We start from the raw sequence: 57,671 nt of genomic DNA on the forward strand, positions 1-57,671 counted from the left end.
GCTTTAAAAGCGAGAGAAATTTGTCGGATACCGACTGGATCCTCGCGTTCGGTTATGACAACAACGATCTGGAAAGTCGCCGTCATCCGACAGCCGCCGAATTAGACGAGATCTCTGTCTCGAATCCCATATTGCTCACGCATGCCTCGGGACATATGGGTGTATTCAACAGCGCGGCATTGCGAGCGATCGGCGCGGAGAATCCTCAGGACATCGAGGGCGGAATGATAGGACGGACTTCTTCGGGCGCTCCGGACGGATATATGGAAGAAAAAGCGTTTTTTTATTATTCCGCCAAACTCGAAAGCAAGGAAAAAAGCGACGGCGTCCGCTTGATGAGGGAAGCGCAAAAATTGTACGCTTCCTACGGGATCGCGACGGCGCAGGACGGTCTGGTCAATGAAAATAATTTCGCGTTGCTCTCCGAGTGCGCAAAAAAGGGAGAACTGTTTTTAGACGTCGTCGGCTATGTGGACGTGAAAAAATGTCCGCAGATCTACAAAGAAAACCGCGAATATCAAAATAAATACAACGGCCGTTTCAAACTCGGCGGATACAAATTATTTTTGGACGGCTCCCCGCAGGGCAAGACCGCCTGGCTGACCGAGCCGTACGAAGGCGACGAGTCGCGCGGTTATCCCATTTATTCGGACGACGAGGCGGAACGACTGTGCCGCATTGCGCAAGAAGAGGACGTTCAGTTATTAACGCACGTCAACGGTGACGCCGCGGCAGATCAACTCTTGCGCATCCTGGCGAAAACAAAAACGAAACGCCGCCCCGTAGCGATCCACGCGCAAGTCATGCGGCGCGACCAGATCGCCGCGCTCAAAAAACAAAACGTGATCCCGAGTTTCTTCGTGGCGCACGTCTACCATTGGGGCGACGTTCATCTGCAAAATTTAGGACAAGAACGTGCAAGCCGCATTTCCGCGGCAAGAGAAGCCGAAGATCTGCATATTCCGTTTACGTTTCATCAGGATTCGCCCGTGATCCCCCCGAATATGGCGGAAACGCTCTGGTGCGCCGTCGCCCGCAAGACCAAGTCGGGAAAAACGCTCGGAAAAGACGAATCTATTGACGTTTTGACTGCGATCCGAGCGGTCACGATCAACGCCGCGCACCAGTATTTCGAAGAAGATAAAAAGGGAAGTCTGCGCAAAGGAAAACTTGCCGATCTCGTAGTGCTCGATAAAAATCCTTTGAAAATTGATACGGACGCTCTGAAAAATTTACAGGTTTTGCGGACGTATAAAGAAGGGGAACTGATCTATTCTAAAAAATGAAAGGGAGTGCGGTAAACCCGCGCTCCCTTTCATTCAGAAACTTCTCACTAACCCGATCACTTTTCCCAAAATCTCAACCTGTTCGACTACGATGTCGGCCATCGTCTCGTTTTCGGGATGCAAGACGTAATAACCGTTTTTCTTGTAAAAGCGTTTGACGGTCGCGCTGTCGTCCAGAAGAGCGACCACGATATCTCCGTTGTCCGCGTTCTGCTGTTTGCGAACGACGATCTTATCGCCGTCGCAGATGCCCGCGTCGATCATGCTGGTTCCCTGTACGTTCAGCATAAACAATTCCGAACCGTGAAAACTGTCCGCGGGAAAGGAATAATAGTCCTCATAATTCTCGTAGGCGAAGATGGGCTGCCCTGCGGTGACCGTGCCGATCAGGGGGATATTCACCGAGGAATTCCTCTTAAAATTCACCGCACGGTTTTTGTTCGGCGATTTGGATATGTAGCCTTCTTCTTTCAGTTTTTCCATATAATAATATGCGGAAGCGGTCGATTTGATATTCAACTTTTCGCAAATCTCCCGCACCGTAGGCGAGTAGCCGTATTCCGCATTATATTCGTTGATAAAGTTCAATACGGCGTGCATCTTATTTTTGCTGCTTTCAGACATCTTTCTTTCATCCCTATTTTTACGATTTTTCTATATTATACCATATTATTTTCCTAAACGCAAACAAATGTTTATAAAAGTGTTTGATATTTTTTGTGATTTATGCTACAATACAAAAAATCGGAGGCAAAACCATGGAAAAACAGAGAGAAAAATGCGTATTATACGATCGGGACTGTATCGGCTGTCTGGAATGCGAAATCTGCGATCTGGATAAAAACAAAATTTGCGATAACTGCGGTAAATGCCTGGATATCAAAGATTATGCAACGATCAAAATCGACCGAATCATCACCGATAAAAAGGCGGAGAGCAATTAAACTCTCCGCCTTTTTATCGGTCAATGAAATCGTGAAATTTCGAAATATACATTGCGGGGATCACCGCGTCGATCAGCATTCCGAAATCGTTAAAAATGATATTTCGTTCTTTCAGATATTTTTTATTTGCGTTATAATCGGAAACAGAACGATAGGGAACGCGCAGGGAGCAAAAAACGTAATCGTTTTGAAAGCGTTTCAAAATTTCCCGTTTCAATACTTCCGTACCCAAATTCTCTTTCGCGGAAATAAATACCGCATCCGTCGGATATCCTTCAAAATCACGCAGCGTTTCGCTCTTGTTCATGACCACGATGTAGGGCGCGTTAAAATGCAACGCGTCCAAAGTATCCAGCGTCGTTTTCAACTGCATTTCGTATTCTCCCGTCGCATCGCATACGATAAGAGCAAGATCGCAGTTTAAGGCGCTCTCCAACGTGGAATGAAACGCGTCGATCAGATCGTGCGGCAAATTTTTTAAAAATCCGACCGTATCGATGAGCATAAATTCAACGTCGTCGATCTCCATTTTTCGCGAAGTGGGATCAAGCGTCGCAAAAAGTTGATCTTTCACGAATACGTCCGACTGCGTCAGGAGATTTAAAAGCGTGGATTTGCCCGTATTTGTATAACCAACCAGCGCGATCGTCTTGACGGCATTTTTTTTACGACGCTCGGACAATAAATAGCGTCGCGTTTCGATATTTTTCAATTTGCTTTCGAGATAGTCGATGCGTCTGCGGATATGCCTGCGGTCGGTTTCCAACTGCGATTCGCCCGGACCGCGGGTTCCGATACCTCCGCCCAGACGGGAAAGCGCCTCGCCTTTTCCTTTCAAACGCGGATACATATATTTAAGTTGCGCCAATTCGACCTGTAACTTTCCTTCGCTGCTTTTTGCATTCTTAGCGAAAATATCTAAAATCAAAGTTGTGCGGTCGATCACTTTCCGATCGTCGAGTACGTGCGAAATATTCAGTGTCTGAGAAGGGGACAGGGCACCGTTAAAAAGAACGGTGATCTCGTCCAATCCGCTCAGTCGTTCTTTAAGTTCCGATAGTTTTCCTTCACCGATATAGGTCGCAGGGTTGACTTCTCTGATTTTCTGATAGAGCGTTCCCGCATACACGCCGTCGCTGCTCTCGATCAAAGAAATAATTTCTTCGTGCTCGATCCTGTAATCTTCATCTATAATCGGTTGAATTACATATACTTTTTCCATATTACCATAGTACTATGCGTGACATAGTGCGTTATTCATTATCCTTTTCGCGCAATTTTACTGCATCTTTTACGGAGCGGCGAATATCTTCGCTGATAGCGGCGTAATGCTTTTTTGTAGTATTGACGTCTTTGTGCCCGAGAACGTCGGCCACGATATAAATATCTTTGGTTTCGCGATACAACTGCGTGCCGTATGTACTGCGCAATTTATGCGGCGATATTTTTTTTAAAGGGGAAATGATGCGGCTGTATTTTTTGACGAGTTCTTCCACGGCGCGCACACTGATTCGTTTGGGTTGAAACGAAGATAGGAAGAGGGCAGGCTCGTCCATGCAATGATTATCTTCTTTTTCCGCGAGATAACGAGCCAGAGCGTCCGCGACTTCGTCGGAAAAATACAAGATCGTTTGATTTCCGCCTTTTCTGGTAACCTTAAAAGCGTTATTTGTAAAATCGATATCGTCGTTGTTGAGCCCGATCAGTTCGCTGATACGGATTCCCGTGCCCAAAAACAGCGTCAAAATGGCTACGTCGCGAATTTTCGTCTTTTCGTGCGCGGATTTTTGCCGCGGCGACATGCCCACGCCGTTTTCGGCGGTATTTAAAAGGTCAGCGACCTCATTGATTTCCAATCGTATGATTTCTTTGTCGTGCAGTTTTGGTAGGGCAACTTTCGCCGCATTATCCACGGAAATACGGCCTTTATTGAAAAAATATTTGAACATAGAGCGCACAGTGGACAATTTTCGCGCTTTGGCGCGTTCATTGCAACTTTCTCTGACGCCGTTGTATTCATAATTGCTCAAATAACTCAAAAAAAGTTCGATATCCGTGTTTGTAACGGTCTCTAAATCGATGAAATCCAAATCTTCAATGGATTTCCCGTGAAACTTTTTTTTTGTCAGAAAATCAAAAAAAACGCGCAGATCATATGCGTAATTCAAGCGCGTCAGCGTGCTTGTCCTGTTTTCGATTCCCAAAAAAAATTCTTCGATGAAATAGGGCAGATCGCCTTTGAGCCGTTCGATCTTCTCTAAATTTTTAACATCGCGCTCTCTGTAATAATTTTCATCTTTCATAGTAATATTATACGGCATCTATCCGAAAAAAGCAATAAAATTCTCTCCCGATTTCCTTCGGATACCTCACATTTTTATGTGTGAGAGGAGTTATATAACTATGCGTAAAACACGAGTTTTACGCATAGTAAGTCTGTATTTTTAGGTTTTTAGGCTTTTTTTGACGGTCTCTTCTATGTGGTTCAAATGCAGATTTTACGCATAGAAAAAAACAGTCGCGAATTTTTGTAGTTTCGCGACTGTTTTTTTATTTTTGATATGTTACGGATTGAGCCAGCGTTTGATTGACGATGACGATCGTAGCTGAAGATCGTAATTGTTTGGTTTGATCTAAAAACGATGTAATGCAATCGGTCGGTATCGCCCAACTGACGTTTTCGTACGAAGGCGCACCCATCGAATTGATGCCGACGACATAACCCTGCGCATTAAACAGCGCGCCGCCGGAATTACCCGAATTGATCGGCGTGTCGGTTTCAATGAACATATGCGCATAGAATTGATAGTCGACTTCCGATTCGATGAGCGACACGATGCCGTTTGTCACGGAACTACCGTATCCCAGAGCGTTTCCGAGTGCGACAACAGGTTCTCCCGCGCGTAAATCGGAATAATCGGCAAGTTTACAGATTTTTTCAAAACCGTCGACCAAGTTTCCGCTTTGGTCGTAATGTTTAAATTCGTTTTTGAACTTCAAAAGAGCCATATCGCGCTGTTTATCGTAGGATACGACTTCCATTGCGAAAGAAACGATTTTGCCGTCGTGCGTACCGTTTTCAAAGGTACAATACACATAAGGATACAGCGTAACAACATTGTTCGGGTTATTCTTTCCGGATTCGTCCAACGAAGAATTCACAACATGTAGATTCGTGATTACATAGCCGTCGGTACTGATGACGAAACCCGAACCGCTGCTCGCATGCTGGCCGCTCGCGACTGCTGTTAATACGTTCACGGTAAAATTCTGATAATTATCCGTTATATATTTTGCAAGAGATCCGTCTTTTTCGATTTCACCCTGATAGGCCAACTCCACCACTGCGCTGTCCGACGCTATTTTTGTCCCCGAGGTACTTTCGAACTTTTCGGACACGGTATTATCGCTCTGCACTATGATTTCGTCGGGGTTGGATATATAATTTTTTTCAGTCTTGGTGCTTTCGGGGATTTCAACGGATAAATCGGCGTAGTCGGGATCCTGCGCGCAGGCCTCGATAAAATCGTAAACCGCCGTCGACGGTACGCAGAAAGACATCCCGTACCCGTTATTTTTTTCATAAGTATCGGTTTCTTCGGCTTTGGTCGTTAAAACTCCCGCAACTTTGCCTTCGGAATCGAACAGCGCGCTGCCCTCGTTCCCTTCATTGCTGGTGATACTCGTCTGTACGAGGTAATCCGCGGTAATATATTTCGGCGCATTGATATAATTCTCAAAATCGCTGTCGGTGTTTTTCGGTTTGGAAACGATCCCTTCGGCAAGAGAAACAAAATAATCTTCGCTGTCTGAATATGTCGCGATATAAGCACAATTTTCACCGTACTCCAGATCGTCCGAATTGGAAAATTCCACGACGTCGGGCATTCCCGTCATTTTCTGTCCGTTTTCGTCCTGATAAGAAACCTCTTCGGAAAATTGCATCAACGCGATATCCAAATTTGCCGCCTGAGTGATCCCTTGTGTTTGTACAGAAAAAGCATCGCCGTTATAAAGTATTGCCTCTATTTCAGATAAATTATTTAATTTATCAATGAGCGAGGCCGACGTCAAAATATACCCAGCCTCGGATATGATAAAGCCAGACCCAACGCGCGTTACTTCCTTAGCGCCGAAAAAGCCGTTTGAAACAGTCCCGGTAACGCTGACGGTCACGACCGCTTTGTAATTTTCTTCGTATAAGGCGTTGTAATCAAAATCTTCTTCCAGATAGGTAACGCCGTTATAGTTGGACTGATTGACTTTATTGCCTTCGTATTCCGCCGTAGGCCCGCTCTCGTCCGCGTTATTCTTCGCAGCGGATTCCCTCTCGTTCAGTCCGTCCAGTACCGAACAGCCGACCACGGAAAAAGCAAGGCCGATCGCAACGATGAAAGATAAACAGAATTTAAAGATCCGTTTCATAATTATGCCTCCGTCACGGCGATATTGTATTCGATCACCGTTTTCAGTTTATCCGCAGTCGCATCGATATAATCGACGGCGCAAGCCGCAGGCAAGGATAAACCGACTTTATGATATTCGGAATAAGTCTTATCGCTGTACACTTTGGAAGCAATGATGCCGATGATATAACCGTTGCGGTCGTAGAGCGCGCCTCCGAGCATAGTCGTATTCATTGCCGCCGTAGATTGAATAAAGCGATATGTTGTCCCCTGATACGTTACGCCGTCCAACACAGTCATTTCGGGATCGGAAACAACACCCGCCGTAATGCCCGTGCCTTCGCCTAACAGATCGCCGACGAACGCGCAGTAATCTCCCGTCTTTAAAGTGCTTCGTGCATCGTAAAACACGGATTTAAATTGAAATCCTTTTTGGGATGCTGTATTTTGCGCATCGGAATAATAGAAAAAATTATCTTTCAATTGAATGATCGCAAGATTGAGATCTTCGTCGCAGTCGATCAGTTTGGCCTCATACAGTTCCTCATCTCCGTAAATGGGATTGAGCGCGACATACAGCGTCGTAACCGTAGCTTTTGAAAGCGAGGAAGACAGATTATCCGCATAAGCGTAAACAGCGTTTGACGTCGTCAAAATATAGCCGTCGTCGTTCAATATCACACCGCTGGTCCAGACTGTTGTTTCGGAATGCGATCCCTTATTGTTCCGATATTCGAAATAAGAACAGACGGTGACAACGGCGCCCGCTTTTTCATTGGCAATGTATTCGGTATAAGTGCCGTCGTATTCGTCCGACGACAAATTGGACAGGGTAATATGCTGTTTGTAAATATTTTTCGGTTTATTCTCGTATTCGCAGCCGCTGAAAACGGCAACGGGAACGAGCAACAGCAATGCGAGTAAAAAAACCCCGATTTTTTTCATAGCAGTCCTTATCCCTCTATTTTTTACATTCATTATAGTCCTAATATGTGAAAACAAAATGAATTTACATGAAAAAAGTTCGTTTTTTCACGTAAATTCATCGAATGTCGATATTTCCGTAAACAGCCCAGGAATTCGGCTCGATCTGCGCGGTGCGCATAGGCGCTTTTTCATTCATCAGATCGTACATATCGCCGCTGAAATTCAATCCATAGCGCCCGCCGCCCAGATTGACGCAAACGCAAACGACTTCGCGCTCGCCGCGCCGCTCGAAAACGACGCAGTGTTCGTCGGCGAATACTTCCTTATACTCGCCTTCACGAAATACGCCGTATGCGCCGCGGATCTTACCCAGACGCGCATAATGCGCGTGCAATTCTTCATCAATATGCTCCCAGTCAAGACACTTGCGGCAGAACGGGTCGGAATAACCCTCCGTTCCGGTTTCGTCCCCGTAATAGATGCTGGGAACGCCGAACAGCGTGAACTGTAAGAGTGCGGCGGCTTTCAGTCTTTCGACGGCTATCGCATATTGTTCGCGGGTCAGGCGCAGTTCGTTCATCTCTTCTTTGTCAAAGGCGAGCACGCCGCCCAAAGCCGTTAAAATGCGCACCGTATCGTGCGTGCCCAAAATATTCATGAGACAGTCCAACGAGCACTTGGGATAATGGTCGAGGAGCATACATACCGTTTCGCGGAATAATTTCGTATTTTTGCTGCGTACAAACTGTATGATTGCCTCTTTGAGCGGGTAATTCATCACGCTGTCGAGTTCCTGTCCCTGAAAATAGGCGCGCCGTTCGCCGTAGGATATTTTATTGGAGGCGTCTTCCCAGACTTCGCCGATCACGATCCCGTTCGGATCGGCGGATTTGATCGCGCGGCGGACATTTCTGAGAAAGCGCGGCGGCAATTCGTCGGCAACGTCCAGACGGAAACCTCCGAGCCCGCGCCGCATCCAATACTCGAGAACGCCGTTTTCGCCCGTGATAAATTCGTCGTACGAGGAAAGTTCATTCACGGCGGGCAGAATATCGATCCCCCACCAACATTCGTATCGGTCGGGAAAATGTATAAAACGGTACCATTCGGCGTACGGAGATTCTTTCGACTGATACGCGCCGATGGAAGGATAGCGTCCGTATTTGTTGAAATAAAGGCTGTCGTCTCCCGTATGATTAAAAACGCCGTCCAGAATAATGCGGATGCCGTGCGCCGCGGCATCGCGGACGAGCGCGTCGAAATCTTCCAAAGTACCCAAAAGCGGGTCGATTTTTTTGAAATCGCCCGTATCGTAGCGGTGATTGGAAAAGGCCTGGAATATCGGATTGAGATAGACGACGCTGACGCCGAGTTGCTGCAAATACGGCAATTTTTCGCGGATCCCGTTGAGGTTGCCGCCGAAAAAGTCGTTGTTAAGTACCTTTCCGCGGCTGTTCATGCGAAAATTCGGCGTATCCGTCCAATTCTTATGCAATATTTTTCCTTCGCCGACGGGAATATCCCTGTTTTTATAAAAGCGGTCGGGAAAGATCTGATACATCACGCCGCCTTTGAACCAGTCGGGCGTGCGGTATTCGGCGGAACAAACGGTTAACTGATAGGCGCGGACGGGGTCGGAAAAGGTAAGTTCTCGCAATTCGCCTAAACCCGCGTTCCTGTTCCCGATACGAAAATAATAAAAATACAGTCCCGGTTCTTCCAAGGTCAGATCGAAGCGCCACCCGTAAGAAGTTGGCTGCATATCGAAATTTCGAGCCTCGCTCCCGTCCTTTTGAAGGACGAAAAGACAAGGCTCGCTGCTGTCACCGAATACTTTTATAACTGCCGTTTCGTTTTGCCGAATCCCTCCCGTAATACTCTTGCATTTTTTGTCTAAGGGATTATAGTAAATCATAGTCTTTAACTTTTCAGTGATTTGAGGTGCCAGATATTGTCTGCGTATTCTTTGATACTGCGGTCCGCGGAGAAAATTCCCGCTGCCGCGATGTTATTTAAAGACATCTTTGCCCAGCGAGCAGGATCTTCGGCGTACAGAGATTTGATTTTCTGCTGCGTTTGCCGATAGGATTCATAATCCGCCATGCACATATAGGGATCGGCGACAGGCGAGCCCGTGAGCAAATAGTTCGCCATATCCGAAAACGATTCTCCGTTAAAGCCGCGTATCAGCGTTTCGATGATACGGCGAAGTCCTTCGTCGGTATTGTAGTAGCGGCTGCTGTTGTAGCCTTTGGTCCACAACTCGTCTACTTCCTCGGCCCGCAGCCCGAAAATGAAAATATTGTCGGAACCGACAGCCTCGCTCATCTCAACGTTCGCGCCGTCGAGCGTGCCCACGGTCAAAGCGCCGTTGATCATAAATTTCATGTTGCCCGTACCGCTCGCTTCTTTTCCCGCAAGCGAGATCTGTTCGCTCACTTCCGATGCGGGCATCAGCCGTTCCGCCATACTGACGTTATAATCTTCCATATAAACTACGTTCAGTTTTTCGCGGATCTTCGGCTGTTTGCGGATATCTTCGGCAAGGTAACAGATGAGTTTGATGATCTTTTTCGCCATCAGGTAACTCGGCGCGGCCTTCGCACCGAAGATGAACGTCTGCGGCTGCATCTTTTTATTCGGATCGTCCTTCAGTTCGTTATACAGCGAAATGATGTTCATGACGTTGAGCAACTGCCGTTTATATTCGTGCATACGTTTCGCCTGCACGTCGAAAACTGTGTTCGGATCGATGAGAACGCCTTCTTTTTTATAGGCGTAATCGGCAAACTGTTTCTTTTTGAGGAGTTTGATTTCCGTCAGACGGTTTAAAACCGAAGAATCGTTTTCATATTTCCTGAATTTTGAAAGTTGCGACGCATCCTGCACGTAACCTTCGCCGATGCAGTCGTTCAACAGCGCGCAAAGTTCGGGATTGGACTGGCAAAGCCAGCGGCGGTGTGCGATCCCGTTGGTCACGTTGGTAAATTTATCCGGCCATAGGCGATAAAACCCGTTGAAAATGCTGTCCTTGATGATTTCGCTGTGGAGCGCGGAAACGCCGTTGACCTTATGCGACGCCACGACGCATAGATTTGCCATTCTGATCATGCCGTTGGACATGATCGACATATTGTCGATGAGCGCGTGCTGACCGGGATAAATATTCCAAAGTTCGGAAACAAAACGGCGATTGATCTCCTTGATAATCATATGGATACGCGGAAGGCGTCTTGCGATCAGATCTTCTTGCCAGGTCTCCAACGCCTCCGCCATGACGGTATGGTTAGTATAGGCGAACGTGGCGGTCGTGATCGCCCAAGCGTCGTCCCATGTAAAGCCGTTTTCGTCCATGAGGATACGCATCAATTCGGGGATCGCAAGCGCGGGGTGCGTATCGTTGATATGGATCGCAGCCATTTCGGGCAAAAGATTCAATGGCCCGTAGCGATGCTTGTGATCGTTGATGATATTTTGCAGCGATGCGGAAACGAGAAAATATTGTTGCTTTAAGCGGAGGGATTTACCCTCATAATGATTGTCGGCGGGATAGAGAACTTTGGAAATGACCTCCGCCTCGTTCTCGTCCTGCATACAGCGCAGATAATCTCCCTGCGAGAAAAGTTTCATATCGAAACGGGAAACGTTGCGGGCTCGCCATAACCTGAGAACGGAGACCGCCTCGCTGTTTTTGCCCGATATCATCATATCGTAGGCGACCGCCTCGACTTCCTTGTAGCCGCCGTGGGTGACTTTCAGTCCCTGATCCGACCATTCTTCGTGCACCCAACCGTCGAATTTGACGATACAGGATTTGTCCGTGCGCTGCGTCAGCCAGACTTCGCCGCCGGGCAGCCATACGTCGGGCAATTCGGTCTGCCAGCCGTCCACGATCTTTTGTTTGAACAAACCGTAATCGTAGCGTATGGAATAGCCCATGGCGGGATAGTCGCCCGTTGCGAGCGCATCCATAAAGCACGCTGCCAGGCGGCCGAGGCCGCCGTTGCCGAGTCCCGCGTCGGGTTCTTCTTCGTAAAGATCCTCCAACGTGAGTTCGTAACTTTTCAGCGCCTTTTCGTAGGCGTCCTGCAAACCCAGATTGTAGACGTTATTTTTTAAAGACCTACCGAGCAAAAATTCCATACAGAGATAATAGACTCGCTTGCCCTTCTTATTCTTCATTACCTTATGGAACTGCTGCCTTTTTTCCAGGAGGATATCTCTGACGCTCATGACGACCGCCTTATATATCTGTTCTCTCGAAGCCTCCTGCGGCAGAACGCCGAAATAGCGGGAAAGTTTTCCCTGTATCAGCGTACGGACTTCCTTTTCGGTAATACTTGTGCTGCTCATGCTTTACTCCTAAATCTGTATTTCAACATTTCCCCGTCTGTGTATTTTATTACTGCAACATGGAGCGATACAGTTTTTCATACTCGCCCGCGCTGCGCTGCCAACTGAAATCACTGTTCATGACCCGTTTTACGAGTTCGGGCCAGAACTCTTTATTCTGATAACAAGCGATCGCCTCGCGGATAACGTATAACATATCATATGCATTATAGTTAGCAAAGGTAAACCCGTTGCCTCCGAGCGAAACAGGTTTGATACTGTCGTACAATCCGCCCGTTTCTCGCACGACGGGCACCGTGCCGTAACGGCACGCGATCATCTGCGACAGACCGCAAGGCTCCGACTTCGAGGGCATCAAAAAAAGGTCTGCACCCGCATAAATTTTGCGGGAAAGATCGGGATTGAACGCGATCACGGTGACCAGTTTCCCGACGTAGTTTTTCGCAAGGTCGGTAAAAAAGTTTTCGTACATCGAATCGCCTTTGCCGAGAATGATGACCTGTACGTCCTGTCTCAGGATTTCTTCTATGACGGTCTTTACAAGGTCCAGTCCCTTATGCGAAACGAGGCGGGAAATTACCGCGACGATCGGCGTTTCCGCCTTGACGGGAAGATTGAACATCTTTTGCAGTTCTTCCTTGCAGCGCTTTTTGGGTTCGGGATCTTCCTTGGTATAGTTGCAGAAAATAGCGGGATCGGTCTCGCTGTTATAAGAATCGACGTCGATACCGTTTAATATACCCGTCAGTTTGAATTCGTTGCGGCGCACGATGGGATCGAGGCCGTGCGCGTAGAACGGATCCTTGATCTCTTCGGCGTAGCGAGGGCTGACCGTCGAAAATTTTTCGCTGCATTCGATAGCGGCTTTCATCAGATTGATGCACTTATCGTATTCTAAAAGATAGCGCCAGGAATTGGAAATACCGAACAGATCTTCCAAAATATCCAGCGAATATTTCCCTTGATATTCTATATTATGAATGGTAAACAGCGAGCGGATAAACTGATATTCGGGACGGAAACAATAAATGGTCTTCAGATAAACCGCCGCGAGCGCCGCCTGCCAGTCGTGGCAATGCAGCACGTCGGGAAAGAACCCGAGAAACGGCATGATCTCCAGAACGCTCCGCGAAAAGAAAGCGAAACGCTCGCCGTCGTCGTAATATCCGTAGCAGCCGGGGCGTTTGAAATAGTATTCGTTATCGAGGAAATAGAAAATCACGCCCTCTTTTTCATAACTGAAAATGCCGCAGTATTGATTTCTCCATGCGAGCGGCACGAAAATATTGCCGAGGTATTTCATTTTGCTCCTGTATTCCGTCGCGATGTCCGAATACAAAGGAATGACCACGCGGACGTCCAGATCGCTGTTTTTGGCGAGCGCTCGGGAAAGAGAGCCGATCACTTCCGCAAGCCCTCCCGTCGCGATGAACGGCGTACTTTCCGACGCCACAAAAAGGATCTTCTTTTTCGGCGTAACTTCAATCTCGGGCACAGTTGCGGGCGCTGAAATTTCCGCAACCGTTTCGAAATCTTTCTTCTTAGTCTTTTTCACATCCGCCGTTGTTTTTTTGGGCATATTCGATACCTCCTTATTTTTAAATCATCGAGCCTTTGGGAATGCAATACGGCTGCGCTTCGCAGCCCGAAAGCACCCTTCTGTCCCTTATCACGACATTTTTATCGGTGATCACGCAGTTCAAACTGACGTTGTCCCCGATGAGGTTATCCTGCATTACAATGGAATTTTTGATCACGCTGCCCTTTCCGACCTTCACGCCGCGGAACAGAATGCTGTTTTCCACCGTGCCCTCTACGATACAGCCGTCCGAAATGAGCGAATTTTTGATCTTGGAATTTTCGCCGTACTTGGAAGGCGCCGAATCGCGCACTTTGGTATAGATATCCCGCGCGCCGAACAATTCGTCGCGCAAGTTCTTATTTAAAAGTTCCATATTGTGTTTGAAATAGGAACCGATCGAATCGATGCTCGCGTGGTAGCCCTTAAAATCGTAAGCAAAAATTTTCAAACTCTTGAAGTTGCGCATGAGAATATCGCGTCGGAAACTGTTGAGCCCGCGCGCGACGGCGTCAAAGATAGTATTGATTAAAAACCGACGGTTCATAATCATAATATTGACATAAAATTTATTTTTGCCCGAAAGTTTCGCGTTTATTTTAATATCGCTCACCCGTCCGTCTTGGTCCGTTTTTACGGCGGTATAGCGGGCAGAATCGTCTATCTCCTCGTCGTGGCATACGAGCGTGATATCCGCCTTCTTCTTTTCGTGATATTCGATAACGTCGCTGAAATCCATGCGATATACGCCGTCGCAGTCGCAGAGAACTACGTATTCTTCATTGCGGCGGTTCAGAAATCCCATCGCGCCTTTGAGCGCTTCGAGGCGGTTGCGGTATAAAACGTCGTTTTCCTGCGCGCCGAAAGGCGGCAGCAGAATAAGCCCGCCCGTCTTTCTCGCCAGGTCCCAGTCCTTACCGCTGCCGAGATGGTCCATCAGCGACTGGTAGTTGCTTTTCGTGATGATCCCGACCGTAGTGATCCCGGAGTTGACCATATTGGATAACGCGAAATCGATCAGCCGATATCTTCCGCCGAACGGAACGGAGGCCATGGTGCGGCGGCGCGACAGTTCGGGAATATTTTCGTCGTGGATATTGGAAAAAATGATGCCGACTGCAGACATATCATTTACCTCCCTTCAAAACGTTTTTATCTACGATATTGCCGCCAGCAAGGATCGCGCCCTCTTCAACGACGATATTGCGGCCGAGTACGGCTATCCCCTTTTTGGAGGTCCGCTCTTCGCCGATCACGGCGCCGCGAGAAACCGTCACGTCCTCGTCGATGATGGCGTATGTAACGCGCGCATCTTCCTCGATGACAGTGCCGCTCATGATCACGCTGTCCTTGACGAACGCGCCCTTTTTCACGATCACGTTGCTCGACAGCAAAGAATTGATGACGGTACCCTCTATTTCGCAGCCGAGCGCGATCATCGAATTTTTAATGATCGCATCTTCCCCCACGTATTCGGGCGGCGCAAGCGGATTGCGCGAATGAATTTTCCAGTCCGAATTGGAAACGTCGAAGGCGGGGTCGTCGCCCAAAAGGTCCATGTTCGCTTCCCATAAAGAAGAGATCGTGCCTACGTCCTTCCAATAGCCGTCAAAACTGTACGCCACCATCTTTTCCCCTGCGGCGAGCATGGCGGGCAGAACGTCTTTCCCGAAATCTTTGGAGGACGAGGGATTGCTGTCGTCCTCTTCCAGATAGTCGTACAGTTTCTGCGCGGTAAAGATGTAGATCCCCATGGAAGCCAGCGTGCTTTTCGGCTGTTTGGGTTTTTCTTCGAACTCGTAAATGGTCCCGTCTTCGCGGGTGTTCAGAATCCCGAAACGGGAAGCCTCCTGCATGGTCACGTTGATGGCTGCGATCGTGCAACTCGCCACGTTTTCCACGTGCGCGCGCAGCATTTTGCTGTAATCCATTTTATAGATATGATCGCCCGAAAGAATGAGCACGTATTCGGGATTGTACATTTTGATAAAGTTGATATTCTGGTAAATGGCGTTGGCCGTACCCTCATACCAGGCGGATTTGGATTTTTTCTGATAAGGCGAAAGTACGTGCACGCCCCCGAAGGTGCGGTCAAGATCCCACGGCTGCCCGTTACCGATATATTCGTTGAGGACCAACGGCTGATACTGGGTGAGAACGCCCACCGTGTCGATCCCTGAATTGATGCAGTTCGAGAGCGGAAAATCGATGATCCTGTACTTTGCCCCGAACGGCACGGCAGGTTTTGCGATGTTATTCGTCAGCGCATACAACCTGCTTCCCTGCCCCCCCGCGAGGAGCATCGCAACACATTCTTTCTTTCTTTGCATAATAAACCCCCACAAAAATTTACGATATGATTCAATCTACAGCCGCATTTCCCGCGGTCTGCGCCCGTTTTTATTCCGTCTTTTGCAAATACAGGCAAGTCAGCGCGGGAACGTCGACAAGTATGGAATTTTCCCGTCCGTGGCTGATCTTTTTCGAAGTGGCGAACACGCGTTTCGAAAGCGCGCCTGCGCCGCCGTATTTCACGCTGTCGGTATTGAAAACGATCTTATATTTACCTTTGGGCACGCCCAGACGGTAATTTTCTGCCTTGACGCCCGAAAAATTTACGATGACCAGATACTGTTCTCCGCTCTTATCGCGGCGAAGATATGCGATGATATTGCGGTCGGCGTCGTCCGCAGCCATCCATTCGAACCCGTCCCACGAATCTTCTATCTCGTAAAATGCGGGCGTCTGGGCGTAGAACAGATTGAGTTCGCGGTTCATGAGCGCAAGTTTCGCGTGCATGGGATATTCTTCTAAGAAAAATTCCAGTCCCTCGCGGTAATCCCATTCTTTGAACTGCCCGAATTCGCTGCCCATGAACAGCAATTTTTTGCCTGGGTGCGACATCATATATCCCATAAACGCGCGCACGTTTGCAAACTTTTCTTCGTAACTGCCCGGCATTTTGTCAATGAGAGAACGCTTTCCGTGCACCACTTCGTCATGTGAAATGGGCAAAACAAAGTTTTCCGTAAACGCGTAAAACATGGAAAACGTCAACTTATTGTGATTGTAACTGCGAAAATAAGGATCGGTCTGCATATACGACAGTACGTCGTTCATCCAGCCCATATTCCACTTAAAGTTGAAACCCAGACCGCCCACGTCCACAGGCTTGGTCACGAGCGGCCATGCGGTGGATTCTTCCGCGATCATCATTGCCTGCGGGTACTCCGAAAACACGGCGGCGTTGAGTTTCTGCAAAAACGCGATCGCTTCCAGATTTTTATTCTCGCCGTAGATATTCGGGACCCACTCGCCGGGTTTTTTATCGTAATCGAGATAAAGCATCGATGCGACCGCATCTACGCGCAGCCCGTCGATATGATAACGGTCGAAATAAAACAACGCGTTGGATATCAGAAACGACAGAACCTCGTTGCGCCCGTAATCGAATACGCGTGTGCCCCAACTCTTATGCTCCATACGATCCCACTGCGGGCACTCGTATAAAGGCGCGCCGTCGAATTCGTACAACCCGTGCGCGTCTTTGGGAAAATGCGCGGGTACCCAGTCCAAAATCACGCCGATGCCGTTTTTGTGAAGCTCGTCCACAAGTTTCATAAAATCGTGCGGCGTACCCAACCGCGATGTGATCGCATAATAACCCGTGACCTGATATCCCCATGAACCGTCGTAGGGATATTCGCTCAGAGGCATAAACTCCACGTGCGTATAGCGCATCTCTTTCAGATACGGAATGAGTTCTGAGATCAGTTTACCGAAATCGAAATAATTCCCGTCCCCGTACTGCCGCCAGGATAAGGCGTTCAGTTCATATATATTCATGGGCGACGCATAGATATTCTTTTTTTTCAAAGAATCCCTGTACGCCTTGTCCGACCATTTGAAACCGTTCAGATCGTACACTTTCGACGCCGTCTTGGAAGGCGTTTCCGCATGGAACGCAAAGGGATCGGCTTTATACAGATATCGCCCGTCCTGCGCGCAGATACAATATTTGTAAACTTCGTAATTTTTGATATGAGGGATAAAAAGTTCGAACGTTTCCCCGTCCAACAGTCTGGTCATTACATGGGCCGCGGGATCCCAGCCGTTAAAATCTCCCACGACGGAAACAGACTTCGCGCGCGGCGCCCAGACGCGGAAAACAACGCCCTTCTTGCCGTCATCTCTGGCAGGGTGCGCGCCGAAAAACTCATAAGAGCGAACGTTCTTTCCGTTATGGAACAGAAACAAGGGAAATTCAACTTCCTGCATAGTCACCTCCATATTTCTACATTTTGTTGTATTCCTTATTCATTATACAATAAATTGTGTGCATTTTCAATAGTATAATGAAAATAATTTGATAAATTTTGACGATTATCGATATATAAATTCTACCAAAAAAGGGCACGAACGCTAAGCGTCCATGCCCTTTTTCTTTGCTTTTTCCATCTTTTCGATTTCTTTTTTGATTTCCGCCCGCGTGTATCTGAAAGCGCTCTTGCCGTAGAGGTTCACGATCTTCTCGTCCAGCCGAGAAAGTCCCGTCGCAATATAATCCCCCTCGCGCCCTTTCAACTTACAAAATATTTTTTTGACGAACACAATGTCCAGAGCCTCTTCCTTGGTTCCGCCGCAATAGACGTAGCAGGAAACGAAGATCTGTACGTAGTCGATGGTCACGCCGTCGATGCGGATATTGAAACTGTCGTACACGTAATCCGCGACGGACAAAAATTTTTCCAATTCGGGTACGGTCAATTTAAACTTTGCCGCGGAATCGGCAAAATCAAACATATCGTTGAGTTCGTCCGCGTGCATAAGCAGGCATTTGCAGCGCCGCGGGACAGAAATTTTTGCCCTGGTCCGCATGATACTCACGACGACGAAATCTTCCGCAACCTTTTTCGCGATTTCCGATTCCCGCTCGGAATCGCCCAAAATACCCAATATCCAGGTATTTTTACCGACGGCGACCGAGCCGTCCGAAAGTTTTTGCGGAAGTTTTCCGTTATATTGCCCCTTCTTGACGCGCAGAAGATTGAGCTGCGGATTCAGTGCGTTGCGGTACAACGTGTTCAGTACGGCGCCGAAATATTCGTAAATTTCCGCGGCGCCCATGTCTGTAAAGGATATCAGATTGACGCGCTCGGGCATATAAGCCGCCTCGTACAATTTTTCCACGAACGACGAGCACATGAACTGTCCCTCCCGTTCGCTGTAATAGCCCAAAACATCCGATTCGCTGTCCCATTCTTTCTGCACGGGGATAACACTTTGAACGCCGCTCAGATATTCCGTAAAAATACGGACAAACTGCAGGGGGGCTTCGCCTTCGCCCCGCAGAAATACCAGCCGCGACATCGCCATACCCGAAACGAAAGCGCGCACCGAACTGATATTGTAATTGATCGAATATTTCGAATAAGCATACTGCCGAAATCCTTCCGTCAGATCTTTCAAAGACAGTACGTTGCACGCGGGAAGTTTAACGGGCTTGGCGTCCGCGTATTTTTTATCGATCTCCGTCAACGAAGGAAATATCGAGCGTTTGGGAGTTTCCGTTTCCACCTCGTCGAGGTCGGTCAACTCGTCGTCCACGGGAAAAGAAAATTTTTCTTTGACGATGCGCGAATGAATAAACGCGATCAACGTGCACACGAGGAAAAACGCCGCCGCGGCAATGATAAAAAACACGAAGAAAAAAGCGTAGATGATGGAAAGTTCCAAAAAATCATACGGCTCCATTCCCAAAAAAAACAGACTTCCTACAAATACGACGGTAAATAGCAATATTATGACAAAATAGTAGAGCCGTAAATTGAATTTCCGATTTTGAATGCGGAAATATAACCCCAACGTGCGGGAATACAGCATAGCGAAAAACAAAGCGAGCACGTCCAAGTAAGTTATGCAAAAACAGGCGAACCCTTTCGCCGAAAAATCTATGCGCTCGATGCCCACTTTCTCGATAAACCTGCTTAAAAAGTTATTATTGAGAAAGGGACTCCTCAGATTATTCTCGCCGTCAATGAGCATCAGGGCGGCAACGCCGATAACAGAGGCGAAAAACACGGTGGCGGCCAATAAATTTTTATACGAACGGAATATTTTCATTTCGCATCCCCTTGCGTCATAAAACTTGTTCTTTCAGTTTCTCAGGAGTATTTTCAAAATCCCGTTCTGCCACCGCAAACAGCATGGAGTAGACGAGCGCGGGAAAAACGTGAAAAATATGGTTATCCAAAAGGCTCATCACGCTGAGCACAAAGACGACGAAAAAGTAGAACAGACGCTCTATGCTGAAACGCCTGAACATGAGCACAACTCCCTGCGCCACATGAAAAATATAGGCGAGAATACCGACGACGCCGCAAGAGGCGATCATCTGTATGATCGTGTTATGATACATATCGGGGAAAAACCAGTTTTCGATATTGTAAGACCAGTCGGGCGCGATCGGCGTATAAAATCCTACGCCGAATATCGGCGCTTTCAGGAAATTGAGCAAGCCGTTTTTCCATATCTGAAAACGCGACGAGTCGTCGAACCCCTTATCGATATAATGTTCGAAAAGTTCGACGAGTTTGTCCGCAAACACGATGCAGAAAATTATGCCGCAAGCGATCAATACGATATTGAAGATACGCACCATTTTGACGTGCCGTCCCCGAATGCTCATCAAGATCATGATCGCGACGAGCGCGACGCCGCCGACCAAAAGCGAGGTACGGCTCAGGGTGAGAGCCACGCCCAACAAAACGACGAAACCGAACGCATAATAAAGGCCGCTTTTCCAGCCTGCATCCGCTTTGTAAGAAAGATAAAAACAGGCTGGCATAAACATTGCGAGCATTCCGCCCACGTTGTTGCTCAGTCCCCATCCGAGATTGAGAATATGTTTGTTGATGGTGCCGTTTTCGATCACACCGTCGAAAATCAGCATTTCGGCGAGTTGGATCAGAATGACGCCGCAGGCAACGATGAGAATTTTCGCGACGTAAATGCCCGTTTCCTTGTTCCATTCCAGCGTATTATAAAAATAGATATAGAAAAAGACGAAGGATACCGCCAACGCGATCCCTAACAGCAAATCGTAATAATGATAACCTTTATAAAAAATGCCGTTTAGAACGAGCGCCGCGCCGAAAGCGATCGTGCCCCAAAGGGCGATCGCTTTGCTCTTGAAAATATTTTTCTGTCCTTTATAAACGATCATTCGGAACACGAACGCCGCCGCAATGAAAGCCAATAAAACGCCCATTGTCGCCAAGACGGAGGTGCGATACAGATAATCGGAGTTATACGGGTATTGCGGCGTATGTTTCTGGCTCACGCTGTAAACGACGAGCACGAGCGGCGCGATCAGCGGTTTTGAATCTTTGCTGAAAATCGCCGTGAAAACGACGACGATCGCCGTCAAAACAAAAAAAGCCACTTCCAACCCTGTAAACGAGCATATAAGCGCCAACGCCGCGTAGATCAAAGGATAAAGATTACCGTCAAAAAAACGCAGAATCTTCTCCATGACGGGTTGTGACTGTATCTTTTGAATTTTTTCGTATATCATGCAAACTCCTCGAATCGTATCCATAGAATGAAATACCGTATCAGTATATAGTAATCGCGACGATCTGTCAAGGGAAAGCGCCGATCACAGCACTTTCCGCATAGGTAGCGTTTTCGCCTCGAAGGCGCGCGACAATTTTTGGATATTTATCATAAGCACCAGTATAAAACAATCATCGGTCTAAGTCAAGAAATTTCACTTTATTGCCTGAATTGTGCCTGAAAACAAAAAACCACAACATATAGCGTTTTTAAAGTCTTAAAAACATACTATATATCGTGGTTTTACTGTTTGGTGTGAAGAATGGGACTTGAACCCACACGGATTTCTCCATACGCCCCTCAAACGTACGCGTCTGCCAATTCCGCCATCCTCACAAGCAGTATTTATTATACCTTATCCGCAGAGAAAAGTCAAGTTAAAAATAAAAGAATTTATAGTAATTATAAAATTTTTTAACCCGCTTTACGTATTGCCTTGTTTCCTGAAAAGGAATATCCGTCAGCGTTTCGCCGTTGTCGCTGTATCGGGGGTCGCAAAGCCATGCGTTCACGCGCCCCTCCCCGGCATTGTAAGCAGCAAGGATTTCCGAAAGCGTGGAAAAGCGCTGCCTGAGATATACGAGATACAGAACGCCCGTACGGATATTGCTCTCCGCGTCGTACAGATCCGGAGCGTGCTCTTTCCCTGCCAGACGAGATATATAATTTGCCGTTTCGGGCCGCAACTGCATGAGCCCGATCGCGCCCGAGCGACTCATCGCGTCTTCGTCGAAACCGCTCTCGCAACGAATGACGGCATATACGAGATCGCTATCCAAACCGCACTCGGCAGCGTATCGTTCCACGAACTGCGAATATTTTTTCGGCAAATATAAAAAGTAGAACGCGAGCGCCGTACTCGCCGCCAATACGACGGCACAGGACAAACTGATCCAGACGATCCACACTCTTCTATTTGTTTTCGAATTTTTCAAGCACACTACCAACCTTTTCCCGCAGTTTGGCGAGATCTCCGTCGTTATATAGTACAGTATGCTCAAAAATAGATTTATTTTCATAATCGAACTGATTTTTTATTCTGCGTTCGACTTCTTCTTCCGAAAGCCCGTCCCGTACGGCGACTGCGCCGATACGCGCGTTTTTTTCCCGCAGCACGACGATCACACCGTCGAAGTCCTTTTGATAGCCGCCCTCAAACAGAAGCGGCACTTCCGCAAACACAGGATCGGACAAGGCTTTTTCCATGCGCGCATATAATTTGCGCATGATGGCGGGATGCGTGATCTTTTCCAACGCCCGCAGACGTTCTTTCTCGCGAAAGACGGCGGCGGACAATTTTTTACGGTCGGGCAAACCGTTTGTCGCGCAGTCGGGAAACTCGCGCAGTATCTCACGGACAACATTCGGCTCTTCATAGATCTCATGCGCGATCAGATCGCAGGAAAAGACATCGTATCCCCGCTCGGCGATGAGCCGCGCGACGGTGGATTTTCCGCTCCCGATCCCGCCCGTGATCGCGATTTTTTTATTTTGCCTCATACCAGTTTTTCCCTTCGTGCACTTCCGCGACCAACGGGACGCGCAGTTCGGCGGCATGCTCCATTTCGTATTTCAAAATTTCCGCGACTTTCTCTTTTTCGGAAATCAGCGCATCGATGACCAGTTCGTCGTGCACCTGCATAATGAGTTTAGAGCGCAGCCCTTCCCGCTTCAGACGGTCATAAATGCGGATCATCGCCACTTTGATGATGTCGGCGCTGCTGCCTTGCAACGGCATATTCATCGCCGCCCGCTCACCGAACGAACGGATATTGAAATTGGCCGATTTGATCTCGTTGATCACGCGTTTGCGCCCCAAAATCGTCGTAACATAGCCGTGTTCTTTGGCGAAAGCGACGTTGGTATCCATATAATTCTTCACGTCGGAATACGTTTCGAAATATTTTTTGATATACTCTCCCGCACGTTTGGGCGAAATGCCGAGATTCTTCGCCAGCCCGAAATCGCTGATACCGTATATAATGCCGAAATTCACCGCTTTCGCGCTCCGACGCATATGCGAATCGACCGTTTCCAGCGGCACATCGAATACCTGCGATGCGGTCAGGGCATGGATATCGTCGCCGCGGTTATAGGCTTCGATCAGTTCTTTGCAACCCGAGAAATGCGCGAGAAGGCGCAGTTCTATCTGAGAATAGTCGGCATCCAGTAAAATATGTTCGCCGTCCGACGCAAGGAAAAGTTTGCGGAGTTCGCGCCCCTCTTCGTCCCTTACGGGAATATTCTGCAAGTTCGGATTGGTGCTCGACAGCCTTCCCGTGGAAGTCTGTATCTGGTTGTAATTTGTATGGACGCGCTGCGTTGCAGCATGAATGAGCGGACGAAAACCGTCGATATAGGTGGAAAGCAATTTCTGGATCCGCCTGTAACGGAGAATATCACGGACGATCGCATGCTCGTCCGCCAATTTTTCCAAAATATCCGCGCTCGTGGAATACTTGCCGCCCTTGCTCTTTTTGGGCGAAGGGATCTGCAGATCGTCGAATAAAACTTTCCCCAACTGCGCAGGCGAGTTCAGATTGAATTTTTCGCCTGCCTGCTCATAGATATCTTCGGTGATTTTTTCCGCCTCTTCACGATACTTTTTCTCGAAAACCGCGGAAGTGCCCACGTCCACTTTCACGCCCGCAACTTCCATATCGAACAAAACGTCGCTCAAAGGGAGTTCCACGTCGCGGTACAGCGAGATCAAGCCGTCTTTTTCGAGATTCGCGTAAAAAATGTCATGCAACAAAAAAATATTCTGCGCATGCGTTTCGGGCGGCAAGCCGTACGATTGTTCGGCAAGGGACAGATCGTCGTCCTTACCCGTATAGTCGGTCAGATATTTCAAAATAGAAACATCCTCCGCGCGGCAAAGAAGATCTATGCCGTATTGCCGCAAGCGGTGCTGCATATTCTTCTTTCCGTATAAAAATAAACGGCGTTCCCGTTCGCCGCATATGACCTTTAAAATTTCTACGATTTCGGTTTCGTCCAGCCCGTCGTCCAGAAGATTGGCTTTTATGCGCGCGGTATATTCGATGCCTCCGAAGTAAAAAGCAAAACTTACGCCGTTCGAATAGACCGCGATCTCGGGTTCCCGCATAACGCTTTCGATGAATGCCGCGGAGTCATGAATGCGGACGACCTCCGCTCTTTTGCATTCGGATTTTTCCGCGGAGCAGACCTCCCCTTCGGCAAAAATATCCATGCGCATGATAGAGGAAAATTCCAGACGGAAACAAATCTCTTTCGCTTCGGCGGGAAACGGCAGACAAATCCTGCAATCTTCGAGATCTACGGAAATATCCGCATCCGTGTCGATGCGCGCAAGCGTTTGCGAAAGATACGCCATCTCCCTGCCCGATTCCAGTTTGCTCTGTACGGCGGGCCTGTTTTCCGCCGCATGCGCAAAAATATTATCGAGATTATCGTACTGCTGAATAAGCGAGATCGCGGTCTTTTCCCCGATGCCCGCAACGCCCGGAATATTATCCGAACTGTCGCCCATCAGCGCCTTGATATCCACGACCTGCCGAGGTTCGTAACCGATCAGTTCCTTGAAATTTTTTTCCGTTAGTTTCAACAGTTCGCTCACGCCCGTCTTGGTAATATAGACGTCCGTGCGCGAATTGACGAGTTGATAAGAATCGCGGTCGCCGGTAATGATGATGCTGTGTACCCTGTCTTCGAATTTTCTGGAAAGCGTCCCGATCAGATCGTCCGCTTCGTATCCTTCCTTTTCGCACATACGGATATTTAAGGCGGACAGCAAAGATTTCATAATGGGCATCTGCGCGGCAAGTTCGTCGGGCATGGGTTTGCGGGTGCCCTTGTAATTCTCGAACATTTTATGCCGAAAAGTCGGCGCTTTCAGATCGAAAGCGACCACCATATATGCAGGCTTGATGTCCGAAATAATTTTTAAAAGCAGTTTCGTAAACCCGAAAACACCGTTGGTGGGCACGCCTTCCCGCGTCGTCAAAAGTTTTGTGGCATAGAATGCGCGGTTGATCAGGCTGTTACCGTCGATCAGGACTAATTTTTCCATAAATACCTCTTTTACGTATTGCAAAAATTTTACCACAAATCCCGATAAATTGCAATAGCCTGATTGCAAATAAAGAGCCCCCGAGTATTTTCGGGGGCTCGTTTACTATTTAAGCAAATTGATCTTGCCTATGACGGGTAAAGGATTCTTTTCTTCGCGAACGACATTTAAGATGCCGAGGATACATAAAACCAGCATCAAGACGCCATACACCGAAGTTAGAACGTACATCACTACAGATAAAAACGGGATCACGCTCAAAACGCCGAGCACCACCTCTCCGATCACGGCCGTGAGAAATAAAACAAGCGCCTGATTCGCATGGTATTTTGCAAATTCGTCGTTGGAATAAACGATCAGCGGCAAAAAGAATAATAACCCGCAAGGCACATACCCGAGCGCGCAAATCAACTTATACGCCGTTTTGTCGTCGGAAGCAGGAGCCTGCGCGTTCTTCTCGTTCCGGTCTTCGTTCTTTGTTTCCTGTTCGTTGCGATTATCATTTTCATCCATAATTTGCAACCTCCTTAAATTAACTGTATTGTAGCACCGAAATACAAAACCGTCAAATCTTTTACCATACTATGAGCGAATAAAAATATTCGTCACACTTTTATTTCAGTTCGAATACCTTTTGCGGTTTACAGTCGAACATGGACATGATCGGATCCATGGAAATATTCCAACGTTTGACAACTTCGCTTTCCGCCTGATAATCCAGGGCGTATTTTGCCCCTTTTTCGCATTCGTAATACCCGAACAAACTATTTCCGTCCAGCCAAATGGTATAATTGCAGATACCCGCCGCTTTCAGAGTTTCGACCATCTCAGGCCAGATCTCGTCATGGCGTTTTATATATTCTTTCACCATGCCCTCTTTAATGACCGCACGCCAGGTTACTTTCTCCATATAAAAATAGGCCTCCCGATTGATTTATACCGATATTATATCACAAGGCGAATTTAAATGCAATCGCCAGCCCTCAAGCAAACTATATAATTTGGGAAAATTAAAAACAAGATACCCTTGCGGTTATAACCCGCAAGGGTATCTTGTTTAAATCTATGGTGCCGCTGGTCGGACTCGAACCGACACGGTATCGCTACCACTGGATTTTGAGTCCAGCGCGTCTGCCAATTTCACCACAGCGGCGTGAATTGAAATCAACGGTATGATTATATAATAAATTAAAAAAAAATGCAAGCAATTTTATCTCGTTTTTATAAGAAAAAGGAGGTTGGGTCAACCTCCTTTTCTTTTCAAAATCAAGCGTTCACGATTCCTTCCAAAATCAGTTTATCCGCTACGAGTGCGATAAATTCGCTGTTGGTGGGTTTTTCCGTTCCGATATAGACGCGGACGCCGAATATCGCGTTGATCGCATCAATCCTGCCGCGGTTCCAGGCCACTTCAATCGCATGGCGGATAGCGCGTTCTACTTTACTGGGCGTTGTGTCGAAATGGTTTGCGATTTTCGGGTACAATTCTTTGGTCACGTTATTGATGATATTGGGCTCTGCGACCGCATACTTGATGCCTTCTCGCAGATAATTATATCCCTTGATATGCGGAGGAATGCCGATAGAGATAAAAATATTGCTGATCTTCTCGTCCAACGACGCGGTGCTTTTCTTTTCCCGGATAGAAATATTTTTACCCGCCGCAGAATAATCATTTTTTAAAAGTTCCATGATCCGCGCCGCAGCGACTTCGGGCGCAAAGGGTTTGATCAGATAGTATTTCGCACCCTTGCTCATCGCAGTCGATACGATCTCTTCGTTCGCAAAATTCCCCATGACGATCACGCTGTACTTTTTGCCGCTTTCGCGCAGTTTGTCCAACACGGTAAAGCCGTCGATCCCTTTCAAGATCAGGCTTAAAAGAATAACATCGGGATTGGTGTTTTGAATCATGTCCACTCCCGCGATCCCATCATCACTAACCCCACAAACGTTCAAATCGGTGTTTTCTGCAAAGAACTGTTTGAGTTCTTGTGCAAATTGCTCGTTGCTTTCCAAAATGGCAACATTGGCGTGCAACATATTCTACTCCTCCACTTTTAATATATTATTCTCGGTCACGAACGAACCTTACATATTATAACTCAAAGTTTTGTAAAAGTGAAGTGTTTTTTGTAAAATAATAAAAAATAATTTATACAACTTATGACGAAATTGTAAAGTATATGTCGAAAAATGGCATATACTCAAAAAAATAACAATTTCCGTCGAAAAACAGGACAACTTACGTTTTCTTTATTTTCTTTCGGATTACGGGTACAAGCAGATACGCGATCCCTGCCAAAATGAGGATGAGCGCGGTCAACTGCGAAGGCGTAAGCAGTTTAAAGAGCGTTTCGCCGCGGTCGTCCGCGCGGAAAAATTCGATGATGAAACGCCATACGCCGTAGCCGATCGTATAGACGGGGAAATTATACTTTTTCCCTTTCCAAGCCAAATAGAACATGAGCGCGCCGAGCGCAAACAAAAACAGCGCTTCAAATAATTGCAAAGGCACGACTTTCTTCCAGACTTCGTGGCCGCCCGCATCCGTATACATATACTGATTGATCCCGTACCAGGCATCCGTTTCGTGCCCGTGGCAGCACCCCGCAGTGAGGCAGCCGATGCGGCCGAATCCGTGCGCGACGGCAACACAGCAAACGCCGATCTGCAAAAACATAGAAAAATATTTTTTATTGTCGTCGTTTTTGAGGATAAGTTTGCCGCCCAAAAAATAAATGAGCAGCATGATGCCCGCCCCGCCGATCAGTCCGCCGTAGAAAGTCGCGCCGGTACTCCCGTTTATCACGAACTTTCCCGTTTCGAAAGCGTTATAAACTCCTTGAAACAGCACGGCAAAACAGTACCCTACGACGACGGAGATCACCGCGCCGATCAAAACGAGATTCTGCAATCCCGCAGGGAACTTATTTTTGTCGGCAAGAATGCGGAAAACCACAAGCGCCGCGATCACGCCGAGCGTGATAAAGAGCACGTACAGGTTGAACCCGTCGAATAAAAAATCGTAAGGGTACATAATCCTCCTCTATCCGTTGAGCGAATCCAAATATTCGTCATACGTGATATTCTTATCATAAGTTTTGGTACCGTTGATTTCAATGATACGGTTTGCGACCGTATTCATCAATTCCTGGTCATGCGAAGTAAAGAGCATGCAGCCTTTAAAGTTATTCATTCCGTTATTGAGCGAGGTAATGGATTCGAGGTCGAGATGGTTGGTCGGCTCGTCCAGAATCAAAAAATTGCTGCCTTCGAGCATCATTTTGGCCAGCATACAGCGCACCTTTTCACCGCCCGAAAGCACTTTTGCTTTTTTGAGCGCCTCTTCGCCCGAAAATAACATTCTGCCCAGCCAGCCGCGCAGATATTCTTCGTAATTGTCGTTGGAATACTGGCTGAGCCATTCCACCAACGTCAGATCGCAACCGTCGAAAAACTCGTTGTTATTCTGCGGCAGCACGGATAGGCTGATCGTCTTTCCCCAGCGTATCGTGCCCTCGTCGGGCTGCACTTTGCCGGTGAGAACGTCGAACAACATGGTGACCGTCGTAGACTTATCGCTGATAAAACCGATCTTGTCGTTTTTCTGCACGATGAAACTCACGTCTTCAAAATAGCCTTGTTTGGTCAGACCTTCGACCATCAGAATATCGTTGCCGATCTCGCGTTCGAATTTGAAATCAATAAAAGGATATTTGCGGAGAGAAGGTTTAATATCGTTGAGCGTAAGTTTTTCCAGTTCTTTTTTACGCGAAGTCGCCTGCTTGGATTTGGAGGCGTTCGCCGCGAAACGGGCGATAAAATCCTGCAACTCTTTGGCGCGCTGTTCCATCTTTTTATTCTGGTCGCGCATCTGGCGGGAGATCAGCTGGCTAGTCTGATACCAGAAATCGTAGTTGCCGAGGAACAGGTTGATCTTGCCGTAGTCGACGTCGCAGATGTGCGTACAGACTTTATTGAGAAAATGGCGGTTGTGCGAAACGATGATGATGGTGTTTTCGAACTCCATCAAATAATTTTCCAGCCAGCGCACCGTCTTGATATCCAAATTGTTTGTCGGCTCGTCCAACAAAAGAAGGTCGGGATTTCCGAACAGCGCTTGCGCCAAAAGTACTTTTACTTTCTTTTTCGCGTCCAGTTCTCCCATCAAAACATAGTGATCTTCGTTCGGAATATCCAACTCGTTGAGAAGCATTTCCGCCTCGCTCTCGGCCTCCCAGCCGTTCAGTTCGGCAAATTCGCTTTCCAGTTCGGAAGCGCGCAAGCCGTCTTCTTCCGAAAAATCCGCTTTCGAATAGAGCGCGTCCTTTTCGTCCATGATCTCGACCAGCCGCTTGTGTCCGAGCATGACGGTACGGACCACGGTCTGCGTGTCGAACGCGTTCTGGTTCTGCATCAGAACGGACATCCTTTCGTTTTTATCCAGACTGACCTCGCCCTTATTGGGTTCAATCTCGCCCGAAAGCACCTTCAAAAACGTGGATTTTCCCGCGCCGTTGGCGCCGATGATGCCGTAACAATTCCCTTTGGTGAACTTTATATTGACGTCTTCGAATAATTTTTTACTGCCGTATTGCAAACTTACGTTGGTTACCTGTAACATATCTGCCCTCGAAATTTTTATCAGATCCCATTATAACATAAAAATTTACATATCACAAACATTTTCAACGGAAAACGCACGGCTAAATGCCGTGCGCTCTCTTTATTCGTCGGATATGTTTTTCTTTCTTCGGGTTTTCACGCACTCGTGCAACAAATACTCGATCTGCCCGTTGATCGAACGATATTCGTCGTCGGCCCAGCGCGACAACTCATCGTATAACTGCGCGGAGATCCGCAGCGGTATTTGTTTTTTTGCGTTTTTGTTCTCCTCCATCTCTATTAGGCCCCGATTTAGTAAATAGAACCGCTGTTCACGATGGGCTGGGCGTCCTTATTTCCGCAGAGCACGACCAAAAGATTGGAAACCATGGCGGCCTTTCTTTCTTCGTCCAATTCCACGACGCCGTTTTCGCTGAGTTTGCGGAGCGCCATTTCTACCATTCCCACCGCGCCGTCCACGATCTTCTGGCGCGCGGCTATGATCGCCGACGCCTGCTGGCGCTGCAACATGGCAGCCGCGATCTCGGGCGCATACGCAAGGTGCGCGATGCGCGCTTCCATGATCTCGATGCCCGCCATTTCCACGCGTCCCTGCAATTCTTTTTTCAGAATCTCCGCGATCTCCTGCGAAGAGCCGCGAAGCGACTTTTCATCCCCGTCCGACGCCACGTCGTAAGGATATTGGCGCGCGACCTGACGGATCGCCGCGTCGCACTGCGTGGAAATATAAGATACGTAATTATCCACGCAGAATACCGCACGGGCGGTGTTCGTGATTTTCCAGATAACGACCACGCCGATCTCGATGGGGTTTCCCTCTTCGTCGTTGACTTTTTGTTTGTCGTTATTCAACGTCATCGCTTTCAGCGATAATTTTTTGCCGCCCACGGTGATCTGTCCCGCCGCGGGGTTGACCGCGGAACAAAAGGGATTGATCCAGAAAAAACCTTCGTGTTTCAAGGTCCCGTAGTATTTGCCGAACAAGGTCAGAACGAGAGCCTCGTTGGGCCCCACGACTTTCATGCCGTTGATAAAAACGAGCGCCAGTACGACAAGAATCGCGCCGCCGATTGCAAGGACGACGCTGACCGCGCCCTCTCTCTGCACGCCGAACGCGAACAACGCGATGCCGCCTGCGACCATGATCAGGCTGATGAAAAGCATCAGCCAACCGCTCTTTGCCTGCAAAACTTTTTCATCGATCTGTTTTTCCATAATACCCTCCTGTTTTCGATATCATTTTGATATCATCATTATATCTTATCACGATTATTTTGTCAAATAAAAAAGCGGGGCAGTTCCCGCTTTTTATATATTTTCTATTTCGTCTTCCGTGTAGACGGGTATACCGTTGTCAAGCAAAAGTTGCGCGGTCACTCCGTTGCCGCTCACCTTCGCGCCCGTAAACGAACCGTCGTAGATCACGCCTTTCCCGCAGGAAGGACTTTTCGCTTTCAAAACGGCGAACGCCGCGCCTTCCCGCAGCGCAGTAGCAAGAGCCGCTTGCGCGCCCGCCTCGTATTCGCGCGTCACGTCCCTGCCGTCCCTGGCGATCACCTTTTCTCCGAGGCGTTCCGCGGGCTGACGGGGCGTCGGCAATCCTCCGTCCTGTTCGGGACACACGCCGACGAGAGTATATCGGGCTTTCAACGCCAAAACGCGCTCGTTTTTACAGTTATCGCCGCAATAGCGGCAGTTCTCGCCCAGCAGGCATTTACTGACCAAAATCTTCATTTCGACTCTCCGAATTTATGATTTTATTTATTGTAAACGATTTCAAAAAAAAAAGCAACGAAATGTCGAAAAAGTTTTGACAATGTCGAAAAAATATGCTATCCTAAAATAAATAGAAAATCTTTAATTACGATACAGAGATATCGGCAAGATTTGAATTAAAACGACCGTATTATTATGCCTTGCCGTACTCTGTCTTCGGCAAGGTTTTTTATTTGCAATTTTATACGCCAAGGAGAAGGATATGAAACTTATTTACGGCATTGAAGCCAAACCGCCCATAGGCAAATCTCTTCTGTTCGCTTTTCAGCAAATGATCGCCATCATGGCGGCTACCCTGCTCGTCCCCATGCTGATGTCGGGAATGAAGACGCACGACGGCGCTTCGCTCGTCTTTGACCCCGCTGCCGCGCTGTTCGGCGCAGGTATCGGAACGATCGTATATCTTCTCTTTACAAAAAGAAAAAGCCCTGTGTTTTTGGGAAGTTCATTCACCTTCCTCGGCGCGTACGAAGCGGTCATCGGACAGAATTACGGCTATTGGGGCGTCATCATCGGAATTTGTTTCGCGGGATTGGTTTATGTAGCCATCGCGCTCATCGTTAAAGCGGTCGGTTCCGGCTGGGTCAATAAACTCCTGCCCGCAGTCATCATCGGACCTATCGTCGCGCTCATCGGTCTCAGCCTGTCGGGTACGGCGACGAGTTGGGTATCCACGAACGGCGGGACGACTTACAATCTGCTTTCTATTCTCTGCGGCCTCGTCACTTTCCTTGTGATCGTTCTTGCCTCGGTAAAAGGCGGTAAGACGATGAAACTGATCCCTTTTATCATAGGAATCGGCGCCGGATATCTTCTCGCTCTGATATTTACGGTCATCGGCAAGATCGCGAACGTAGAATATATGCAACTTCTGAATTTCCAGCCCTTTATCGACACGTTCGGCGATTTCAGGTTCACGAGTATTTTCGATTATCCTAAATTCACTTTCTTAAAAGCGATCCAGTCGGGCGGCGAATATCCCATCGACGGCGTTGCGGTCGCGAATATCGCGCTTATCTTTATTCCCATCGGTATCGTGGAATTGGCGCAGCATATCGCCGATCATAAAAATCTTTCCTCTATCGTGGACAGGGATCTGATCACCAATCCCGGTTTGGACAAGACTCTCCTCGGCGACGGCATCGGCTCCATCGTGGGCGGATTCTTCGGCGGCGCGGCGAACACCACCTACGGCGAATCCATCGGCTGTGTGGCGATCACCAAAAACGCCTCGATCGTGACCATTCTCTATGCGGCGATCGGCTGCGTGCTGCTCTCTTTCTTTACCCCGTTCGTGACCGTTATCAATTCCATCCCCAAATGCGTCATGGGCGGCGCCTGCATCGCCTTGTACGGGTTTATTGCGGTCAGCGGCTTGCAAATGCTCAAACAGGTGGATCTCAACGACAGTAAAAATCTCTTCGTCGTCAGCGCGATCCTCGTTATCGGAATAGGCGGCTTGACCCTCGATTTCGGTTTCAACAAACTGACCGGCGGCCCCCTCTTTCAGATCACGGCGCTCGCAACCGCGCTCATCGTCGGGCTTCTCACCAATCTGCTCGTTCACATCGGTAACCATAATGATCAGAATCCTTCGGGAGATCTGTTGTCAGAAAGCATAGGCGACGAGGAAATGCTCAGCGAATTTGAAGAACAAGAATAAGAGAACAGGCCGAGAAAATTTCTCGGCCTGAAATTTTTTGCGCTAATTTCGGTCAACGGCTTGTCAAGAAAAGAAAAATGGTGTAAACTGTTTAAAAATACTGAAAGGATAAATCTCTATGGAAAACTTTTTGAAGAACGTAACGATTTTCGACCACCCGCTCATCGCGCATAAAATCACTCATCTTTGCGACGTAACGACCGGGACCAAGGAATTCAGAGAAATCGTGAGCGAAATCGCGATGCTGATGGGATATGAGGCGTTCCGCGACCTTCCCACGGAAGAAATCGAAATCCAGGCCCCCCTTTCGAAATTCAAATCCAAGATCGTGACCGAAAAAATAACCATCGTTCCCATTCTCCGTGCGGGACTCGGTATGGTGGACGGTTTAACGGAACTCTTCCCAAAGGCGCGCGTCGGACATATCGGACTGTACAGGGACGAAGAGACGCTCCGCCCCGTGGAATACTACTGCAAACTCCCCAAGGATGCGCAGGACGGGCAAGTTATCGTCGTGGATCCCGCGCTCGCCACGGGCGGCAGCGCAGCGGCGGCGATCGACTTTATCAAACAGCGCGGATATACGCGCATAAAATTGCTTTCGCTGATCGCCTCTCCTCAGGGGGTGAAAAAAGTCGCAGAGGCTCATCCCGATGTAAAAATTTATATCGCGCATTACGCGGATGCGCCGCTTAACGAAAAGGGTTATATCATGACCGCATTCGGCGACGCGGGCGACCGAATATTCGGAACGAAATAATAAAAAAGACGCTTTGAAAAAGCGTCTTTTTTTATTTCTATTCGTCATGTTTGTGCGGCACGTCGCCCACGATCTTGGACTCGCCCGCGGATTTTTTTTCGGAAGGAAGTTTTTCTTCTTCGATTTCACCTACGATCTTCTCGCCTTTTTTGCGTTTGCGCAACGAATCGAATTTATTGAGAAACCAACGCTCGATCTTATCTCCTTTCTTATACAGGAAGATAAACAAAACGATCACTGCGACGCCTATAATCGCCCACGATAAAAGACCCCACCAGGTATTGTACGGAATAATACTGCCGTTGAGCGAATAACTCGTCATCACGATTCCCAATGCCCTTGTGATCAGTATCATGATGATAAAAAAAGGCCATGTCATCGTGGAAAGCCCCGCGACGAAACACAGAACGTCATCGGGAAACATTGGAAGAAGGAACATTGCGGTGAGCACCGCCTTATCCTTACCCTTGATCTTCAAAAGCCACGAATCGAGCGTCTCTTTTCCCACGAGCCATGCGGCGGCGCGATAACCGAGAACTTTGCCGATAAAGAAACCGACCAGCGAGCCGAGAACGATGCCGATATAACTGTAAATGATACATTCGAGCGGCCCGAACAGAGCCACGCCCGCCCCCACGGTGACCACGGAGGGAATGGGTAGGACGACGACCTGTAAAAACTGGATCACGATAAAACAAATAGGCGCCCAGACGCCCGTCTGTTCGATCCATAGCCGCAGATCGTCCACACTGTCGATCTTATCCAACACGCCCGTGACCTGCAATATATACACCCCGAGCAGGAATACGGCGGCAAGCCCCAGCGCCGTGAGCAGAAGTTTATACACGGCCTCTTTATTCGTCAGAAAAAAGGCAAAACAAAGCCCCGTACAGATCACTTCCGCTGCAACCAGAGAAGACGTGATCACGGTATTGTATTTGTAGAGCACGCCGCTTTTGAAATAGCGCATGCACAGAATCGTAAAGACGATCGAAATTGCGCCGAAAAGTACGATCGACGCGGTTGTAATCCATTTTTTCGCTTTTTTATTCACGATAGCCGTTAAATGCTCCATATACCTTATTATATATAATATTAACAAAGAATATTAAATAAAACGATAAGATATAATTAATTTTTCGTTATATTTGTAAATTTTTGATCGCCGCACGCGCCAGTTCGTCGCAGCGGTTATTATATGCGTTGTCGGCGTGTCCCTTGACTTTGATAAACCGTACTTCATGCGATTCGGTCAGATCGTACAGTCTTTGCCACAGATCGCTGTTGGCGACTTCTTTGCCGTCCGCCTTGCGCCAGCCGTTGCGGATCCAGCCTTCCAGCCAATTTTGCGTAAAGGCGTTCACCGTATAAGCCGAATCGCTGTATATGTTGACGCGGCACTTTTCTTTCAGACACTCCAATCCCGCGATCACCGCATAAATTTCCATGCGGTTGTTGGTCGTAAGAGGTTCGCCCCCGCTGATTTCTTTTTCCAGCCCTTTGTAAATAAGGATGGCTCCGTATCCGCCCGCTCCGGGATTACCCGAACAGGCGCCGTCCGTATAAAGTTCCACTTGTTTCATAGACTACTCGGACAATTCCTCCGCGCGTCTGACGCAAGCGGAAACGGCGCGGTCGATCACTCCTTCCAGATCGTCTTTTTCAAAAGATTCGACCGCCTGTATCGTAGTACCGCCTTTACTGCATACCGCCGAAACCAACTCACGCAGCGTCTTATCCTGCGAATGCGCGACCATTTCCGCGCCGCCCGCCACGGTGGAAACCGCCAGCGTTTTCGCTTCGTCTTCCGTCAGCCCCTGCCTGATTCCGGCCTTTACGAGTCCTTCGATGAAGAGATACACGTAAGCGGGGCCGCTTCCGCTGATGCCCGTCACCGCGTTGAGTTTATCCTCTTTGATCAAAAGCAGATTGCCGATATTATTGAAAATCGAACTGATAAACTCGCAGTCGTCGGCAGAAGATGAAAATTCGGAAAGGTCGAGCGCGGTCATGCCCTCGCCCACCGAACAGGGAAGGTTAGGCATTGCGCGCGCGATGCGGATACCGCTGCCGAACAGCGCGTCGCGGATCTTATCTTTTTTCACGCCCGCCATAATGCTGATCACCTTTTCGACGGGAATCCCGTGCAAAGACTTCGCAACGTCCAAGAAATTCTGCGGTTTGACCGCAAACAGTACATATTCGCAGTTCTCCGCTACGTCTCTGCAATCGGTGGTCGTGTTTACGTCGAGATATTCCAAACTATCGAGCGCTTTTTGCGACACGTCCGCGACAAGGACTTTTCTGGCACGCAAAAAATCGGACAGAATAGCGCCCTTCAGAATAGCCTGTGCCATAAAGCCGCCGCCGATCACGCCGAGTTTAAACTGTTTTTTCATACAAAACTCCTTTTATAATGCGAAAATTGTTTGACTAAAATGAAATTATGTTATATAATTAGAAGGCTTTTAGGGGAGTGGCTCAATGGTAGAGTAGCGGTCTCCAAAACCGTAGGTTGCGTGTTCGAATCGCGTCTCCCCTGCCACGGCTCTCAAATCACGATAATTTGTGGTTTGAGAGTTTTTTTATACAAGAAAATGCAAACTTTTTATGACTCTTGTCTTTTTATTTTATATCAACAGTCCGAAAAAGTCAATCAAACGAAGAATGCAACCTTAATCTTATCTATACGAAAAGAGAAACCGTTACGGTTTCTCTTTTTCGTAGGATTGAGATATCGTTAATTTTGTACGGGACTCCATACGGCGTAAAGCGTGATGCAGGTTACGGCGATGGAAAAATCGTATTCAAATACGCGGCTTTTTCCGTGCTTTCGTGCTTGATTTCATCTATCGTCGGGCTGCTCGTCGGAATTTTTTTACTTCCTCACGCTATATTCCCCGCTTTTTCCGGCGAGTTGTTTATGCCCGCTCTTGCGAGCACCTTCACCCCGTTTCCGGTCTTTGGGCATCGCTCTTTCCGCTACAAAGCGCATTTTATAATGACCGTCGTATGCGTTGCAGGATCTACCGCGCTGGTCTTTGCAGGTTTTTCCCTTTTGAACGTATCAAAAGGCAACGGTTCAATCGCAATGATTTCCGCATTTATCATCGCTTTTGCCCTATTATTGTGCGTATTCGTCATTTACAATCTCACGAATATGAACATCGGCGAACGCAAACGGGAGATCGCCACACTGAAAGTGCTCGGTTATCGCGACGGCGAGGTGACGGGTTATATCTACCGCGAAATATTTATCATGGCGTTCATCGGCGCCCTTTTAGGAATTCCTCTCGGCTGCGCGCTCGTCGGTTTCGTATTCGCTTACCTCGATTACGGATCGTTGGCGGATATAAAATGGTGGTCATTCGTTTTATCTGCCGCCGTCGTACTCGTGTTTATCGGTTTAGTCGATCTGCTTTTGTCACATAAGATCCGCGCCGTAGATATGACATCTTCTCTCAAATCCATAGATTAAGTTGACTTTGCACGACAATTATTTTCCGAAAGCATTGACTTTTTTTATTGAATATGCTATGATGATATCAAATTATAATGTAAAAGCAAACTCGCGGGAAACCCGAGGACGCAAAGCTATGGGTCTACGTCTTCGAAAAAAAGGATAAGACAGCCGGTTGCCATGAAGCACTTTTTCGTTTCATGGCTTTTTTATTTATTGGGATTCGGGAATACGTCTATGATCAAAGGCAGTACAAAAAAACTGATTTTCGCGGCGGCGGCTCTTTTCGTCAGCCTGTGCCTGGTTTTCGGCGCGGTTTTTGCCTGGTTCACCACGTCCGATTCCGTGGGCACGGACGGTCTTGACTTCGGCGTTACAGGCGACGACAGCAACGGCGTAACGATTACCAGCATCAACGGCGCGAAACCCGACGAAAAAATCATTCTTTATCCCGAAGGAACGTTGACAGTCGGACTGAAAATTACGGACGACATCAAAAATTTCGGCGTTAAACTTGCCGCAGACGCAAGGGATGACAATTTTAATGCGTTTTTTGCCGCAAGAGAAGATCTTCTTTTCGGCGTTTACGAAAAAGGCGAAATTATTTCCGACGCGAGCGGAAACACGGCGGAATACTGGCGCAATTTCGACGCGGCCGCGCCGCTTTCTTCTCTCAGCGAAACCGAGCGGCTCTCCGCGCAAGTCGGATTTTTACACGAATTCGCCCTTCAAAATTCTCTGCATGACGCGATGCAACTCGTTGCCGTCGTAAACGAAAAGAAATATCCCTTGATAAAGGAAAACGACAACGAGATCTATCGCAATTCCGAGTTGACGGTTCTTGCAAGCGCTACGGAGTTCACTCTTTACGTACAATTCGGAACCAACGGCTTTACGCCTGAAATTCAACTGCCCCCCGATGTCCTTCCGCATTTTGAAAGCGGAACCTATCGCGCGCTCAATTATAATTGTTTTCTCAATCACGAAATCAAATTGTCGTTTGAAAACGGCAACGTATAATATTGGTGCCATGAAAAAATTAACCGCTTCAATTAAATCATTGATCGTTCTGCTACTCGTCTGCTGCCTCTCGGCGGTCGGCGTGGTTTTTGCATTTCTAAATCAATCCGTTCATCGCGGCTACCCCGTTCATATTCAGGGCACGAATATTTCATTCAAACTAAACGGAAAAAATTATCTCGATCAGATAGGCGAATCGGAATTGGGGCTTTACAAAAACCGTTCGCAGGAAGTAGACGTGCAAGTGGAAGTCACGGGGTCGGACAGCGTCGTCGCCGATTACCGCGTTTCTTTCGAACTCGAAACGGACGGCTCCGACGCGGACGTAAAACTTTCGCAGGCGATCGAGGTTTACGCTTTGCGCGGCGCTCGCTACGAATTTATCTGTATGCTCGATCAGATCGGCAAAACGGATGACGGCGGCGCCCCCTTCTATACGTTCGGCGGTCAAATGGTGACCAATTACAGCCATTCTTTGCCCTTTTGTTTCGTCTACTCGGGCGAAACCTCCGCAGAGTACGACGAAATAGCCCAAAACGGCGGTTTTACGCTGCGCGCCGAGGCGACCGCCGATATCGCGGGCTCCTCCGCCGATTATGTATTCGCGACCGACAACGATACTTTTGCCGATCATTTTACCGGGCAGGACTCCGTAAACAAGACGATCGTTTTGACGGACGATATCGAAGTTGCCGCCGCGCTCGTATCCAAAGGAAAAGTCGGCATCGATCTGAACGGTCACACGCTCACCCTCCATGCGGATCTGAAAATTTCCTACTCGACGGGAACGGAGGGGCTCGGGATAATCAACGGCAAGACGGGCGGCGGCATTGCGGGCACGGGGCGTTACAAAATTTCGGGAAACGACTGTTATCTCATTGACGACGCCCTTGTTGCGAAAATCGATTATCCCGTCGACGATACAAATGCGGAAAGTATATTCGGCAGCCTTTCATCTATTCTGGATACGCGGCTGAAATCGCTAGATAACGAAAAGCCCTATTATCACGAAGACGATCTCTCAGCGCTCTTCGACGGGCTGAACTTCTATCGGGATTATAAGGAATTTTCAGTCTCTTACGGCAAAGATTCCGTGATCGGCACAGTCACGAACGCCGACGGCACGTCGTACACGGGCATCGTGCCCGACCCGCATAAGACTTCGCGCTACGCCTATTCGATCACCCTATCCTATCAAAACAGTTACGGCAAAACTTTTGGCGGCTACATCAACGTTTTGGGCAGCAGTTTGAAATCGATCGCCGACGATCTGATGACGGCGCTGCCCGCCTGCATTGATTCTTCCGTATTCCTGCGTTCCTACGATACAAGAACCGCGAGCCATATCGAATGGATCGTGGACGACGCCATGGATGGATTTTTATTCAATTCTTTGGGTACGTACCGCCCGAACGGTTCAAGCGGACTGATCGACAAAGCAGAAACTTTCCGCGACAGAGGCGTCGGAATCTACATTAAATTATCAAAAGGCGCGCAAACGGAAGTTTTCTATTACGAAAGAAACGCGGAAATACTTTCCGCGTCAGAGCGTACCGCGCTCTGTTACGAGAACGAGCCCATCGTGTTGCGTCAAAAGGGTCTGGACAATTCGGGAATTGATACCCTCTACGACTTTTACGACGCGATCTCGCGGACTTATCGGCAGAAAGCCGAGATCTCGGGAGTATCCGTAAAGTTGCTGCATTCGGATACGGCGTCGTCCTATCTGTCCGTCGCGACGAGCGCGAGCGACGCGAATTTTGCGACCGTATCCATTGCCGGCCGCGCGTCCATTCCGCAAAACTATGCGGGCGAAGCGGAAATCGAAATTACGTTTACCTATGCCGACGGCAAGAGCCATACCCTCCGGACCGCGGTCAGCGTGCTCGGAGAACTCGCTTACGTCACGCGTTACGACGTTTCTTACCGCCTGCAAAATTCCTTTTCGAACAACGCATATATCGACGGCGATGCGTATTATTTCTACGCGCCCGGCGCTTTACAGCCGCGCGCAGACGGCAAGAGCGTACAGGTGCTCGTCGATTATGAAGCCGAACAGTCCGCGCAAGGATTTGTCATTATAACGTATGAATACGTGCCCATTCGAGCCGAAGACATACAGGATCAAATTGCCTATTTCATCAAAGAAGGCGAAAAATACAGTCTGTATCAAGGCGAAATTTCTCCGCTGCCCGACAGCGTAACTCTGTACGAACGCCGCGCGAATATAGAAATATTGCCCTCTCGCATTCCTACGCTGGACGAAACGACCGTTTTCTTTACGTCTACTCTCTATACGCTGCACGCCGACGGAACACCCTATACCGACGATAACGGGAATAAGTTATACTACGACGCCGTGACGGATACGGCCGCGCCGCTGCAATATAAATTGACGCTTACCGTACAGGGAATTATTCAGAACAGCGACGCGCATATCTCGGATTATTCCCTTTATACCATGCTCCGCGACTGTTTCGACGCAAACAAAGACGGGATCATCAGCAGCGGCGAGGCGCAGGCGGATTGGAACCAGGTGCTCGCGCGCGGTTCCTCTTATGCAAAATCGGTTACCGTCAACGGCACCGTTTTTCGCTATCTGGACTTTTCGGGCGTAAACTTCTCCTCTTTAAAGGGAATAGAATATTTCGTAAATTTGCAGGGGCTCTCTTTCGCCTCCTCGTCGATCACCGATATCGCCTGTCTTTCTTCGCTTACACAATTGAATTATTTAGACCTTTCCGACAATGCGATCACGGATATTTCCGCTTTCGCTTATTCGGATGCGTTGCAATATCTGAATCTTGCGGACAATCAGATTACGAGTATCGAGGCTCTTCGATATCTCCCCGCTCTAGAAACGCTCGATCTGACCAACAACAAAATCACGGATTTCGATCCTCTGACCGTAACGGATTCTTTAATATCTCTGACGCTGACGGGTATGAAGAACGCAAACGGGCAGACGTTCGACAACGACCCCGCGACGTTGTATTCCCTCGCGACCATTCAGATCAACAATCCTACCGTAACGTTCGTTTACGATCAAAACATTTTGATCGGACCTTCCGCCCTAATCGCCGCGAAAGTCATTCACGACGTCGAAGAAATTAACCGCGTCAACCAGACGCTCTACCTCCCCACTACCTATTATTATTCGGACGGCAGCGAAATTTTCGCCTATAAACTGAATTGGTTTGCCGACGACACGCAGACCAATCTTATCTTTCAATACACCGACGGCGAGTACAGCGGTTATACCGTCAGCGCACCGCTCTTTGAAAAACAGGTGACTATACGCCTGCAAATCCATTTGCCGAACAGCACGAATTATTACACGGTCAGCCGTTCTTTTACGCTGACGCTCGAAACTTCCGCCTCGAATCACGACCAGGCGTACGTCTATGACCCGTCCGTGCAGTATTATATCCCCGCGGAAGAGGCGTTTCCCGATTTGGCGCTCCGCAATAAGGTATTCGACACCTTCAATAAAATCACCGGGCAGACGATCGAGATCAAATTAAAAGACGGCTCCGTGATTACCTATAACGAGACCGCCGTATTGTCCGCCGCCGATTATGAACGCTGCATGGCGGCGCAGACGAACATCGACTGGTCGAACGCGGGGATCCGCGATCTGAGCGGGATCCGAATTTTAAAAGATCTTCTGACGCTCACTCTCGACCTTTCGGGCAATGCAATTATCAGTCTGGAACCCGTTGCAAGCCTCACTTCGCTTACGGGACTGATCCTCGGCGGCAAAAATTACGATTTTTCCGAACTGTATTCGGCAGATAAACTTACGACGCTAAAGATGCTCGACGTTTCTAAAAGTTACGGCCTTGACGAAGAGAGCACGTTGAACGCGCTCTATCAGGTGTATCTGAACAATTCTTCCGTTTCGGTTTATTTGAAAAACTCGTCGCAGGTCTGGGATCCTTACGAAACGCTGCTGCCGAAAAATATCCGCAATTTGCCGTCAGTGCTCGCGTTCGTCAATTTGAACGAGAGTTATCCTATTTATGGCAGTGCCGACGCGACTTCCTTTGATTTTACTTTTTACGATCAACCCTCCCCCCTGTCCTTTACGGTCGACAGCGTGACGATCTACGAAAATCAAAAAGCAAATATCACAAAAGGCACTTATTTTCAATTTGATTCGAACGCCATCAAATATATTAAATTATACGGCTGGTCGGAATCCGCTTTTTTAAAAATTTCGATCAGCGCGAACGACGGACATTTAAACGGCGACGGAACTTTCTTATATGTCACGGGCGAATATTATGTTCAATTAAACGCGCAAGACGCAGGCTCGAAAATATTTGTTTATAACGATTCGAAATATCCGGAAGATTTTACGGTAATGACTTTGTCCGAGTTATTTGTTTCGCGCGACTTAAGAGAATATTTATTAGGCAGACAATACGGTCATTTTAATGGAAGCGATTATTTTAGAATTAAAAAAACTCCCGAAGATAAAAACGGAGACGGAAAAATCCAGTCCGACGAAGTCACTTTAAATTTTATTCTCAACAATCGGGATAACAATCCAAAAAAATATTTTGTCGATGATTATGGAAATTACCATATCGGCGTTCAAGGAGTCAATGATAATCTATCGTTAAACAATAATAATTTTACGATCAACGGAGCCTTTGACCGCGGAGAAAATTTTTTACACGGCTTAAAATACTTGCCCGGCGTAAAAAATTTGACGATCTCTCGCGACGCGAATCTCGGCGACGGGTCAGAGTTAGTCAACATAACACAACTCACTTTAAATTATTCTGCGGTGGATCTGACGACCATTACGCAACCATTACCCCTGTTGGAAAGCCTTACCATACAGAATTTCAACTCTTTGATCGTCAACGCAAAAGCAATGAAATATTTTCCTTCGCTTACCGCTTTGACAATCGTAGGAAGCAATTCGGGATATTTACAGGATTTCACCTTTTTGGAAGGTCTGATAAATGAAGACGGGACATCGATGATTCGCAACCTAACCATGCAATCGGTCATCCAAAGCAACGCGAACATCGGCATCTCCGTTTCAAATGCGGAGTTTGTCAAAGAACTCTACATTGCAGCGGGAAACGCCCTTTCCTCGGCGGACAACACCTTAACGACTCCCTATGGCGGACTGTCTTTCAAGGTTGGAACGGCAAACAAAAATAACGATACGGGTGCATTCTTTATCGTTTTGCCTGACGGCACATACGGTACAGCCGCCAAGAACACGGCGAGCGCGCTCGTTACAAGTTGGACGGCGCCTGCAAACGGCAGTTTCGACACGACGAGATCGGAGGCGCAAAACTATGCCACGGTCACGAACGCCATGCTCGACATGGGATTACAGTATAAACAGCCTGCCGCCGAAACTTTCTATTGGCTAAATAAAAAAACGTACAGTTTGCCCATTTCCACTGTACTGACGCTGCCCAAAACCACGGGTGCCACGTGGTTTGCTCTGCAATATGACAGTACGATTTTACGTTCGTATGACATAACCTGGCGCGTACTCGTCAATACGAGCGACACAATGGATAACGCGGGTACGGACGGCGGAATGCTTTTATCCGATTCACTCACACAACTCCCTTGCGGTACGCTGACAGCGACTGCGAACGAATATGTGTTCACTCTCACGGCAAACTGCTATGTGGTAATTTTGGGGCTTGTCTCGCCGCCGTCGGGCGTTTCGGGAAATACGTATAGTTATGTTTATCATTTCGTTTCGGGGAGCGGCGACGGATTTTATAGCAACGTGGAGGATTATAACCTTCGCGCAACTTTATTTGCCTCCGCCACGCAGGACTCAAACAAACAAATTATAGACTTCAGCGACAGCAATGCGGTTTTTCTATATAAATTTACGAATAATAAACTCACAGAAAATCGTATCGGAACGGTTTTCGATCCTCTGCCGAACTGTACGGATAAACCGAATTATCCCTATAAAGTTTACACTTTAAAGGGATTCACGAAAGTTCTTTCCGCGACCGACGGACTGACAAAAGACTGGGGCTCCAAAATCATAAGGCTCGGTTTTTCCGATCATAAAATCACGGACATTTCCGACCTGGTACAGTTGCGGGAGAATAACAGCGCGATATATACTTCTTTGCAATCGTTGGATCTTAACTTATTGACGCTCAATCTGCCCGACGGTTTCTCCGCGGCGTTCCCTGTTTTGACAGATCTCAGCGTCAGCGGCAATATCGCTTTCACGCCCTACGATCTTCAAAAACTTTGGAGCGGCACGAGTGACAATCCAAGTTCCACGATCCGATTACTTTATATCGACGGCACGCGCTGCCGCGCCTCTTATGACGCGCTTGTGCAACTGTGCGCGATCGCAAGCGGAAATGCTTCCAAGAGTTTTTCCGCGCTCGCCTGGAACAGCACGGAGGCGAACACCGTGACCGCTGCCGAATTGCAGGTGTTTCAAAATACGATCGGACACGAGAATTCCGTGACCGCTCTGAACGGGACGCTGACGAGCAGTTCTTCCCTGACGGACGGTTCTGAAACCGCGCTCATCGGCGGCATCGGTTATACGTACACTTGGGAGGCTTATACATTCTTTACCGCGCGCTCGGTTTCGCAAAACCCCGTAGACACGACCGTCGCGGTGAGCAGTAACGCCAACGCGCAGTTTGTCGGGGTGCGTTTTCCTGTACGATTTTCAAGGCCCGACTCTACGAGCGTTCTGTATATAGCGGGCGACGAGGGCGATCATGATATTTCATATTTCGATTCCCAACTTGTCAGTTATCTTTTTGCCAATAATTGCTTTACCGAAACAGTTGCCAACTCCAACCGATGGACGTTGAATCAAAGCGTTACCGTTGAAACAGATATCGGGATCAGCGATTTGAAAAATCTGCATTTATTGCAAAACGGCGCGTATGGCGTGACCGTCGCAGCAGGCACCAACCCGCTCGCATATAAAAACGAAACGTATACGGTAAAAGAAAATAAATTGCCGACTCCAGGCGGTACGGTTTTCAAATTTTTGTCTGTCGATCTCGTGAATTTGGATAAACAAGGAACCATCAAAGACTTTTTATATTATGACTCGATAGATTCCGTCTATACGGTCAAACTCCCCTCATATCTTTGGATGGGCGGCAACAGAGAGATAATCGTCTGGTCGATATCGGGCAATATTTCCCAAACCGACGCGCAAAACTACATTACCTTTACGACCGATGCCGACGGCGCTATACTCATGATCATCGACAGTTCCAAAATCCCCGCAAATGCGGGAGTCGGAGAATATCTCCATACGCTCACGGCTACCGTCAACGGCACGTCGCAGAAGTCCGAGTTTACCATTCGGCACGGAGCGGAAACTTCAAACGCGGCGATCTATTACGATACGTATGTGCAGGTCGCAGTTGTGAACGGTCAGATCGTCTTGCAGAATGCCGCGGGCGAAACGTATTATGTTGTAGAAGGCGTTACCGCGCCCGACGCCACGCTCTATCTTTATAACAATAAGTTTTATACGCAATATCGTTCCGGCGCGGTGGAAATCCCCGTCGTATTCGCATCTACGATCATTCAGAGCGGACGTTTCCGCGACTGGCTGCAAACGACGAAATTGAACAACGACGAGGGAAAAGTTTTCGGCGATTCAGACGCAGTCAACGGATATATCCTTTCGAAGTCGTTTATCGGTTCTGTCACCGCTCTGTCTTTCGGCAATTTCGGAGAAACGAACTCAAAAGGCATCACCTCGATTTCAGGTATCGAAATTTTCTACAATTTAAAAAACCTGACCGCGGCGGCGGGCGCATTTTCGAATATCGAGGCGCTTTCATCATTACATTTGACATCGTTCGTATATGGAAATTCAGATGTCGGCATTACCGACTTCCGTAATTTCATCATCAATGATTTCACGCCCCTTTTAAAAGGATCTCAAAATACGCTCGAAACCTTTTCGTATAACGGATTGGGAACGACGCAGATGACCGATCTAAATTTCCTGCTCGGATTTGCTAAACTGAAAACCGTGAACATAGCCACAAGCACTTCGCTCGCCGGCAATGCGAACGGATTGTCGTATCTGCGCACTTCTTCTTTCCAATATTTGCTGAACGCGCTCCATGATAAGGGCGTAAACGTATTCGTCCACAAGGAATTGGCCGTTAAATTCGGATTGACTTACGACACGGATTTGAAAAACGGTACAAACGTTTATGCGCTCGTATCCTCGGCAGACTTTGCGCAAGCGTCGGAAATTCTTTCGCGATTCGCGGGAACAGAACAGACGGTAACTCTGGAAAACGGATACCGTCTGACCGCGGATATAAGTAATTACGCGCAGGAAGGTAACAACATTATCATGAAACTGCCCGCGGCGATCAACCGCGACGGGACGCTGTACCGCATCGAATGGAAACGGGCAAGCGCCAACGTCGCCGTAAACGGTTATTATCTCACAAAAGCACTGCAAATCGGAAACACCTTATTCGACGCCGATATCCCGCTTACCGCCTCGCAGGCACAGACGATTCTCGCTTCTACAGAGTACTATGCCGCGCAGAAATCGGGCGAAACGCTCCTATACTCTTCCGTGACCGTTCAACTGACAAATCCCGCTGTCCCTGAATCCTGCATAGACGCGCGCGCGGTATGCCGCATATTCAGCGACGGATACGCTTACGAAAGAACGTTTACATTGTCCATGAGAGGAAATACGCTATGACACGCAAACGCAAAATCTTAATAATATTGCTTGTTCTCGCGTTTGCGCTGTCGGCGATCTCCTTCGGCGCGGTCTACGCATACAACGTGCTGGTCCGTTACAATTATAACGTAAAGGCGGAAACGCCCCTGCTTTCGGCCTCTGTTTCCGAGGACGGAGCGACGCTCACCGTGACCAATGCGGGCGGCGCATACACGACGAAATGCGACGTTATTCTGACGATGGAAGGCGCGGGCACGCTGAACGCACAGGCACCCGATCTGCTCGTAACCTATTCGGAAAACGGCAAAGAGCGCGTTCGCTCCGTCTACAAAAATCTCGCACTGAACGGTAGTTCGACCGACTTTCATATCGAAAGCGCGAGCGCCGTCGAAATTCTGGCCGTCCGTCCCGCGGAGGCTGCGTATAACGGAGAAACGGTCGAATACCGCAACGCTTATGTTTCCTCGACGCAGGATCTGAAACTTTTAAACACGCAGGAAAATTATAATAATCCCTTTGAATTTATCGGCAACGCGCTTTCGAAAAATACCGTGGCGTATGCGGTCTGCCTCATCGACGATATTACGCTCGACGAATCGCTGACGCTGAACTTCCCCTGTTCCCTCGATACGCTCGACAGAACCCTTACGCTGCAACACGATCTTACGATCCGCCATTCCTATGCGGGACGGTTTTATCTTGCGGGGCTAAAACCCGTCGCCATAAGCGACGGCGTCACTTTTACCGTGATCGCTCCCAAAGGGTATTACGACGTTTCCGAAACGCTCGGATTGAACGAACAGAATTTTATCGGCACATTCGATTATGCAACGTACGGCGACGAAATTTTAAACGACGCTTTGAACTTTGCAAAAACATTTATTCCCGAACGCGTCTGTAAAAGCCTGCTCCTTCCTATGCAATATCAAAGTTTCGGCGTAAACCTCTATTATGAGTTCGCAGATACAAAAATTCCTTTTTACGGTGAAATTTCCGAAAAAGGCGCACTGCAAAGGAAAGAAACGACAGAACGTTACATAATCACCATTACGGCGGAGCGAGGCGGAAAAAAGCGCGTCGCTACGGCTGATTTCCGAGTGATCGGTACGGGCGATAGCGCCTTTTCGGAAGTTTTGGGCGAAGTCCTGTCCGAGCGGATTTACGCCGAAAGCGAGGATACCGAACTCCTGTCCGTCCTCGGCGAGCTATGCGCCGCAGGCGATTTTTCGCAGGCATTTACGCTACAAATTTCCGATAACTCGGCCCTTCCCGAAAACGACGAAAATACGGTGAAATTTTTTGCCAACGGCACGGCGGCACAGAGCGTACAATTTGTTTACGACGCCGCAAACGGCTATCTGACGGCCGATTCGGTAAAAATCGAATCATTTTTCTTAAGAAGAGGCGCGCTCCCCGTTGCCGAAAGTATCACGCTGACGTTGATCGTAAATTCGGTCAGCACGGAAAAAATCTTTTCCGTCAGACAGGCGATCGTCGAAGAAGCGCTATATTATCTGCGGGATTCTTCGCCCGCGTTCATCACCAATCAGCCGTACAGCGTGCTGAATCTTCGCGCGGACGGCCTGTACCTCGGCAACACCAAGATCACTTCGTCGAAACTCAATTTAACGGCTCTGCGCTATTGTCTGGTCACGTCCGACGGTACGACGGATACAACCGTCGACGCAGCCGCTTATTTCACGCTCGGCGATGATGGGCTGACGCTTTCGCTATTAACTGATCAGACGGAAATTCCGAAAAATTTATACCTTAAGTACGAATGCGCGTTTTCGGGCGAAAATGCGCCGCGCATTTTAAAACAGCGCGTCGTACAGGCGATCCCCGGCTCTGGCGGCGAAAATACGGGATTCGAGAGCAACAACCCTTTCGACGCTCTGTTTTTAAGTTCGGAAGTCAACTGGTTGGAAGGCGGAACGTTCGAAGTGCCGCCCACTTCTTCATCCTATTTTGCCGACATCGAGATCCTCAGCGTCGGCGGCGAAACCTACAACGCGGCAAAACATAAACTCTGTTATCTCGATTATTCCGGAAACGAGTTCGCACACGCGGGAAACACTTATTATAAGATCATCGAATTTACGACCGACCGAAATTATGTTCCCGATTCCAACACGCCTGTAAAGGTGCGCTGCACTTATCTGGAATCGGAAACCGAAAGCGTAGTGCTTACGCAGGATTATACGTTTACAATACACGGTATTTTCAAATGCGGCGATAATTCCGAATTGGTCGGCGATAAATCGGGCTACACCCCTTACGTATTCGAAGACCAAACCTTTTATCAAATGACGATCTCCTTGCTCGACGCCGTTTACGTTTCCGAACTTTCGGACGGCGCGAGGCTTATCCTTTCGGACAGCAAATATTTTCAAGGCACGCTCGATTACTCGAAACTTTCTTCTTTGGCGCCCGCAGAGGGCGTGCGTCTCGACGGAATCGAACGGCTCGCGAACAGTCCGAGCATAAATTTTCACGGCGTGAAGATCGCGGATCTTTCCGCTTTTGCCGCCTACGAAGGCTCTGCCTTAAAGACGCTGAATTTATCGGACTGCGCGCTTACGGACGGCATACTGTACGGGCTTGACGCCGAAAACTCCTGGATTTACGGTCTGCATCTGATGAACGCCGACCTTTCCGCCAACAGCGTTTCCCGCACCGATAAACTTTTGGCGCGAACGGTCGCAAGCCTCGATCTGTCCTCGCAGAAAAACGGCTGTTTAAGCGAAATCGGCGGATTAAATAACTTGATGGAACTGACGAACCTTACCCTGTCCGACAATGCGATCTATAGGTTCGAGACGCTAAAAAATCTGAAAAACCTACGTATTTTAAAGATAGACGGCAATCGGTTGAACGATCCCATGTACGGTACGGACGGCGCGTTGAACGTGCCCGTTTACGTGTGGATGATCAAGACGAACGCCGTCGGGATCTACGCGCAGAAAGACAGCGACGTTGCTTTGAAAATTTCGGACGGAAATGCAAACAAGTTCAGCGAAGGCGGCTGTATCGATACGAAAACGGCGGCGGGCTGCGTTGCGCTCAACGCTTTCGCCATGCCAACGAAACTGTACAGCCAAAATGCGAAAACGAAGTTGGAAGCGGATATCACAGGCTTGAACGTCTCCGATTATCGTTTTCGATTTTCCGATCTGAACGGCGTTACCGATAATTCTCTTACCTATATTGTGGACTATGCGAACTCGTCTGTAATCAGCGGTACCCTTACCGACGACGCGGCGTGCTGTTACATTGTGGCGGCGACAGATCTGAGCGGCAATGTTACGGCGTACAGAGAATTTTCCGTCACTGTTTATTACGCGGAGGTCCAGTCATGAAAAACCGCAAAAAAATAATGATCGCATCTTTTGCCCTCGCCGCGGCGCTGCTCGCCGCCGCGGGTACGATATTCGCTTGGTTCATCAAGCCGCAAAGTTCGGTGGTCGTAGTCACCGGCGACGCCAGATTACAGGCAAGCGGATATTATGCCGTAGTTTCGACGGAAGAGAGCGCCGTCCCCGAATATAGACCACTCGACAAAACAAGTCTTACAAAAATTACCGACTTAGACCAAAACCACTATATCGCTTTCCTTTTCGACGTGACGAATCAGACCGAAACGGACGTCAATCTTTCTTTGCGGCTCGGAGAATTTTCGGAATATATTTTCAGTTTGTTTTCCGATTACCGTGCGGAATGCGGCGAGCAGTCCTCCGCCGCGTTTACGCCTTCGGAAACTTTGCTGAATAATGCGATGGCGCTCGCCGCCGCGCATACCGCAAAATTCACGCTCTCTTTCGACGATTTCAATTACCGCTATGCCGATGTTACGGAACAAACCGACGTCGCCTTATCGACGGACGGTTATCTGTGGCGATACGCCTTTTCCGAAAAAGTCGCGGAAAATATCCCGCTTGCACCGCAGCAGTCCCTTTCGCTATGCTTTTCTATGGTCATTCGCCAATCGATGGAAGCAATCGACGCTTACCGCGGCTGGCTGTGCGGAACCGCGTCCCAGACGGGTTACGGGCAATCTCGCTGCGCTAATCTCGGCTACACAAAAACTTTCGACGCGCTGACAGAAAATGAACGGGCGATCGTAGACGCATATCTTGCCTTTTTCATGCAATGCGAGATCGACGCGCTGAATGCAGACGATCTGACGAACGCACAGTTCAATCTGGATATCGATTATTTTGAATTTATCGGCGAGAATGCATAAATTCGGCATAAAAAAAGACGGTCAAAAGACCGTCCTTTTTTATACGCCGCGTTTTTCGTCGATATATGTCGCTTCCAGATCGGAAACGTGCATGAGCACGGCGAGAGGATATTTATCGTACGCCTCGCTGATGGAAGGATCCCAGCCCTTGACACGGGTATCGAATCCGCCCATGTGCCAGTTGATCGCCATCGCCTCTTCGCGCGTCAGGCGCATGAAACTGCTGATGATATAAACGGACTTTTCACCGTGGCCGAAAGGAAAAAGTTCTTCCCTAGCATAATAGGGCCTGCGCACCCATTCGCCGTTTTCTTTGACGTTGCGGAAATCCTGTTTGTAAAAATCGATCTTGCAAAGATCGTGCAGCAAACCGCAGACGGCAATAGATTCGTGCGGTACGCGTTCCTCCCAGATTTCGCCGTATTCGTTCTGCACGGCAAACAACAGCCTCTTATATGTATTGACGCTGTGTTCGCACAGTCCGCCCTCGTAGGCGCAGTGATAGCGCGTACTTGCGGGCGCACGGAAAAAATCCGATTTGAAAAGATATTCCCGCAATGCCGCGGCGCCTTCGCGATGGATACAGGCGTCGTAAATGTTTAAAAATTCTTCTTGTTTGTCTTTCATTCGTCACTCCTTTGCGTTCAGTTTACCATATCTTTCGGCGCATTGCAAGCGACTTATCAAAAACAGCGTAAATTTAATCGAGCGGCGTTACGCTCAAACGGAGGCGAAAGGATATTTCTTCGTTCGGAGCGATTTTCGAGTAGTGAAAACCGTCGTCCAATTTCGTCGTGCACGGTTCGAGTCCGAGCGCGTAATCTCCGCTCGCCATGCTCTTCCACTGCACGAATTCGGGAAGCATATCGCCAGAATACGCGAGGCTGAAACGCTTTTGAATTTTCTTGTTTTCCAGAGAAACGCAAGGCTCTTTCAGCCGCAAAAAATAACAGGTCTCCTCCTCTTCGGGCACGGGCGCGGTAATGATACTCCTTTGCGCGGCACGTTCTTTTGCCCATGCCGTGCGTGGAATTGCCTCTTCGATCTCCGCTCTGATCTCGGCGCCCTCGTCCAGCATGGGATAGCCCACGTTCACATGATACAAAAGGCAATAATCCTCTTCGCGGAATCCGAGATTGACGAGCGTATCTTTCAAAGTGACCGTATCGGAACCGATATCTGAATAAATTCTGCGTTTCAAGAGCAGATTTTTTCCGAACAGCGCGGTGTCGGAAATCTCGCCTTCGACAAAGATGCCCCTATTTGAACATTCCGCGCGCGTGATCTTTGCAGCGCGGCCGTGCAAGGTTCCGTGCAGAGGAAATCCCTCGCGCGCGCCTACGCTGTCCAAACCGCAGGTATAGACCATGCCGCCCTCGAACCGCTGCAAAAAATCGCCGTGTTCGGCTTTAAACCCGTTTTTGGACACAAAAGAAATATTTTTTCCCTCGCAGTATAACTGCATTATGTCCAAAGCCTTGCTCTCGTTGAGCAGAAACCGAATTTTGCCGTTGTCGCAATCGAGCACGCGAAGACCGTTCGCTCCGCCCTCGGTCAAGGTATATCGGCGCAAGGACGCGACTTGCTGAAAATTTGAAATTTTCGCGTCCACCCTACGCCTCCCGGCCGCTGAATACACGGAGCGTACGTTCGGCGTTTGCCGCCATGGCATTCTGTGCGCGAAGGGCCAGATCGTGGTAGAAACCCGTTTCTTTTTCCTCGGCCTGCGCCTTTGCAGCCGCGTAGCCCGCATACGACATATAGGTATAGTAGTTGATCTTGGAAATGCCGCGGGCGATGACTTCGCGGTACTGTTCATCGCTGATGCCGCTGCCGCCGTGCATGACGAGCGGCGTATCCGTGCGCTTTGCGACCTCGGATATTACGTCCATATTGAGTACGGGTTTGGTCGCATAAATTCCGTGCGCCGTACCGAAAGCGATGGCGAGCGCGTCGATATCCGTACGGGCGATGAAATCGGGCACGAGCGCGGGATCGGTATAGAGCGCACTGCCGCCGCCGTTTCCGCCCTCACGGTTGGGAAGGCGTCCCAATTCCGCCTCGACGTCCGCGCCGTGCGCGTGCGCGTAATCCGTCACCTCGCGCGTGCCGCGGATATTCTCTTCATAAGAAAGCGCGGAACGATCGATCATGACCGAGGTAAACCCCAAATCAATGGCGCGCTTGCAGTATTCGAAATCTTCGCCGTGGTCGAGGTGCACGCACACGTTTACCGAACTTGCCTTTGCAAGCGAGAGCATGACGCGACCTATCCTTTCGAGGGGCGCGACGTTCTCATGAATCTGGGCGTGTGACACGATGACGGGCACGTCCAGTTTTTCCGCGCTGTCAAGAACGGCGAGCAGGCATTCGAGATTGGGGGTATTGAACGCGCCGACCGCTATGCCGCGCGCGTTTCCTTCCTTTAAAATTTCTTTCAATCCGACTAACATAATGTTACCTCTCGATGTCCACGAGTTCATACCCGAGGTAGGTCGTAAACGCCTCTTCGAGCACTTTTTTCATATGTCCGACGCCCACCGTGGTATGGTGCTTGAATCCGCCCTTGGCAAGCCGCAGAAGTTTATTCTGCAAATCGGGGATCTCCGCCACGCCGCCGCACCCGAAAAAGGCAGATTCGATGGGTTCGCCCGTAAATTTTGCTTCGCTCGCATAGACTTTCAGTTTGCCGTTTTCGGTAAAGCAGTTGGAAAAAGTCATGTCGAACGCGGCGATACGCCCCTCGTTGGAACCCCAGCCGCTGCCCGGGTCGCCTTTGGCAAACATTTTATGTTCGGTCACGACGCCTTTGCCCGCCATCAACGACTGCGCTACGGGCCCGCAATGGAACAGGATCACCTTGTTTTCCTCTTCGCCGTAGTTGTTGTTCCAGTCGAGGCAAGCGGTCGGCCTTTCCGACGCCAAAGCCATGGCGCGCATGGTGATCGCCGAGCACAGGTCGATCTCACACGAGGCGACTATGCCGCGGTCGTTGAGTTCGGAAAGCAAAACGCAGGGACACACGCGCAGAATGGTTTCCATTTCATTCCAGCAGCGCAGGGATATAGCGTCCAGTTTGTATTCTTCGATATACTCGTCGATGACGACGGAAATTTTCGCGAGCGTCTTTTTGTTGTTTTCGGGCACGCGCGAAAAATCGGTGTAGGCTTCCAACCGCTCGATCTTTTTAAGAACGGCGCAATCGTCGTCGCTCTTTTTCTGCACTTTAAAAACGAGTTCGGAAAGGTCGAAACTTTCCACGTTGATGCCGTAGCGCTGCAAGGCGACCTCGTCGAAACGCACTGTCTTGAACGCCGTCGTACGCGCGCCGATACAGCCGAGATTAAAGCGTTTCATGCCCTTGACCACGCGGCATATCGCGGCAAAATCATCGAGATTGCGGCGGAAAGCGGCGGAGAGCGGATGCACTACGTGCGGTTTCATGACCGTAAACGGTATTTTATACTGATAGAAAACGTCGGTCACGGAAAATTTACCGCAAAACGCGTCGCGGCGCTGTTTGAAATCCATTTTGCCGATCTCGTCGGGATACGCCTGCATGAGAATGGGAACGCCCGCGTCCTGCAAGGCGGTCACCGCGCCGTTCTCGTCGATAAAGATCGGCATACAGAGAATGACGCCGTCGTATTCGCCCTCATGGCTTTTCAGCCAGTCGTGATAGAGTCGGCCTTCTTCTCGCGTTTCCACCGCGCCGTAGCGGGTAGCGCCCGCATCCATCACCAGCGATTCGTGTCCCGCATCGGCAACGGCGCGCATCATGTCGGCGCGCGCGCCTGCAATGAGTTCCGCGGGCATAAATCCGCGGTTTCCGAAAAACAATGCAAATTTCATTTTAATAAAACTCCTTTAACGTCTGATATAGTTTTTTATATTTCGAATATTGTTCCTCGTACGCGGCGTGCAAGTCCGCATCGGGAAAAAATTCTTCCCGATACTGCACGAACAGTTTTGCCGCCTCTTCAAGATCTGCAAACTGCCCCATCGCCACCGATTGCAGCATCGCGCAGCCGCACAGCCCCCCTTCGCTCGAACGCAGCGTTCGGAAAGGAATGTTTTCGATATCCGCTTTCGCTTGCAGCCACAATCCGGAATTGGCGCCGCCGCCCGTTGCCGTCGCGCCCGTAACTTTTATCCCGTAAGCAGACGCGGTTTCGAGATTCAGTCGCATTTCCATCGCTGTGCCTTCCATGACCGAGCGATATACGTCGCGGTCGGTCGCCCGCAACGTGAGGTTCAGAATCGCGCCCTTTGCATGGATATTCTGATACGGCGTCGCCGCGCCGCCGAAATACGGGAGCGTAAGAATGCCCGTAGGCGCGCGTTTCATATCCTTTTCGATATAGGAAAAAAAGTTTTCTTCGTTCCCGCGATACCCGTGCAGCAACTCGTCCTTGAACCAGGAAACGAGCGAACCGTTCGAATAGTTGAACATATACGTGCAGTACAATCCCTTTACCGCATACGGGACGCAGGGATACCCCTGCTCGCCCATCGTACAGTCCGAAGGTTTTTTCGAAAAGACGGTGGTGATACATTCGACCGTGCCCATTCCGTCTACCGCATCGCCCTCTTTTACGACGCCCGCCCCCAATGCGGCGCAAATCTGGTCGTGCGAGCCGAGCACGAGCATACAGTGTTCCGAAAGCCCCAGATCTTTCGCGACGCTTTTTTTGATCATGCCGACGATACTGCCCGTCGGCATGGGTGTGGAAAACAGAGAAACGGGCACGCCGAGTTCGTTTAAAAAGTCTTCGTCAAAGGTCAGTTTTCCGATATGGAACGCACCCGTGCGGGAGGCGAGAGCATAGTCGATCGCACGCTCGCCCGTCAAAAGATACCCCAGATAATCGCAGATAAGCATCGCTTTGTCTGCCCGCGCGAAAATTTCGGGTCGGTTTTGTTTCAGCCACAAAAGTTTACTGACGGAAAACAGGCTCTGCGGCAGCGAACCGAGATTCTGAAACAAATATTCGTTCGTAAATTTTTCCGAGATCATCTCCGCCTGTTCCGCGCCGCGCGCGTCGGTATATAGCATGGGATCGAATAAAATTTCATCGTTTTTATCTAGGAGCACGAACGATTCCCCGAACGTGGAAATACAGACGGAAGAAACTTCGCGTTTTGCCGCGACTTCCGAGATCATGGAAAATACCCGTCCGCGGATCGCGGCAATATCTACGTATAATTCGCCCTCCGCTTGTTTGAGCGGATATTCCGTAATTTTATATTCGAGAATTTCCCCTTTGTCGGAAAACAATTGGCATTTGCAGCAAGTCGTCCCCACGTCCAGACTCAAATAATTCATATTTTCACCTCGGCCTTATTTTACTTGATTTTTTTCATGCGGTATAGTATTATTTGTTTATAAATATGGTAATTTTGTATTAAGGAATACTAATATGCAACCGTACGATCTGCAAAAAATGCAGGAACTCCTGCACGACTTTTATAACCTGACAAAAATCAAAATATGTATTTACGACAATGCGGAAAACGAACTTTGCTATTATCCCGAAAAACTCACGGATTTCTGCCGCTGTCTGCGCGCGGACGAGGTCATGGACGCGCGATGCAAAGAATGCGACCGCCTTGCATTTGCGGCGTGCAAAAAGACGCACAGGCGCCACGTCTATACGTGCCACGCCGGACTGCTGGAATGTTTTTCGCCCATTCTGTACAACGACAATATCATCGGTTATATCGTGATCGGGCAGATCAAAGCGAGCGAACACGCCGATTTTTCCACCATAGCCATGCGCTTTCCCGAACAAAGACGAGAAGAACTGCGAGAAAATTTCAACCGACTTCCCTCCGCGGGCATGGACAAGATCAATTCCGCCATCCATATCCTCGATGCCTGCGCGGGATACGAATATCTCAAAAACCTGATCAGCGCGGCGGAAAGCAAGATCGACGCCACGATCGGCGCATATATCAACGAGCATCTTGCGGACGATCTGTCCGTACAGGCGCTTTGTTCCCGCTTTCGGATATCCCGATCGGAAATGTATTCGATTTTCAAGGAATATTTCAATTCATCCGTAGCCGATTTCGTAAAAAACCGCAGGCTCAACCGAGCCTGCGCGCTGCTTCGGGAAACCGAACTGCCCGTCAATAAGATCGCGGAACAGTGCGGGATTCCCGACTATAATTATTTTTCCAAAACTTTTAAAAAGTACTGCGGCATGAGCCCGCGGGAATTCCGTAAAAAATAAAGGAGCGGCAATAA

The 57,671-nt window shown here is 48.7% G+C and carries 42 protein-coding genes, 3 tRNA genes and 1 riboswitch (1 of these 46 running past the window's edge); of the genes, 11 read left to right on the forward strand and 34 right to left on the reverse strand.

The window, feature by feature from the left end; translation table 11 throughout:
• Window positions 1-1,286 carry the 3' portion of an amidohydrolase gene (locus ESZ91_RS11235; RefSeq protein WP_129227334.1) on the forward strand. Its footprint begins 277 nt before the window's first position, so 1,286 of the gene's 1,563 nt are visible here — the last part of the coding sequence; the start codon falls outside the window, past its left edge; it ends in the stop codon at window positions 1,284-1,286.
• Window positions 1,287-1,319: 33 nt separating this feature from the next.
• Here ESZ91_RS11235 and lexA read toward each other — a convergent pair whose 3' ends face one another.
• A complete protein-coding gene (gene lexA, locus ESZ91_RS11240; protein ID WP_129227336.1) occupies window positions 1,320-1,910 on the reverse strand; it encodes a transcriptional repressor LexA in 591 nt (196 codons plus the stop codon).
• Window positions 1,911-2,044: 134 nt separating this feature from the next.
• On the opposite strand from lexA, the gene ESZ91_RS11245 reads away from it, so the two are divergent.
• Window positions 2,045-2,230, forward strand: coding sequence for a hypothetical protein (locus ESZ91_RS11245; protein WP_129227338.1), 186 nt, complete (start codon window positions 2,045-2,047; stop codon window positions 2,228-2,230).
• Between the two features lie 13 nt (window positions 2,231-2,243).
• Here ESZ91_RS11245 and hflX read toward each other — a convergent pair whose 3' ends face one another.
• The 25 genes from hflX to ESZ91_RS11370 form a co-directional block, all read right to left on the reverse strand.
• A complete protein-coding gene (gene hflX, locus ESZ91_RS11250) occupies window positions 2,244-3,452 on the reverse strand; it encodes a GTPase HflX (RefSeq protein ID WP_129227340.1) in 1,209 nt (402 codons plus the stop codon).
• Window positions 3,453-3,483: 31 nt separating this feature from the next.
• Window positions 3,484-4,533 carry a tyrosine-type recombinase/integrase gene (locus ESZ91_RS11255; protein ID WP_129227342.1) on the reverse strand — a complete coding sequence of 350 codons (1,050 nt, stop codon included), beginning with the start codon at window positions 4,531-4,533 and terminating at the stop codon, window positions 3,484-3,486.
• 247 nt (window positions 4,534-4,780) lie between these two features.
• On the reverse strand, window positions 4,781-6,655 hold the full coding sequence (locus ESZ91_RS11260) for a trypsin-like peptidase domain-containing protein (RefSeq protein ID WP_129227344.1): 1,875 nt from the start codon (window positions 6,653-6,655) through the stop codon (window positions 4,781-4,783).
• A gap of 2 nt (window positions 6,656-6,657) precedes the next feature.
• Window positions 6,658-7,581 carry a trypsin-like peptidase domain-containing protein gene (locus ESZ91_RS11265; protein WP_161971159.1) on the reverse strand — a complete coding sequence of 308 codons (924 nt, stop codon included), beginning with the start codon at window positions 7,579-7,581 and terminating at the stop codon, window positions 6,658-6,660.
• Between the two features lie 97 nt (window positions 7,582-7,678).
• Window positions 7,679-9,478 carry a glycoside hydrolase family 13 protein gene (locus tag ESZ91_RS11270; RefSeq protein ID WP_129227348.1) on the reverse strand — a complete coding sequence of 600 codons (1,800 nt, stop codon included), beginning with the start codon at window positions 9,476-9,478 and terminating at the stop codon, window positions 7,679-7,681.
• Between the two features lie 5 nt (window positions 9,479-9,483).
• Entirely contained in the window at window positions 9,484-11,916 is a 2,433-nt protein-coding gene (locus ESZ91_RS11275) for a glycogen/starch/alpha-glucan phosphorylase (RefSeq protein ID WP_201270911.1), read from the reverse strand.
• Between the two features lie 49 nt (window positions 11,917-11,965).
• Window positions 11,966-13,495 carry a glycogen synthase GlgA gene (gene glgA / locus ESZ91_RS11280; RefSeq protein WP_129227350.1) on the reverse strand — a complete coding sequence of 510 codons (1,530 nt, stop codon included), beginning with the start codon at window positions 13,493-13,495 and terminating at the stop codon, window positions 11,966-11,968.
• Between the two features lie 19 nt (window positions 13,496-13,514).
• On the reverse strand, window positions 13,515-14,621 hold the full coding sequence (gene glgD / locus ESZ91_RS11285; protein WP_129227352.1) for a glucose-1-phosphate adenylyltransferase subunit GlgD: 1,107 nt from the start codon (window positions 14,619-14,621) through the stop codon (window positions 13,515-13,517).
• A gap of 1 nt (window position 14,622) precedes the next feature.
• Window positions 14,623-15,825 carry a glucose-1-phosphate adenylyltransferase gene (locus ESZ91_RS11290; RefSeq protein ID WP_129227354.1) on the reverse strand — a complete coding sequence of 401 codons (1,203 nt, stop codon included), beginning with the start codon at window positions 15,823-15,825 and terminating at the stop codon, window positions 14,623-14,625.
• Window positions 15,826-15,895: 70 nt separating this feature from the next.
• Window positions 15,896-17,773, reverse strand: coding sequence for a 1,4-alpha-glucan branching protein GlgB (glgB, locus tag ESZ91_RS11295; RefSeq protein ID WP_201270912.1), 1,878 nt, complete (start codon window positions 17,771-17,773; stop codon window positions 15,896-15,898).
• 144 nt (window positions 17,774-17,917) lie between these two features.
• Window positions 17,918-19,618 carry a hypothetical protein gene (locus tag ESZ91_RS11300; protein ID WP_129227358.1) on the reverse strand — a complete coding sequence of 567 codons (1,701 nt, stop codon included), beginning with the start codon at window positions 19,616-19,618 and terminating at the stop codon, window positions 17,918-17,920.
• A gap of 16 nt (window positions 19,619-19,634) precedes the next feature.
• Window positions 19,635-21,071, reverse strand: coding sequence for an O-antigen ligase family protein (locus ESZ91_RS11305; RefSeq protein WP_161971160.1), 1,437 nt, complete (start codon window positions 21,069-21,071; stop codon window positions 19,635-19,637).
• Window positions 21,072-21,363: 292 nt separating this feature from the next.
• Window positions 21,364-21,448: transfer RNA gene (locus tag ESZ91_RS11310), tRNA-Leu, on the reverse strand.
• Between the two features lie 41 nt (window positions 21,449-21,489).
• Window positions 21,490-22,047, reverse strand: a complete 558-nt coding sequence (locus ESZ91_RS11315; protein WP_161971161.1) for a lytic transglycosylase domain-containing protein — start codon at window positions 22,045-22,047, stop codon at window positions 21,490-21,492.
• The gene (coaE, locus tag ESZ91_RS11320; protein WP_161971162.1) at window positions 22,025-22,612 is read right to left on the reverse strand and encodes a dephospho-CoA kinase; all 588 of its coding nucleotides are present in this window, start codon (window positions 22,610-22,612) and stop codon (window positions 22,025-22,027) included. Before coaE ends, ESZ91_RS11315 begins: the two co-directional genes overlap by 23 nt.
• The gene (gene polA / locus ESZ91_RS11325; protein WP_129227366.1) at window positions 22,599-25,166 is read right to left on the reverse strand and encodes a DNA polymerase I; all 2,568 of its coding nucleotides are present in this window, start codon (window positions 25,164-25,166) and stop codon (window positions 22,599-22,601) included. The genes coaE and polA overlap by 14 nt, the downstream gene beginning before the upstream one ends.
• A gap of 105 nt (window positions 25,167-25,271) precedes the next feature.
• A complete protein-coding gene (locus ESZ91_RS11330; protein WP_129227368.1) occupies window positions 25,272-25,679 on the reverse strand; it encodes a DUF4870 domain-containing protein in 408 nt (135 codons plus the stop codon).
• 100 nt (window positions 25,680-25,779) lie between these two features.
• Window positions 25,780-26,076, reverse strand: coding sequence for an L-rhamnose mutarotase (locus ESZ91_RS11335; RefSeq protein ID WP_129227371.1), 297 nt, complete (start codon window positions 26,074-26,076; stop codon window positions 25,780-25,782).
• A gap of 156 nt (window positions 26,077-26,232) precedes the next feature.
• A tRNA-Leu gene (locus tag ESZ91_RS11340) sits at window positions 26,233-26,319 on the reverse strand.
• 113 nt (window positions 26,320-26,432) lie between these two features.
• Complete coding sequence (gene spo0A / locus ESZ91_RS11345; RefSeq protein WP_129227373.1) at window positions 26,433-27,209, reverse strand: sporulation transcription factor Spo0A; 777 nt, start codon at window positions 27,207-27,209, stop codon at window positions 26,433-26,435.
• A 202-nt stretch (window positions 27,210-27,411) separates the two neighbouring features.
• On the reverse strand, window positions 27,412-28,206 hold the full coding sequence (locus ESZ91_RS11350) for a prolipoprotein diacylglyceryl transferase (RefSeq protein ID WP_129227375.1): 795 nt from the start codon (window positions 28,204-28,206) through the stop codon (window positions 27,412-27,414).
• A gap of 9 nt (window positions 28,207-28,215) precedes the next feature.
• Entirely contained in the window at window positions 28,216-29,793 is a 1,578-nt protein-coding gene (locus ESZ91_RS11355; RefSeq protein ID WP_129227377.1) for an ABC-F family ATP-binding cassette domain-containing protein, read from the reverse strand.
• 102 nt (window positions 29,794-29,895) lie between these two features.
• Complete coding sequence (locus tag ESZ91_RS11360) at window positions 29,896-30,069, reverse strand: TA system antitoxin ParD family protein (protein WP_129227379.1); 174 nt, start codon at window positions 30,067-30,069, stop codon at window positions 29,896-29,898.
• Between the two features lie 17 nt (window positions 30,070-30,086).
• On the reverse strand, window positions 30,087-31,010 hold the full coding sequence (locus ESZ91_RS11365) for an SPFH domain-containing protein (RefSeq protein WP_129227381.1): 924 nt from the start codon (window positions 31,008-31,010) through the stop codon (window positions 30,087-30,089).
• A 93-nt stretch (window positions 31,011-31,103) separates the two neighbouring features.
• A complete protein-coding gene (locus tag ESZ91_RS11370) occupies window positions 31,104-31,529 on the reverse strand; it encodes a DUF523 domain-containing protein (RefSeq protein ID WP_129227383.1) in 426 nt (141 codons plus the stop codon).
• 244 nt (window positions 31,530-31,773) lie between these two features.
• On the opposite strand from ESZ91_RS11370, the gene ESZ91_RS11375 reads away from it, so the two are divergent.
• Both ESZ91_RS11375 and upp read left to right on the forward strand, forming a co-directional pair.
• Window positions 31,774-33,234: a uracil-xanthine permease family protein gene (locus tag ESZ91_RS11375; RefSeq protein WP_129227386.1), complete on the forward strand. Its 1,461-nt coding sequence runs from the start codon at window positions 31,774-31,776 to the stop codon at window positions 33,232-33,234.
• 130 nt (window positions 33,235-33,364) lie between these two features.
• Window positions 33,365-33,994, forward strand: coding sequence for a uracil phosphoribosyltransferase (upp, locus tag ESZ91_RS11380; protein WP_407923393.1), 630 nt, complete (start codon window positions 33,365-33,367; stop codon window positions 33,992-33,994).
• A 37-nt stretch (window positions 33,995-34,031) separates the two neighbouring features.
• Here upp and ESZ91_RS11385 read toward each other — a convergent pair whose 3' ends face one another.
• The 3 genes from ESZ91_RS11385 to proC all read right to left on the reverse strand — a co-directional run bounded on the left by ESZ91_RS11385 (window position 34,032) and on the right by proC (window position 36,393).
• Window positions 34,032-35,069: a TVP38/TMEM64 family protein gene (locus tag ESZ91_RS11385; protein ID WP_129227390.1), complete on the reverse strand. Its 1,038-nt coding sequence runs from the start codon at window positions 35,067-35,069 to the stop codon at window positions 34,032-34,034.
• A gap of 67 nt (window positions 35,070-35,136) precedes the next feature.
• The gene (gene rnhA, locus ESZ91_RS11390; RefSeq protein ID WP_129227392.1) at window positions 35,137-35,577 is read right to left on the reverse strand and encodes a ribonuclease HI; all 441 of its coding nucleotides are present in this window, start codon (window positions 35,575-35,577) and stop codon (window positions 35,137-35,139) included.
• 3 nt (window positions 35,578-35,580) lie between these two features.
• On the reverse strand, window positions 35,581-36,393 hold the full coding sequence (proC, locus tag ESZ91_RS11395) for a pyrroline-5-carboxylate reductase (protein WP_129227394.1): 813 nt from the start codon (window positions 36,391-36,393) through the stop codon (window positions 35,581-35,583).
• Window positions 36,394-36,464: 71 nt separating this feature from the next.
• Between proC and ESZ91_RS11400 the strand changes: the two genes are divergently transcribed.
• From ESZ91_RS11400 to ESZ91_RS11425, 6 genes are all read left to right on the forward strand, one after another.
• Window positions 36,465-36,539: transfer RNA gene (locus ESZ91_RS11400), tRNA-Trp, on the forward strand.
• Window positions 36,540-36,995: 456 nt separating this feature from the next.
• Complete coding sequence (locus tag ESZ91_RS11405) at window positions 36,996-37,472, forward strand: ABC transporter permease (RefSeq protein WP_161971163.1); 477 nt, start codon at window positions 36,996-36,998, stop codon at window positions 37,470-37,472.
• Between the two features lie 74 nt (window positions 37,473-37,546).
• Window positions 37,547-37,637, forward strand: a riboswitch (cyclic di-GMP riboswitch).
• 54 nt (window positions 37,638-37,691) lie between these two features.
• Window positions 37,692-38,474, forward strand: coding sequence for a hypothetical protein (locus tag ESZ91_RS11410; protein WP_129227398.1), 783 nt, complete (start codon window positions 37,692-37,694; stop codon window positions 38,472-38,474).
• A gap of 82 nt (window positions 38,475-38,556) precedes the next feature.
• On the forward strand, window positions 38,557-47,196 hold the full coding sequence (locus ESZ91_RS11415) for a leucine-rich repeat domain-containing protein (protein WP_161971164.1): 8,640 nt from the start codon (window positions 38,557-38,559) through the stop codon (window positions 47,194-47,196).
• Window positions 47,193-50,537 carry a leucine-rich repeat domain-containing protein gene (locus ESZ91_RS11420; RefSeq protein WP_129227402.1) on the forward strand — a complete coding sequence of 1,115 codons (3,345 nt, stop codon included), beginning with the start codon at window positions 47,193-47,195 and terminating at the stop codon, window positions 50,535-50,537. The genes ESZ91_RS11415 and ESZ91_RS11420 overlap by 4 nt, the downstream gene beginning before the upstream one ends.
• A complete protein-coding gene (locus ESZ91_RS11425; RefSeq protein ID WP_129227404.1) occupies window positions 50,534-51,421 on the forward strand; it encodes a hypothetical protein in 888 nt (295 codons plus the stop codon). Before ESZ91_RS11420 ends, ESZ91_RS11425 begins: the two co-directional genes overlap by 4 nt.
• A gap of 39 nt (window positions 51,422-51,460) precedes the next feature.
• Here ESZ91_RS11425 and ESZ91_RS11430 read toward each other — a convergent pair whose 3' ends face one another.
• From ESZ91_RS11430 to ESZ91_RS11450, 5 genes are all read right to left on the reverse strand, one after another.
• Window positions 51,461-52,048: a hydrolase gene (locus ESZ91_RS11430; RefSeq protein WP_129227406.1), complete on the reverse strand. Its 588-nt coding sequence runs from the start codon at window positions 52,046-52,048 to the stop codon at window positions 51,461-51,463.
• Between the two features lie 73 nt (window positions 52,049-52,121).
• Window positions 52,122-53,033 (reverse strand): aldose 1-epimerase family protein, encoded by a 912-nt coding sequence (locus ESZ91_RS11435; protein ID WP_161971165.1) that lies wholly within the window; start codon window positions 53,031-53,033, stop codon window positions 52,122-52,124.
• A 1-nt stretch (window position 53,034) separates the two neighbouring features.
• Window positions 53,035-53,874 carry a class II fructose-bisphosphate aldolase gene (locus ESZ91_RS11440; RefSeq protein WP_129227410.1) on the reverse strand — a complete coding sequence of 280 codons (840 nt, stop codon included), beginning with the start codon at window positions 53,872-53,874 and terminating at the stop codon, window positions 53,035-53,037.
• A 4-nt stretch (window positions 53,875-53,878) separates the two neighbouring features.
• Window positions 53,879-55,273 (reverse strand): L-fucose/L-arabinose isomerase family protein, encoded by a 1,395-nt coding sequence (locus ESZ91_RS11445; RefSeq protein WP_129227412.1) that lies wholly within the window; start codon window positions 55,271-55,273, stop codon window positions 53,879-53,881.
• A gap of 1 nt (window position 55,274) precedes the next feature.
• Window positions 55,275-56,747 (reverse strand): FGGY-family carbohydrate kinase, encoded by a 1,473-nt coding sequence (locus tag ESZ91_RS11450; RefSeq protein WP_129227414.1) that lies wholly within the window; start codon window positions 56,745-56,747, stop codon window positions 55,275-55,277.
• 94 nt (window positions 56,748-56,841) lie between these two features.
• Between ESZ91_RS11450 and ESZ91_RS11455 the strand changes: the two genes are divergently transcribed.
• Window positions 56,842-57,657 carry a PocR ligand-binding domain-containing protein gene (locus ESZ91_RS11455; protein ID WP_129227416.1) on the forward strand — a complete coding sequence of 272 codons (816 nt, stop codon included), beginning with the start codon at window positions 56,842-56,844 and terminating at the stop codon, window positions 57,655-57,657.
• The last annotated feature ends 14 nt before the right edge of the window (window positions 57,658-57,671 follow it).

Source organism: Candidatus Borkfalkia ceftriaxoniphila, assembly GCF_004134775.1.
GTDB lineage: Bacteria > Bacillota > Clostridia > Christensenellales > Borkfalkiaceae > Borkfalkia > Borkfalkia ceftriaxoniphila.

What these genes read in the sequence shown, in the direction of transcription:
- lexA (WP_129227336.1), bottom strand. Translation starts at nt 1,910, where the DNA reads ATGTCTGAAAGCAGCAAAAATAAGATGCACGCCGTATTGAACTTTATC.
- ESZ91_RS11245 (WP_129227338.1), top strand. Translation starts at nt 2,045, where the DNA reads ATGGAAAAACAGAGAGAAAAATGCGTATTATACGATCGGGACTGTATC.
- hflX (WP_129227340.1), bottom strand. Translation starts at nt 3,452, where the DNA reads ATGGAAAAAGTATATGTAATTCAACCGATTATAGATGAAGATTACAGG.
- ESZ91_RS11255 (WP_129227342.1), bottom strand. Translation starts at nt 4,533, where the DNA reads ATGAAAGATGAAAATTATTACAGAGAGCGCGATGTTAAAAATTTAGAG.
- ESZ91_RS11260 (WP_129227344.1), bottom strand. Translation starts at nt 6,655, where the DNA reads ATGAAACGGATCTTTAAATTCTGTTTATCTTTCATCGTTGCGATCGGC.
- ESZ91_RS11265 (WP_161971159.1), bottom strand. Translation starts at nt 7,581, where the DNA reads ATGAAAAAAATCGGGGTTTTTTTACTCGCATTGCTGTTGCTCGTTCCC.
- ESZ91_RS11270 (WP_129227348.1), bottom strand. Translation starts at nt 9,478, where the DNA reads ATGATTTACTATAATCCCTTAGACAAAAAATGCAAGAGTATTACGGGA.
- ESZ91_RS11275 (WP_201270911.1), bottom strand. Translation starts at nt 11,916, where the DNA reads ATGAGCAGCACAAGTATTACCGAAAAGGAAGTCCGTACGCTGATACAG.
- glgA (WP_129227350.1), bottom strand. Translation starts at nt 13,495, where the DNA reads ATGCCCAAAAAAACAACGGCGGATGTGAAAAAGACTAAGAAGAAAGAT.
- glgD (WP_129227352.1), bottom strand. Translation starts at nt 14,621, where the DNA reads ATGTCTGCAGTCGGCATCATTTTTTCCAATATCCACGACGAAAATATT.
- ESZ91_RS11290 (WP_129227354.1), bottom strand. Translation starts at nt 15,825, where the DNA reads ATGCAAAGAAAGAAAGAATGTGTTGCGATGCTCCTCGCGGGGGGGCAG.
- glgB (WP_201270912.1), bottom strand. Translation starts at nt 17,773, where the DNA reads ATGCAGGAAGTTGAATTTCCCTTGTTTCTGTTCCATAACGGAAAGAAC.
- ESZ91_RS11300 (WP_129227358.1), bottom strand. Translation starts at nt 19,618, where the DNA reads ATGAAAATATTCCGTTCGTATAAAAATTTATTGGCCGCCACCGTGTTT.
- ESZ91_RS11305 (WP_161971160.1), bottom strand. Translation starts at nt 21,071, where the DNA reads ATGATATACGAAAAAATTCAAAAGATACAGTCACAACCCGTCATGGAG.
- coaE (WP_161971162.1), bottom strand. Translation starts at nt 22,612, where the DNA reads ATGAGGCAAAATAAAAAAATCGCGATCACGGGCGGGATCGGGAGCGGA.
- polA (WP_129227366.1), bottom strand. Translation starts at nt 25,166, where the DNA reads ATGGAAAAATTAGTCCTGATCGACGGTAACAGCCTGATCAACCGCGCA.
- ESZ91_RS11330 (WP_129227368.1), bottom strand. Translation starts at nt 25,679, where the DNA reads ATGGATGAAAATGATAATCGCAACGAACAGGAAACAAAGAACGAAGAC.
- ESZ91_RS11335 (WP_129227371.1), bottom strand. Translation starts at nt 26,076, where the DNA reads ATGGAGAAAGTAACCTGGCGTGCGGTCATTAAAGAGGGCATGGTGAAA.
- spo0A (WP_129227373.1), bottom strand. Translation starts at nt 27,209, where the DNA reads ATGTTGCACGCCAATGTTGCCATTTTGGAAAGCAACGAGCAATTTGCA.
- ESZ91_RS11350 (WP_129227375.1), bottom strand. Translation starts at nt 28,206, where the DNA reads ATGTACCCTTACGATTTTTTATTCGACGGGTTCAACCTGTACGTGCTC.
- ESZ91_RS11355 (WP_129227377.1), bottom strand. Translation starts at nt 29,793, where the DNA reads ATGTTACAGGTAACCAACGTAAGTTTGCAATACGGCAGTAAAAAATTA.
- ESZ91_RS11360 (WP_129227379.1), bottom strand. Translation starts at nt 30,069, where the DNA reads ATGGAGGAGAACAAAAACGCAAAAAAACAAATACCGCTGCGGATCTCC.
- ESZ91_RS11365 (WP_129227381.1), bottom strand. Translation starts at nt 31,010, where the DNA reads ATGGAAAAACAGATCGATGAAAAAGTTTTGCAGGCAAAGAGCGGTTGG.
- ESZ91_RS11370 (WP_129227383.1), bottom strand. Translation starts at nt 31,529, where the DNA reads ATGAAGATTTTGGTCAGTAAATGCCTGCTGGGCGAGAACTGCCGCTAT.
- ESZ91_RS11375 (WP_129227386.1), top strand. Translation starts at nt 31,774, where the DNA reads ATGAAACTTATTTACGGCATTGAAGCCAAACCGCCCATAGGCAAATCT.
- ESZ91_RS11385 (WP_129227390.1), bottom strand. Translation starts at nt 35,069, where the DNA reads ATGGAGCATTTAACGGCTATCGTGAATAAAAAAGCGAAAAAATGGATT.
- rnhA (WP_129227392.1), bottom strand. Translation starts at nt 35,577, where the DNA reads ATGAAACAAGTGGAACTTTATACGGACGGCGCCTGTTCGGGTAATCCC.
- proC (WP_129227394.1), bottom strand. Translation starts at nt 36,393, where the DNA reads ATGAAAAAACAGTTTAAACTCGGCGTGATCGGCGGCGGCTTTATGGCA.
- ESZ91_RS11405 (WP_161971163.1), top strand. Translation starts at nt 36,996, where the DNA reads ATGACCGTCGTATGCGTTGCAGGATCTACCGCGCTGGTCTTTGCAGGT.
- ESZ91_RS11410 (WP_129227398.1), top strand. Translation starts at nt 37,692, where the DNA reads ATGATCAAAGGCAGTACAAAAAAACTGATTTTCGCGGCGGCGGCTCTT.
- ESZ91_RS11420 (WP_129227402.1), top strand. Translation starts at nt 47,193, where the DNA reads ATGACACGCAAACGCAAAATCTTAATAATATTGCTTGTTCTCGCGTTT.
- ESZ91_RS11425 (WP_129227404.1), top strand. Translation starts at nt 50,534, where the DNA reads ATGAAAAACCGCAAAAAAATAATGATCGCATCTTTTGCCCTCGCCGCG.
- ESZ91_RS11430 (WP_129227406.1), bottom strand. Translation starts at nt 52,048, where the DNA reads ATGAAAGACAAACAAGAAGAATTTTTAAACATTTACGACGCCTGTATC.
- ESZ91_RS11440 (WP_129227410.1), bottom strand. Translation starts at nt 53,874, where the DNA reads ATGTTAGTCGGATTGAAAGAAATTTTAAAGGAAGGAAACGCGCGCGGC.
- ESZ91_RS11445 (WP_129227412.1), bottom strand. Translation starts at nt 55,273, where the DNA reads ATGAAATTTGCATTGTTTTTCGGAAACCGCGGATTTATGCCCGCGGAA.
- ESZ91_RS11450 (WP_129227414.1), bottom strand. Translation starts at nt 56,747, where the DNA reads ATGAATTATTTGAGTCTGGACGTGGGGACGACTTGCTGCAAATGCCAA.
- ESZ91_RS11455 (WP_129227416.1), top strand. Translation starts at nt 56,842, where the DNA reads ATGCAACCGTACGATCTGCAAAAAATGCAGGAACTCCTGCACGACTTT.